The 57047-nt window shown below is 50.0% G+C and carries 55 protein-coding genes, 1 tRNA gene and 1 riboswitch (1 of these 57 only partly in view); of the genes, 39 read left to right on the top strand and 17 right to left on the bottom strand.

The window, feature by feature from the left end:
• Nucleotides 1-143 precede the first annotated feature (143 nt).
• Together JUF22_RS01445 and JUF22_RS01440 are read right to left on the bottom strand one after the other, a co-directional pair.
• Complete coding sequence (locus tag JUF22_RS01445) at nt 144-1319, bottom strand: iron-sulfur cluster-binding domain-containing protein (protein WP_203642614.1); 1176 nt, start codon at nt 1317-1319, stop codon at nt 144-146.
• The gene (locus JUF22_RS01440; RefSeq protein WP_203642612.1) at nt 1316-2851 is read right to left on the bottom strand and encodes a phytoene desaturase family protein; all 1536 of its coding nucleotides are present in this window, start codon (nt 2849-2851) and stop codon (nt 1316-1318) included. Before JUF22_RS01440 ends, JUF22_RS01445 begins: the two co-directional genes overlap by 4 nt.
• 152 nt (nt 2852-3003) lie before the next feature.
• Between JUF22_RS01440 and JUF22_RS01435 the strand changes: the two genes are divergently transcribed.
• The gene (locus JUF22_RS01435; protein WP_203642610.1) at nt 3004-3693 is read left to right on the top strand and encodes a FadR/GntR family transcriptional regulator; all 690 of its coding nucleotides are present in this window, start codon (nt 3004-3006) and stop codon (nt 3691-3693) included.
• A 69-nt stretch (nt 3694-3762) separates the two neighbouring features.
• Here the strand turns inward: JUF22_RS01435 and JUF22_RS01430 are convergent, their stop codons facing one another.
• Complete coding sequence (locus JUF22_RS01430) at nt 3763-4218, bottom strand: hypothetical protein (protein WP_203642608.1); 456 nt, start codon at nt 4216-4218, stop codon at nt 3763-3765.
• Nucleotides 4219-4230: 12 nt separating this feature from the next.
• Nucleotides 4231-4680 carry a hypothetical protein gene (locus JUF22_RS01425; protein ID WP_203642606.1) on the bottom strand — a complete coding sequence of 150 codons (450 nt, stop codon included), beginning with the start codon at nt 4678-4680 and terminating at the stop codon, nt 4231-4233.
• 270 nt (nt 4681-4950) lie between these two features.
• Here JUF22_RS01425 and JUF22_RS01420 point away from each other — a divergent pair, with 270 nt between their 5' ends.
• From JUF22_RS01420 to JUF22_RS01400, 5 genes are all read left to right on the top strand, one after another.
• Nucleotides 4951-5778: a histidine phosphatase family protein gene (locus JUF22_RS01420; protein WP_203642604.1), complete on the top strand. Its 828-nt coding sequence runs from the start codon at nt 4951-4953 to the stop codon at nt 5776-5778.
• 136 nt (nt 5779-5914) lie between these two features.
• Nucleotides 5915-6469 carry a DUF2441 domain-containing protein gene (locus JUF22_RS01415; protein ID WP_203642602.1) on the top strand — a complete coding sequence of 185 codons (555 nt, stop codon included), beginning with the start codon at nt 5915-5917 and terminating at the stop codon, nt 6467-6469.
• A 185-nt stretch (nt 6470-6654) separates the two neighbouring features.
• Complete coding sequence (locus JUF22_RS01410; RefSeq protein WP_203642600.1) at nt 6655-7110, top strand: hypothetical protein; 456 nt, start codon at nt 6655-6657, stop codon at nt 7108-7110.
• A 900-nt stretch (nt 7111-8010) separates the two neighbouring features.
• On the top strand, nt 8011-9273 hold the full coding sequence (locus JUF22_RS01405) for an MFS transporter (protein ID WP_203642598.1): 1263 nt from the start codon (nt 8011-8013) through the stop codon (nt 9271-9273).
• A gap of 81 nt (nt 9274-9354) precedes the next feature.
• Nucleotides 9355-9849, top strand: a complete 495-nt coding sequence (locus tag JUF22_RS01400; protein ID WP_203642597.1) for a GNAT family N-acetyltransferase — start codon at nt 9355-9357, stop codon at nt 9847-9849.
• On the opposite strand, the gene JUF22_RS01395 is transcribed toward JUF22_RS01400, so the two are convergent.
• The gene (locus JUF22_RS01395; protein ID WP_203642596.1) at nt 9838-10152 is read right to left on the bottom strand and encodes a DMT family transporter; all 315 of its coding nucleotides are present in this window, start codon (nt 10150-10152) and stop codon (nt 9838-9840) included. The two genes, JUF22_RS01400 and JUF22_RS01395, sit on opposite strands and share 12 nt — an antisense overlap.
• A gap of 2 nt (nt 10153-10154) precedes the next feature.
• On the bottom strand, nt 10155-10478 hold the full coding sequence (locus JUF22_RS01390) for a DMT family transporter (protein WP_125764201.1): 324 nt from the start codon (nt 10476-10478) through the stop codon (nt 10155-10157).
• Nucleotides 10479-10534: 56 nt separating this feature from the next.
• Nucleotides 10535-10632, bottom strand: a riboswitch (guanidine-I (ykkC/yxkD leader).
• Nucleotides 10633-11170: 538 nt separating this feature from the next.
• Between JUF22_RS01390 and JUF22_RS01385 the strand changes: the two genes are divergently transcribed.
• The 6 genes from JUF22_RS01385 to JUF22_RS01360 all read left to right on the top strand — a co-directional run bounded on the left by JUF22_RS01385 (nt 11171) and on the right by JUF22_RS01360 (nt 17550).
• Nucleotides 11171-12283 (top strand): glycerol dehydrogenase, encoded by a 1113-nt coding sequence (locus JUF22_RS01385; protein ID WP_203642595.1) that lies wholly within the window; start codon nt 11171-11173, stop codon nt 12281-12283.
• Nucleotides 12284-12975: 692 nt separating this feature from the next.
• Nucleotides 12976-13851 (top strand): fructokinase ScrK, encoded by an 876-nt coding sequence (gene scrK / locus JUF22_RS01380; RefSeq protein ID WP_203642593.1) that lies wholly within the window; start codon nt 12976-12978, stop codon nt 13849-13851.
• 25 nt (nt 13852-13876) lie between these two features.
• The gene (locus JUF22_RS01375) at nt 13877-14878 is read left to right on the top strand and encodes a zinc-dependent alcohol dehydrogenase family protein (protein ID WP_125764208.1); all 1002 of its coding nucleotides are present in this window, start codon (nt 13877-13879) and stop codon (nt 14876-14878) included.
• 90 nt (nt 14879-14968) lie between these two features.
• The gene (locus JUF22_RS01370) at nt 14969-15676 is read left to right on the top strand and encodes a DUF6198 family protein (RefSeq protein ID WP_225893650.1); all 708 of its coding nucleotides are present in this window, start codon (nt 14969-14971) and stop codon (nt 15674-15676) included.
• Between the two features lie 13 nt (nt 15677-15689).
• A complete protein-coding gene (locus JUF22_RS01365) occupies nt 15690-16082 on the top strand; it encodes a VOC family protein (protein ID WP_125764212.1) in 393 nt (130 codons plus the stop codon).
• Between the two features lie 838 nt (nt 16083-16920).
• Nucleotides 16921-17550, top strand: coding sequence for a pentapeptide repeat-containing protein (locus tag JUF22_RS01360; protein ID WP_203642591.1), 630 nt, complete (start codon nt 16921-16923; stop codon nt 17548-17550).
• On the opposite strand, the gene JUF22_RS01355 is transcribed toward JUF22_RS01360, so the two are convergent.
• Nucleotides 17542-18519 carry a LacI family DNA-binding transcriptional regulator gene (locus tag JUF22_RS01355; protein ID WP_203642589.1) on the bottom strand — a complete coding sequence of 326 codons (978 nt, stop codon included), beginning with the start codon at nt 18517-18519 and terminating at the stop codon, nt 17542-17544. The two genes, JUF22_RS01360 and JUF22_RS01355, sit on opposite strands and share 9 nt — an antisense overlap.
• Before the next feature lie 317 nt (nt 18520-18836).
• Between JUF22_RS01355 and JUF22_RS01350 the strand changes: the two genes are divergently transcribed.
• The 3 genes from JUF22_RS01350 (at nt 18837) to JUF22_RS01340 (ending at nt 20745) form a co-directional block, all read left to right on the top strand.
• Nucleotides 18837-18908, top strand: a tRNA-Gln gene (locus JUF22_RS01350).
• Between the two features lie 121 nt (nt 18909-19029).
• Complete coding sequence (rihA, locus tag JUF22_RS01345; protein ID WP_203642587.1) at nt 19030-19962, top strand: pyrimidine-specific ribonucleoside hydrolase RihA; 933 nt, start codon at nt 19030-19032, stop codon at nt 19960-19962.
• Nucleotides 19963-20079: 117 nt separating this feature from the next.
• Nucleotides 20080-20745: a DUF1275 family protein gene (locus tag JUF22_RS01340; RefSeq protein WP_236000679.1), complete on the top strand. Its 666-nt coding sequence runs from the start codon at nt 20080-20082 to the stop codon at nt 20743-20745.
• 98 nt (nt 20746-20843) lie between these two features.
• Here JUF22_RS01340 and JUF22_RS01335 read toward each other — a convergent pair whose 3' ends face one another.
• The gene (locus JUF22_RS01335; RefSeq protein ID WP_203642585.1) at nt 20844-21650 is read right to left on the bottom strand and encodes a MerR family transcriptional regulator; all 807 of its coding nucleotides are present in this window, start codon (nt 21648-21650) and stop codon (nt 20844-20846) included.
• Between the two features lie 98 nt (nt 21651-21748).
• On the opposite strand from JUF22_RS01335, the gene JUF22_RS01330 reads away from it, so the two are divergent.
• Entirely contained in the window at nt 21749-22693 is a 945-nt protein-coding gene (locus JUF22_RS01330) for a zinc-binding dehydrogenase (RefSeq protein ID WP_203642583.1), read from the top strand.
• A 668-nt stretch (nt 22694-23361) separates the two neighbouring features.
• Here the strand turns inward: JUF22_RS01330 and JUF22_RS01325 are convergent.
• Nucleotides 23362-25101, bottom strand: coding sequence for an aryl-sulfate sulfotransferase (locus tag JUF22_RS01325; RefSeq protein ID WP_203642581.1), 1740 nt, complete (start codon nt 25099-25101; stop codon nt 23362-23364).
• 321 nt (nt 25102-25422) lie between these two features.
• On the opposite strand from JUF22_RS01325, the gene JUF22_RS01320 reads away from it, so the two are divergent.
• The 4 genes from JUF22_RS01320 to JUF22_RS01305 all read left to right on the top strand — a co-directional run bounded on the left by JUF22_RS01320 (nt 25423) and on the right by JUF22_RS01305 (nt 29261).
• A complete protein-coding gene (locus JUF22_RS01320) occupies nt 25423-26016 on the top strand; it encodes an AMP-binding protein (RefSeq protein WP_203642579.1) in 594 nt (197 codons plus the stop codon).
• The gene (locus JUF22_RS01315; protein WP_203642577.1) at nt 26016-27179 is read left to right on the top strand and encodes a glycerate kinase; all 1164 of its coding nucleotides are present in this window, start codon (nt 26016-26018) and stop codon (nt 27177-27179) included. The genes JUF22_RS01320 and JUF22_RS01315 overlap by 1 nt, the downstream gene beginning before the upstream one ends.
• A gap of 463 nt (nt 27180-27642) precedes the next feature.
• On the top strand, nt 27643-28377 hold the full coding sequence (locus JUF22_RS01310; protein ID WP_203642575.1) for a MerR family transcriptional regulator: 735 nt from the start codon (nt 27643-27645) through the stop codon (nt 28375-28377).
• A gap of 47 nt (nt 28378-28424) precedes the next feature.
• Nucleotides 28425-29261 (top strand): arginase family protein, encoded by an 837-nt coding sequence (locus JUF22_RS01305; RefSeq protein WP_203642574.1) that lies wholly within the window; start codon nt 28425-28427, stop codon nt 29259-29261.
• 125 nt (nt 29262-29386) lie between these two features.
• Here the strand turns inward: JUF22_RS01305 and JUF22_RS01300 are convergent, their stop codons facing one another.
• From JUF22_RS01300 to JUF22_RS01285, 4 genes are all read right to left on the bottom strand, one after another.
• Nucleotides 29387-29902, bottom strand: a complete 516-nt coding sequence (locus JUF22_RS01300; RefSeq protein ID WP_203642573.1) for a helix-turn-helix domain-containing protein — start codon at nt 29900-29902, stop codon at nt 29387-29389.
• A 31-nt stretch (nt 29903-29933) separates the two neighbouring features.
• Complete coding sequence (locus JUF22_RS01295) at nt 29934-30455, bottom strand: hypothetical protein (RefSeq protein WP_203642572.1); 522 nt, start codon at nt 30453-30455, stop codon at nt 29934-29936.
• Between the two features lie 561 nt (nt 30456-31016).
• Complete coding sequence (locus JUF22_RS01290) at nt 31017-32021, bottom strand: DUF5776 domain-containing protein (RefSeq protein WP_236000687.1); 1005 nt, start codon at nt 32019-32021, stop codon at nt 31017-31019.
• Nucleotides 32022-32100: 79 nt separating this feature from the next.
• Complete coding sequence (locus JUF22_RS01285; RefSeq protein WP_203642570.1) at nt 32101-33117, bottom strand: C39 family peptidase; 1017 nt, start codon at nt 33115-33117, stop codon at nt 32101-32103.
• 289 nt (nt 33118-33406) lie between these two features.
• Here JUF22_RS01285 and JUF22_RS01280 point away from each other — a divergent pair, with 289 nt between their 5' ends.
• From JUF22_RS01280 to JUF22_RS01245, 8 genes are all read left to right on the top strand, one after another.
• Nucleotides 33407-34714: a CAP domain-containing protein gene (locus tag JUF22_RS01280; RefSeq protein ID WP_203642569.1), complete on the top strand. Its 1308-nt coding sequence runs from the start codon at nt 33407-33409 to the stop codon at nt 34712-34714.
• 355 nt (nt 34715-35069) lie between these two features.
• Nucleotides 35070-35324, top strand: coding sequence for a hypothetical protein (locus tag JUF22_RS01275; protein ID WP_203642568.1), 255 nt, complete (start codon nt 35070-35072; stop codon nt 35322-35324).
• 17 nt (nt 35325-35341) lie between these two features.
• On the top strand, nt 35342-36091 hold the full coding sequence (locus JUF22_RS01270) for a sugar phosphate isomerase/epimerase family protein (protein ID WP_203642566.1): 750 nt from the start codon (nt 35342-35344) through the stop codon (nt 36089-36091).
• A gap of 1 nt (nt 36092) precedes the next feature.
• Nucleotides 36093-37382, top strand: coding sequence for a gluconate:proton symporter (locus JUF22_RS01265; RefSeq protein WP_203642565.1), 1290 nt, complete (start codon nt 36093-36095; stop codon nt 37380-37382).
• Between the two features lie 25 nt (nt 37383-37407).
• On the top strand, nt 37408-38370 hold the full coding sequence (locus JUF22_RS01260) for a sugar kinase (protein WP_203642564.1): 963 nt from the start codon (nt 37408-37410) through the stop codon (nt 38368-38370).
• The gene (locus JUF22_RS01255; RefSeq protein ID WP_203642563.1) at nt 38370-38990 is read left to right on the top strand and encodes an orotidine 5'-phosphate decarboxylase / HUMPS family protein; all 621 of its coding nucleotides are present in this window, start codon (nt 38370-38372) and stop codon (nt 38988-38990) included. Before JUF22_RS01260 ends, JUF22_RS01255 begins: the two co-directional genes overlap by 1 nt.
• Nucleotides 38990-39532 (top strand): 6-phospho-3-hexuloisomerase, encoded by a 543-nt coding sequence (hxlB, locus tag JUF22_RS01250; protein WP_203642562.1) that lies wholly within the window; start codon nt 38990-38992, stop codon nt 39530-39532. The genes JUF22_RS01255 and hxlB overlap by 1 nt, the downstream gene beginning before the upstream one ends.
• 176 nt (nt 39533-39708) lie before the next feature.
• The gene (locus tag JUF22_RS01245) at nt 39709-40692 is read left to right on the top strand and encodes a LacI family DNA-binding transcriptional regulator (RefSeq protein ID WP_203642561.1); all 984 of its coding nucleotides are present in this window, start codon (nt 39709-39711) and stop codon (nt 40690-40692) included.
• Between the two features lie 60 nt (nt 40693-40752).
• On the opposite strand, the gene JUF22_RS01240 is transcribed toward JUF22_RS01245, so the two are convergent.
• From JUF22_RS01240 to JUF22_RS01230, 3 genes are all read right to left on the bottom strand, one after another.
• Nucleotides 40753-41928: a mandelate racemase/muconate lactonizing enzyme family protein gene (locus JUF22_RS01240; RefSeq protein ID WP_203642560.1), complete on the bottom strand. Its 1176-nt coding sequence runs from the start codon at nt 41926-41928 to the stop codon at nt 40753-40755.
• Nucleotides 41929-41941: 13 nt separating this feature from the next.
• On the bottom strand, nt 41942-43543 hold the full coding sequence (locus tag JUF22_RS01235) for a peptide ABC transporter substrate-binding protein (RefSeq protein ID WP_236000678.1): 1602 nt from the start codon (nt 43541-43543) through the stop codon (nt 41942-41944).
• Nucleotides 43544-43854: 311 nt separating this feature from the next.
• Complete coding sequence (locus tag JUF22_RS01230; RefSeq protein WP_203642558.1) at nt 43855-44406, bottom strand: cysteine hydrolase family protein; 552 nt, start codon at nt 44404-44406, stop codon at nt 43855-43857.
• Between the two features lie 257 nt (nt 44407-44663).
• Here JUF22_RS01230 and JUF22_RS01225 point away from each other — a divergent pair, with 257 nt between their 5' ends.
• From JUF22_RS01225 to JUF22_RS01200, 6 genes are all read left to right on the top strand, one after another.
• Nucleotides 44664-45443, top strand: a complete 780-nt coding sequence (locus JUF22_RS01225) for a hypothetical protein (protein WP_203642557.1) — start codon at nt 44664-44666, stop codon at nt 45441-45443.
• Between the two features lie 137 nt (nt 45444-45580).
• Complete coding sequence (locus JUF22_RS01220; protein ID WP_203642556.1) at nt 45581-45850, top strand: hypothetical protein; 270 nt, start codon at nt 45581-45583, stop codon at nt 45848-45850.
• Nucleotides 45851-46019: 169 nt separating this feature from the next.
• The gene (locus JUF22_RS01215; protein ID WP_203642552.1) at nt 46020-46337 is read left to right on the top strand and encodes a PadR family transcriptional regulator; all 318 of its coding nucleotides are present in this window, start codon (nt 46020-46022) and stop codon (nt 46335-46337) included.
• Nucleotides 46330-46962: a DUF1700 domain-containing protein gene (locus JUF22_RS01210; protein ID WP_203642551.1), complete on the top strand. Its 633-nt coding sequence runs from the start codon at nt 46330-46332 to the stop codon at nt 46960-46962. The genes JUF22_RS01215 and JUF22_RS01210 overlap by 8 nt, the downstream gene beginning before the upstream one ends.
• Complete coding sequence (locus JUF22_RS01205) at nt 46959-47921, top strand: DUF4097 family beta strand repeat-containing protein (RefSeq protein ID WP_203642550.1); 963 nt, start codon at nt 46959-46961, stop codon at nt 47919-47921. Before JUF22_RS01210 ends, JUF22_RS01205 begins: the two co-directional genes overlap by 4 nt.
• Nucleotides 47922-48045: 124 nt before the next feature.
• Complete coding sequence (locus JUF22_RS01200) at nt 48046-49041, top strand: tRNA dihydrouridine synthase (protein ID WP_203642549.1); 996 nt, start codon at nt 48046-48048, stop codon at nt 49039-49041.
• A 65-nt stretch (nt 49042-49106) separates the two neighbouring features.
• Here the strand turns inward: JUF22_RS01200 and JUF22_RS01195 are convergent, their stop codons facing one another.
• A complete protein-coding gene (locus JUF22_RS01195) occupies nt 49107-50786 on the bottom strand; it encodes an ATP-binding cassette domain-containing protein (protein ID WP_203642548.1) in 1680 nt (559 codons plus the stop codon).
• A 206-nt stretch (nt 50787-50992) separates the two neighbouring features.
• On the opposite strand from JUF22_RS01195, the gene JUF22_RS01190 reads away from it, so the two are divergent.
• From JUF22_RS01190 to JUF22_RS01170, 5 genes are all read left to right on the top strand, one after another.
• Nucleotides 50993-52192, top strand: a complete 1200-nt coding sequence (locus JUF22_RS01190; RefSeq protein WP_236000677.1) for a trans-2-enoyl-CoA reductase family protein — start codon at nt 50993-50995, stop codon at nt 52190-52192.
• Nucleotides 52193-52450: 258 nt separating this feature from the next.
• Nucleotides 52451-52897: a flavodoxin domain-containing protein gene (locus JUF22_RS01185; RefSeq protein ID WP_203642547.1), complete on the top strand. Its 447-nt coding sequence runs from the start codon at nt 52451-52453 to the stop codon at nt 52895-52897.
• A gap of 652 nt (nt 52898-53549) precedes the next feature.
• Nucleotides 53550-54068: a GNAT family N-acetyltransferase gene (locus JUF22_RS01180; RefSeq protein WP_203637681.1), complete on the top strand. Its 519-nt coding sequence runs from the start codon at nt 53550-53552 to the stop codon at nt 54066-54068.
• A 540-nt stretch (nt 54069-54608) separates the two neighbouring features.
• Entirely contained in the window at nt 54609-55979 is a 1371-nt protein-coding gene (locus JUF22_RS01175; RefSeq protein ID WP_203642546.1) for an amino acid permease, read from the top strand.
• Between the two features lie 775 nt (nt 55980-56754).
• A protein-coding gene (locus JUF22_RS01170) for a hypothetical protein (RefSeq protein ID WP_203642545.1) crosses the window boundary here: on the top strand, nt 56755-57047 show its 5' end (the start). Its footprint extends 370 nt past the window's final position; the window shows 293 of its 663 coding nt (coding positions 1-293); it begins with the start codon at nt 56755-56757; its stop codon lies beyond the right edge, outside the window.

Raw genomic sequence — 57047 nt, 5'->3', positions numbered from 1 at the left:
GGGATATTTTCTTAGCCGGGCTAAAACAGTCTAAATTGAATGTCCAATCCGGATTCAAAAAAGATTCCTAGTCCAACTAAAACAAACAGCAAATCAAAAATGGTCCGCAACAAAACTGTTGCGAACCATTTTTGGCAGATTATCTATCCAAACTGATCAGCCAAGTCATGAACCGGGACTTCAATCTTCATATCGGATTCCGGGAAGGCTGCGCAGAGGTGAATATAACCAAATTTTTGATCAGCTGCTCGGCGGTAATCGACGGCCTTGGGCGTGTTCACTTGCCCTGAAATAACGCGAGCCCGGCACCAGCCACATTCGCCACTCCGGCACGCAGATGGCACAATGATTCCCGCGCGTTCTAAGGCAACGAGTAGGGGTTCTCGTGTATTAGCGGTAACGGTTTGGCGGGTATCTTGGATTTGGACGGTAATGCTGACCGTGGCTGGAATCTTGGCGGATTGCTCGGGTTGTGGCACCTGGCCGCTGAGTTCCTGCCGGAGTCGCCCGCCAGGTAGGTGTAAAGGAGCGACCTGTTGTGTCACGTAGGCATTTAAGGCATTTGGACCGCAAACAAAGATGGATGTGTGAGCTAAGTCGGCGTATTGTTGCATCAACGCCAATGTAATCAGACCATGCTGGTATCCGGGGTAGCGCTCGTCGCTCAACACGTTGACCACTTTTATATGGGGACTTTGCGCGGCAAGCTGATCCAGTTCAGTGCCCAGTAAAATGTTGTCGTGGCGCCGACTACCGTAGAGAATCGTCAAATCAAAATTCTCCGTTCCGTCAACGATGGCGCCCGCTAAAGCAATAAATGGGGTAATCCCACTTCCCCCAGCAATTCCCAGAACGTGGGGCTGGTCGCGGAATTGGTTGTAAGTCAACGTGCCCATTGGTCCGGAGCTTTCAACGGCGGTGCCGACCTGCCACTGGTCGAAGATGTAAGGGGTCACGAAACCGTCTGGGACCAATTTGACTGTTAGGATGTAGCAATCATTCAGGGCGTCCTGTGGCGTCGATTGGAGAGCATACGCCCGCGTGACACGACTCTTGCCAATCGCGAAGCGTACAGATAGGTACTGGCCCGCTTTGAAATAGGCCAAGCGTTGCGTGCCTTTGTCCGGGTTGGGCGCAAAGTAAAAACTTTTTGCGTTAGGACCGTGATCAACGACCTTGGTAATCCGTAAGTACTGCGTTTCTGGATGGAGCTTAGCTGCCAAGTCATTAACCGGATAATGTGTCGGCAAGGGTGTTGTCGCGCCAGCATTGAAATGTGTTTGACGCTCGTTAAGTAAGTCAGTTAAAGGATTTGTCATTGTTCATTCGCCTCCTGATTAAGTTTGTTGGTCGTCATTTTAGCGGCGAGATAGCCGGATTGATAGGCGGAACTATAGCCGTCCATTAAGAAACCAGTGCCGCCACAGAAATGCAGATGGGGCAGGGGTTCGTCCTCGTCTTTCAGGCTCAGTGCGCGCGCCATCATTTGGTCCCATGGCTGGCCATAGTAACCGTAGATTTCTCCCTGTGGGCCGCGTAAGTAACGGGCAAAGGTGGCCGGGGTCGCCACTTCAATTTCTTCAATGGCATCTCGAATTTTGATGCCCGTGGCTGCTTCGTATTTAGCGATGACGTGTTCCGTCAGCTGATTCTTCAGTCGTGGGTAATCTGCTGGGGTGACATCGTTCCAACTGGGATCATCGAATAACTGGGTCGCGTATAAAATACTGGTGCCCTTTGGCGAGCACGCTGGTTCAGCGATGTTCAAGCAATTCATAATCATAAAATCATTATTAGTGAGTTGCTGCATGCCTTGATACTGGTGCCGTGAGTCCCAAGACTGGGCAATGAAGGTACTGTAGTCGGTGATGCCCAACTCTTCGGCCGACTTGTTTAGGCCGAGGTAAATCAGGAAGCCACTAGTTCCCAGTTTACGGGCATTGGCTTTCTTTAGTTCACGTTGGGGGACCTCATTTGGCTTTAGCAAGTGACTGTAAACGGTATTGGGATGCAAGTCCGCAATAACTTGTTTAGCGTAAAGGGTTTGGTGGGCGGTCTTAACACCGACGACTGCTTTATTCTGCACGATCAGTTGTGTCGCTTCCGTGTTAAACCATGCGTCGCCACCGTTGTCTTGCAGGGACTTGATGAGGGCACTAGAAATTTCATGGGAACGATGTCGCGGAACGTATGCTGAGAGGGCCACATAGGAAACGACCATGGCGGCGAAGTAAGCAAATTCAAATTCGTCGCCTGGAATGCCAATGTAGCACCAGTAAGCCATTAGAATTTCTTGCGCCTTAGTAGACAGGCCGAGCTCATCTAAAACTTTCTGGTAGGGCTTGTGACCATACTGAATGAATTGGGGATGGGTCTTTGCCAACGTTTCGGGAGTTGATTTGGTGGGATCGCTGAAGAGCTCCTGAAAGACCGTGGTGCTTTCGGTTGCTAGCGCAAAGAACTTGTTAATCGCATCCTCGTTGCCGGGGGCGGCGGTGTTCAGCGCTTTGATAAATGCCGGAATCCCGGTTGGCATTCGGACATCGAACCGATCCTTGCCAGTATTAATCAAGCGGTAAGCGTCAGGGACCGGATCTAACTTCACGTCTAAATTCAACCAGTCAAAGAGTTGCCGCACACCGCCGGGCCGGGTTTCAGGACCATAGCTGGCTAATTCATGCAATGAGGGCTCGAATTCAAACCGACCGCGGACGAAGCTCGTAGCCGCACCGCCCGGTAAATTGTGGCGTTCAAGTAAGAGCACCTTTTGACCAAGTTTAGCGGCTGTGGCTGCAGCAACTAACCCGCCGTTACCCGCGCCAATCACGATGACATCGTATTGTTTTGACACTAGAATGACCTCCTTTTGGTAAAACCTAACCGATGAACAAGTCCATTATTGCCAGAAATAACGTGATTGTAAACGGTTTCACAAGGCGTATACTGGAATATGACAATAATTGTGGTTGTGGTCTGTGGCCCAACCAGAACCAGGAGGAACTCATGCAATTTCAACCCATAAAGATTACCAATGAGACGGCACAGATGGTCGACCAATTTGAGCAGGCCATTTTAACGGGACAGCTGACCATCGGCGAACGGTTGCCAAATGAACGTGACTTGGCACAGCAGTTGCAGATTGGCCGGGCAAGTGTCAACCGGGGGTTACAGGAACTTTCTCGGCTCGGGTTCGTCACGGTTAAACCACGGCAGGGTAACTTCATTGCCAACTATAATGAAACGGGTAACTTGGAAACGTTAAACGTCATCATTAATTTTAAAGGTGGCACCTACCGACCGTCGCTGCTCCGCTCAATCTTTGCGACACGGCGGTTATTTGAAGACGATATGATTGCCCATTGCGATGATCCAGTCGCGCTGCCGGCAGTTAGTCGAGCCTTGGCATGCGTTAAGACAGCAGAGACAGTTGATGAACAATCCCAGAAAATTTTCGACTTTTACCATCGGCTCGCGATTGCTTCGGGCAATGCGGTTACACCCCTGTTGATTCTCCATTTTAAATCGATCTATCTGACGCTGGGTCGCTGGTTATTACAGAGCGGTTATGGTGCGGAGTTAACGCAACGCATGGCGGGGATGGTGACCGCGTTACTAGCAGGTGAGCGAGAAGAGGCACGTAAGCAAAATGATGCGTTGATTGATTTCTGCTTGGCCAACTTGTTGCCAGCCTGAAGTAACGCGTCAATCAAAAAACGTGGTCTACAACAAAATTAATTGTTGCGGACCACGTTTACGTGCTAGTTAGTTAACGCGATAGTAATAGCGAATCTTGTGTTCACTGGGATGCTTAGGGTTAAAGGTACAGTAGTAGTTACGTAGAGCTACCTTACCGTTATGATTAACCTTTTTAATCATATAGCTGTCATTACTTTGACTTAAACCGACAATCCAATAACCCTTGGGACTTTTGTGGTTTGAGACACTTAGACCGATAAGACCGCGCACCGTTTTGTTACCATAAGCGGTATAGGAGCTGGCTTTATCAATGTGACCATTTTTCTTATATTTAGTCACGGTCAACGTGTATTTAGTCATCTTCAGTCGCAGTTTAAAATGCGCAGACTTAGCCACCCAGGTACCGCGAACGGACTTGGGTGTGGTGACGTGTTTGGCTGCCGAGGCGGTCGTCGTTGGCAGGGTTGCGCCAAGGGTAAGAGCGGCTAATAGAATAGTGAGTAGCGTACGAACCTTTTTCATCGATGAGGTCCTCTATTTCTTGTGGGTGTAGTAAACAGTATGGGCGGAAGTATTTACGTCATCATCAACGACATCGATCTGCCGGGCAATCGCCGCCTGGTGCTTGTGGGTGGTTCGTTTCAGATGCAAATCAGCCCCACCGGAGTTTTGGCCGAGATACCAAAAGCCGCGCTTGCTGCTAGGCGCGGAAAATGTTAAGTAACTGGTTGTTTTCGAAAGCCACTTATTACCGTCGACAGCAACGACCGTTTTGTATTTGCCATGGCGGTAGGTGGACAACCGGAAACTGTGGCGAGTAATCTTCAGTCGCTGATGATTTTTCTTATTCCAGAGATACCAGGTTCCCCGCAGTGCGCTGGGAATTGTCGGGGCTTGGCGGGCGGCGCTGGCCGTCGTGGGTGCCAAAACGGTCAGGGTCAACGTTGCTAGTAATAGCAATAAAGCTAGCTTGAATTTTTTCATATGTAAATCCTCCTCGCAATAATCAAAGTATACCACTGGCAATGAGGGGAAGCGGCCAGAGCCGAAATATTCAAATTGTGTATAATTCATGGCGAACTAACCAGTCGGTTTATATAAAATAATGAATAAAAAGTATTCATTGTTTTAACCAACAGTTTATGCTAAATTGGGATATGTAAGCGTTTGCTAAAACGACCATTTAGCTATAGCTAAGCCGGCTGTTTCGGGGATAACGTTTAACAATCTATACATATACGGAGGAGATTTATAATGAAGTTCGGTAAGCAAGTTCTCGGCGTCTTAGCAGTTACGGTTGGGGCCGTTGCCATGGTTGGTGGCACCACGACCGCCCAAGCTAAGAAGAAGACGACCACGAAGCCCGTTACCATCTACTTGACCCGTCATGGGGAAACGACTGGGAACGTGATGGGCCGGGTTCAAGGTTGGAGCGACTTTCCACTGACCAGCAATGGGACCAAGGTGGCAAACGACCTCGGCCGTGGCTTGAAGGGGAAGACTTTCAAGGCTGCCTATGCTGGGAACCTGACACGGCAACAAGTTACCGCTAAGCACGTTCTGAGTTACTCCGGCAACAAGAAGGTCAAAGTCAACGTTTCTAAGTACCTGCGTGAAGGCGGCTACGGTAGCTTTGAAGGCGACAGTATCGCGACTGACAACGCCTTGATTGCCGGCGTTTACGGCTTCAAGAACGGTGACGAAATGATGGCTAAGCAAGGTAAGAACTACTGGACGAAACTCCAAGACGCTTACTTCAAGCTGGACAAAAAGAACAGTCAGAAGACCAAATTGGTTAAATCTGACCGTGCTGAAAGCTCCAAGCAAGTTGAAAAGCGGATGGCTAAGGAAATGTTAACGATCGCCAAGAACACCAAGAAGCGTGGCGGTGGGAACGTGCTGGTCGTTAGTTCTGGGATGTCCATCAACGAATACCTCTCAACCATGACCAAGAAGTACAAGGGGACGCCATTAAAGAACGTTTCCGTCACGAAGTTAGTTTACAAGAACGGTAAGCTCAGCGTGTCTGGGAATATCGGTTCCATGTACTACGCTAACAAGGGCGCTAAGCTCGCCAAATAGTTTTTTGAAGGCAGGCGCGGAGAAATCCGGCCTGTTTTTTGTTTGCCAAGTGTTGAAAATAACGGGGAGCTACGGTGGGGTGTTGGCTGCTAAAACGGGTATAATCAAGGTATTCTAACCATGGAGGTGAGCCAGCATGCCAGTCTTTTACCACTTAGTTACGCGCCAGGCCGTTCATGAGCGCCAGGTCTTTGATTTTTCGCAGGGACAGACCAATTGGCAAGCCAAATTTTTCCTGGAACACGGTGAACAGCTGCCCTTGGATCGCCTATTGAAGACGCCACGACTGACGTTAACACCGGCCCAGACCACCCAGTTGCGGCGAGACCGGGATCGACAGGCTCACGCGCTACGGGAGAGCTTGTTGGAACTGGTCCGCTTGCGTGATCACCCGATGTATCCGTCACGACTCCGTTGTTTATTTGTGGCCAGTAGCTACCAGCAGGCGTTGACCTGGCGCGACCTCTTTGAAAAGGAAGGTCGTCAGGTGCTTCAGCTGGTGCAGGTCACGACCGATGGGCCGACCTTCGCGGGGGATGCGACGCTGTTGCCGGCCACGGACGGTGCGGCCATCAGTACGAAACTTGCGGCTGCGGCAACGTACTGGAACACCCCAGCGACGGGGGAACGGTTAGGTGAGGTCTTGCTGGGTGGCCGAATCGTGGTGACCCGGATTGTCCGAACATTTTGAGTGTCATTAAAAAGTCAGTAGAAATTAAAGCTGACTTTTGTTTTATTTTATAACCAATTTATTGCAGATTTATTATAAACATTATTGAGGGTAATGCTTTGCAAACGCCTTTTCAGTTCTTTAGAATGGGAGGAGTTAAGAGCCAACTGCTTCGCCAAAAACTAGTAGACAGGGGAATTGAAGACATGAAAAAGAGCTGGCAACAAGTTAGACGATTTATCTTAGTGGGCCTCGTCGCCCTCTTTGTCGGGAACGTCGGGATGACTACCACCGTACAGGCTACGACCTGGCACAAGGGGACGCCGAAAGCGCTTCGGGGATTGTATCAATCAACGGCACCCAGACAAAATTCAGCATCCGGGTTTCCACCGGTCATCGAGCTAGATGGCAAGACATTTTCACTAGGGGTGTCGAATAATCCTGTGCAGATGGTAAAAAGGGTGAAGTACCACAAAGCCCATGGGGTTTACTATTTTAAGGGACATATGGAACATCAAGGATGGGTCAAGGCCCGAAATGTCCAGTTTGCCCTGAAGAAAACGGGGAAGCAGATTCACTTTGTCTCGGGAAAACACTTCTTCTACCAGTATTCCGGTGAGAAGTTCAAGCAGACCACGCACGTGACGGGTTACCGCAATTAATCGGGGGAAGGAGCTAATCATACTTCTGGAGGAAAATACCCATGCCAAACGTAATATGAGGAGTCTGGTGATTGGACGAAAAAACTGGCTGTAACTTCAGCACCAGCCAGCCGGAGCTGAAGTTACAGCCGTTGGGATGATTTTGATTGAATCGGCCAAAGCAAGTGGTGTTAATCCACGAGACTGCATCCTTTACCTTTTAGAAAATATTCCCTAACTGATGGCATCCTCAAAAATCGAGGATGCCATCTTATTTAGTAAATTTTGGTGAACTGGAGATAGACTCGCTGCGAACTCTGAAAATCTTCTTTAAGTGGCATATTTCTCGAGAAAAAAATAAACACAAATTTAAAAAGCAAAAGAACATCGATTAAATGAGAGCTATTCTCATTATTTCATAAAACGTGTTTTGGAAAATGAATTAACCCCCTTAATCTCATGATTGAACTATCGTTATGAAACAAATCTAGAAGAAAAAAGTTTGTAAAATGGTAATACATAGGGAGTGCACTGGGCGGGTGTTTAGTGGCGGAGAAACACTAAAATTAAATTGACATTAGCGTTTGATGGCTATACGATTATAGGAATTGGTAACAACTAACTAAGCTTTACGAAGACACCCAATCTTTACATATGATAGTTTGCTTCAGCAATAGCCCAATCAATCTAGATGAATGCGTATGACTGAATTACTTAATTTACAAGAACTTGCAGCAAAGTCCGATGGAAATGTAGTTGTTGATCTTCCAAGCAACAGTGATGAAATTTCTGATACTGCAGTTTGTTTCACTCACGAGTGTGAGGGGAAGACACACTAATCATTAGATATTTTGAGATTAAAGCGCAGTAATGAACTTGCCTGGTATTTTAATGATTAGTTTTTAAGGAAGCGAGATAGCTATGGAAGTATTTTTCCGTAATTTTCATTACCGAATTTTTATGATGGCAAATATTATCAGCGCAATTGGTTCTTCACTTTTTGGTATTGTCTTTGTCATTTATGCGCGACACATGCCACACCCAAGTTTGGCTATTAGTATTGCTTCAGTAGTGGCAAATCTGCCGCTTCTTTTTGATATTTTTATGGGATACTTGGCCGACCAAACAGCTAATCATTATAGACAACAATTGAGAAATCGGATTATTCAAGGTGGGTTATTTATAGTTATCAGTATATCAATGCTTGGTCGTGCACAATGGGCTGGATTTATTGTCGTTTTAGCGTTGAACATGGTGGTCAGCTTAATTGGCAGTTATAATTCATATGGCGCCATTCCAATTATCAAAGACATTGTGTTACCAAATGATATCACTGAAGCGGAAGGATTTGAGTCCGGTATCAATGCTACAATCTCTGTCACCGGGGGGCTTATTGGCGCAGCGTTGCTATCGGGATTAAACTACCATTACAGTTTGTTTGCTTTAATTAATTCAGCTTCTTTTTTTCTAGCGTTTGGGTTACTTTTTTATGTTCGAAAAGAGTTCTCGAAGCTTTCTAGTAGCCGAGTGACAGTTCAAAAGGCGGTTGGGATAGTCGCTCATGTGAGACAGTTCTTTCGGCAGACGCGTTCCAATTTTATTCTCCTTAAGCAACAGGCAACCATTATTCAGTTTACTGAGGTATTTATGATGATTAACCTTTTTGATGCTGGTCAAGGCGTATTACTGAATCTTTCTTTCGCACATCAACATCAGCTCTTAATTGTGAATTATGGATATACGGTTGCTCTGGTAGGGATGGTTGAATCAATTGGTGGGATCTTGGGCTCTCTCACACCTGGGCGGATTACGAGGCACCTAAGCATTTCTAAAGAAATTGTTTTGATTTATGGTGCGTACGGGCTCATGACAGTGAACATTCTATTTTTAAAGAGTCGATTTTTATTACTCGTCATTACCGTTGTAGCAAGTGTTTTTACCGGTATTCTAAACCCTCAAGTTCAAGGGAAGATGATCAACGATTTACCAGAACAGTCAATTGGTTCTATTATTAGCGCCTTTTATACAGTGGTGCAGTTGACAGTACCTTTGGGTTCGCTAATCTTTGCAGCAGTGGCCAACGCGCTTTCATTGAAAGTCGCTTGGAGTAGCTTGTTGGCGTTCGATGGTGTGACATTAATTATTTGGCTTGTTCAGCGACACCATCAAATTAAAGAATCTTGAGATGCTAGATCAGTAATATCGCTAGGTACCTAATGAACGGTTGTATACTGATAATAACTAAACTTCTGGAGGAAAATACCCATGACACTGACCATCACCCCTGCACAACCGCAAGATATATCGCAAATCATGCCCATTGAAAATGCTGGTTTCTCACCGGCTGAGGCGGCGACCGAAGCCAGTATGGCCGAACGAATTCGGTTAATTGCTGACACTTTTTTGGTTGCCAGAGAGGGCCCAGAAGTCCTTGGCTACGTGGTCGGTCCAGCCTTTGATCAGCGCTATTTGACCGACGAACTCTTTGACAAATCAACGCCCAACAACCCGGCCGATGCCTACCAGACGGTCCTGAGCCTGGCCGTCAGTCCAGCCCATCAAAAAGAGGGCCTCGGCAGTCAATTACTGACCGCTTTAGCCCAGGTGGCTCGCCAACAGCACCGACAGGCCATTACACTGACCTGTCTGGAACGCTTGGTTCCCTTCTATGAACGCAATGGTTACGTGAATGAAGGCGTTTCGGCCTCAGCTCACGCCGGGGAGACCTGGTACAACCTCGTGTTGCCCTTAGCTGATTAATTTCAAGCCCATGGTGGCGGCCAGAATGACCGTTACCCAGAGGAGTTTGCGCCAGTCCTTAGATTCATGGAAGAATAGCATCCCAGTGATCACGCCACCAGCCGCACCGATTCCGGTCCATACGGCATAGGCGGTACCCATCGGCAGGGTCTTTAGGGCCAATTCGAGGCCACCAAAACTGAGGGTGAACGCTAAGATCATGAGTGCCCACAGCCCCCATTTTTTAGCATGTAAGGCCCAGTTCATGAAGGTGACGCCTAACATTTCGCTGAGTCCCGCGAGGATTAAATAGAGCCAAGCCATAATTATTTTGCTCCTTTCGTGGTGACCTGTAAGCCACCGATACCAATTAACAAGAGAATGATCAGGCCGACTTTGGCTAGACTGACGGGTTCACCAAACGCCAAGATGCCAACGCTGGTCGTCCCCAGCGTGCCTAGCCCGACAAAGACCGCGTAGGCGGTGCCGGCGGGGATGTGTCGGCTGGCCCGAATCAAGAAATAAAAACTCAGATAGACGGCAATGCCGGTTACTAGCCATTCCCAGGGGGTCGTGGCGTGTTTGAACCCGACGACCCAACTAACCTCAAAAATTGCGCCTAAAACGACGGTTAACCAATGTTTCCACATCGATAAGTCCTCCTTCTACAGAAAAAGCCTGAGAAACCTTGTCAGTTTATGACAAGATCTCCCAGGCTTTTTCCCTTCCGTGTCTGTGGTAGTCACCACAGGTTCTCTCTCGGACCAGACCCAACGGATTGGCGGAACCCTAGAGAACAAAAGTATTCAGTTTTGCTTGGTGTGTTAAATGTTTGTCCGCGCCTCCGGGTCAGCAAAAATGAGCCGTGACGCTGTGGGCGCACGCCCGGAGCCAAAGGGCGGTCTCCGGGCTTACTTTGAGCCTCTAAGGAGCGAGTCTCAAAGATATCAGTTGCCTAAGCGGTAAACCGCTAAGGCAACTCCCACGGCTGAGCTCATTTTGCCGACCCTGCGGCTGACACACGTTTAACCCGCGAGCAACGTTACATCTTTTGGTTTTTATCACCTTTAGATTGTTGCGAGCACCAGGCTGATTCGATAGCGCCAGTTTAGCACGGATGGCTGACGGGGGTCAACTACTTAGAGACGGTGTTAGATTAAAGGAAAATAGAATGCTTCTTACGAAATATAAAGCTATTTCTAACGAAACTATTGCAATAAAGCGTTTCCATTTGTATACTGTAGGTGTTGTGAAGGTAATCACACATAGTTGGTCGCGATTCCGTTTTTTATTGGGGACAGTGACTTGGCACTTGAATGAATACAGTTAGGAGCGATTTTTGATGACACAAATGTTTGGGAGTCCCGCTTCATACGTACAAGGCAAGGATGTTTTGTTCGACAGTGTTCAGTACTTAGAAAAATTAGGCCGCAAGCCAATCTTGATGGCCGATACCGCAGTTTACAAAATTGTGGGTGACCAGTTCAAAGACTACTTAAGTGATAACAAGTTTGATGTTCACAAGGCTGTTTTCCATGGTGAAGCTTCACCAGAAGAAATCGACCGGATTACCGGAATCGCGTCTGAATTCGGCGCCGATGTCATCATTGGGTTAGGTGGCGGGAAGACCTTGGATTCAGCCAAGGCCATCGCCGACAACCTCAAAGCGCCAGTGGCTATTCTGCCTTCACTGGCCTCAACCGATGCACCTTGCTCACGATTATCCGTTATTTACAACGAAGATGGGTCCTTCAAGGCTTACCGGTTCTATGACAAGAACCCCGACCTGGTCTTGATCGATACCCGCTTAGTTGCCGGCGCACCAGCGCGCTTGTTGGCCTCTGGAATTGCCGATGCATTAGCGACTAACGTTGAAGCCCAGGCGGTTGCCAAGGGTGACAACGACACCATGTTGGGTGCTAAGCAGACCTTGGTCGGTAACGCGATTGCCCAAAAATGTGAAGACACGCTGTTCAAGTACGGCCGTTTGGCATTAGCTGCTGTGAAGCAACACGCCGTCACCAGCGCTCTGAACAAAATTGTAGAAGCCAACACCTTGATGAGTGGGGTCGGTTTCGAAAGCGGTGGGTTGTCCGCTGCGCACGCCATTCATGACGGGTTGACCGCCTTAGATGGCCCGATCCACGACCTGACCCATGGGGAAAAGGTTGCGTACGGCACCTTGACTCAGCTCTTCTTGGAAGGCCGGAGTGAAGAAGAATTCGACCGTTACCTGGACTTTGATCTGTCCTTGGGTCTCCCCACGACCTTAGCAGACCTGAAGATTCCAGATGCCACCGATGCAGATTTACTTAAAGTCGGTGAACAAGCAACGGCCCCAGCAGACACCATGAGCCGCATGCCATTCGAAGTCACGCCAGACGACGTCGCCCAAGCGATGCGCGGGGTGGATGCTTATAGTCGCGCTTACCAGGAAAGAAAGAGTGCGAAGTAAGAGTGCGGAGTAAGCCGTTTAGGTTCTGAGCATTAGGGAGGAAAAGGCTTCTGTTTGGCAAAGCCAAGCAGGAGTCTTTTCCTGTCTAAGCGCAGGGACCTGGCTTACGGAGCACGTTTCGGAGGTTGCCAGGACCAGGATATGGCCGCGAAGAATCAGTCCAACGCACTTAACCAAATAATTGTTTGAGGATTCCTGGCGACTTCTATAGAAGAAAAGTGAGGCAGTTTAATTTAGTTTTATTAAAAGAGCCTGGTTCCAGGCCCTTTTTGCTAGTTAATTTTATATGGCCGAAACGTGGGACAGAAGACAGCCGGTTCCGCTTAAAACTGATAACCAAACAATCCAAGCCCGGGATTATTCGGTCACCAGCCTTAATGCTCGCCAGCTAACCGTCTTTTGTCCCACTCTTTTTGTCATGAAATAAAATGTAAGCGCCTCCAGAAAATAAACAATTCGTCGATATTTTGTGCATAAGTGACAAATTTCACGAAAAATGAAATCGATTGTATTTCCGTCAGACCGTGATTTCTTCGGATTTTCTGAAAATTTTAGTTGTGAAAAAGCCTTAAAATCGGTCGATGTGGTTGCTATACTGAAAACGATTTAAAAATGACTGTATCAGTCATCATAACTTAGTTAATACGGTGCCGCGGGTCACGGCCCCCGGCGATAATATGGAGGTAGCAAATATGCAACTCGGAAGTATTGAAGCAGGGGGAACCAAGTTTGTTTGTGCAATCGGTAACGAGGATTACCAAACGAAAGACAAGGTGCGGATCCCAACCACCACCCCGGAAGAAACCTTAAGCAAAACCATCGCTTACTTTAAGCAGTTTCCTGATTTGAAGGCCATTGCCATTTCATCATTTGGCCCGATTGAACTGCGTCACAATTCACCTAAGTATGGTTATATCACCAACACGCCAAAGCCCGGCTGGGCCGACACCGATTTCATCGGCCGGCTCAAGCAGGACTTGGATGTACCCATGTACTGGACGACCGACGTTAACGGTTCCGCTTACGGCGAATACGTGATGTCCACGCTCTTCAATGAGAACGTGAACTCGTTGGTTTACTTCACGATTGGGACTGGTGTGGGCGCCGGTGCCATCATCAATGGCAACTTTGTCGGTAGCTTAGGCCACCCAGAAATGGGCCACGTTCGGCTGAAGCGCCACCCCGACGATTTGAATTTCGCCGGAATCTGCCCATTCCATGGTGATTGCTTGGAAGGCTTGGTCAGCGGGCCAACGTTCGACGCGCGGCTGGGGAAACCCGGTAAGGACGTGCCGTTGACTGACCACGTTTGGGACATCATGGCTTACTACGTTGCGCAAGCAGCTTTGCAGGTCACGCTGATGATGCGGCCTGACAAAATCGTCTTTGGTGGCGGGGTTGTCAGTGAAGCCTTCCTGGATAAGGTTCGCAACGAATTTGCTAAGTTATTGAATGACTACGTTGCTGTCGGCAAGCTCACGGATTACATCGTGATGCCTGTCGTCAAGGACAATGGTTCAGCCACGCTCGGCGATTTTGCGTTAGCACTCAACGAGTACAACAAGTAACACATAAGAGAGGGAGAAATTATTTATGAAAGCCTTAGTTTTAACTGGAACCAAAAAGATGGAGATCCAAGATTTACCAAAGCCAGAAGTTAAGCCCAACGAAGTCTTAGTTAACACTGCCTACGCAGGTATCTGTGGGACCGACCGCGCCCTGTACGCTGGCCTTCCAGGTTCAGCCGACGCCGTTCCCCCAATTGTGTTAGGTCACGAAAACTCCGGGATCGTTGCTGCTATCGGTAGTGACGTAACCAACGTTAAGGTTGGCGACCGTGTCACTGTTGACCCTAACATCTACTGTGGCCAATGTGAATACTGCCGGACTGACCGTCCAGAACTGTGTGACAACCTGTCCGCCGTTGGGGTTACCCGCGATGGTGGCTTGGAAGAATCCTTCACGGCACCTTCATCCGTCGTTTACCCAATTCCTGACAACGTGTCCTTAAAGGCCGCTGCCACGACTGAACCCATTTCATGTGCCGTTCACGGGATGACTTTATTAGACGTTAAGCCATACCAAAAGGCATTGGTTATCGGCGATGGTTTCATGGGGCAATTATTCGTGCAATTATTACAAGCTTACGGCGTTCACCAAGTCGACTTTGCTGGGATCGTTGACGAAAAGTTAGCTTTCAACAAGGAAAAATTCGGTGTGACCAACACCTTCAACACGACGCGTGACAGCATTCCTGCTGACTACGACGTGGTTATCGAAGCCGTTGGGTTACCACAAACGCAAGAACAAGCTGTTGAAGCAACTAAAAAGGGTGCGCAAGTCCTGATGTTTGGTGTGGGTAAGCCTAACCAAACCTTCTCGATGAACACTTACGAAGTTTACCAAAAGCAACTGAAGATCCAAGGGGCCTTCATCAACCCATACGCTTTCGAAGACGGGATCGCACTGTTATCCAGCGGCCAATTGGACGTTGAATCATTGATCAGCCACGAAGTTAGCTTGGAACAAGTTGAAGACGTCTTGAACGGTAAGGTTGCTGGTGTCAGCAAGGCTGTCGTTAAAGTTAGTGACTAGTAAAGGTAAGGGATTATTGTGAAAGTAGAAGAAGCAAGCGATTTGAATACGGGTGCCGACGTGACGGTAAGTAGCCAGCGGACGATTTCCATGTCCAAGGCCATTGCCTTCTTTGCACTGTCGCTGGTCATCAACTCGGCTGGTAACGTGTTAACGTTGGTCACGAGCGCCAAGATTCACCCGTCCTTCTTGGGGGCGGCCTATTGGTCCGCAGCCGAAGCCAACTTGGGAACGGCTTTTCACTGGAATCTGTTCTGGGCATTTCTCATCATGGGCTTCTTAACGGCCGTGTTGAATGCCATCCTGATTCATCATTGGGATTGGAAACGGATTGCCGGGAACATGATCTTCATGGTGCCGTTCTCAGCGTTGATTCAAGTGTTTGAGGACTTCTTTGACGGCAAATATCCAGCGCTGTTCGCGGGGCTTCCCGATGCCCGGAGCACGGGGATGATTGTGTTGTACATCGCCCTGAACTTCTTAGGGGTGGCGTTCATTGCCGTTGCGATTTCCATTTACCAACGGGTCAACTTAGTATTGCATCCCGCCGATGATTTGATGCAGATTTTGCGGTTCCGCTATTTCAAGGGGAATGCCGCAAAGGCGATGTGGGCTTCCTACATTCCACCGACCATTATGGCCATCGTGGCATTGATCATCACGCGGCAGTTTACCAACTTTGGTCTGGGAACCATCTTTGCCTTCTTGGCACAGGGTGGGATTACCGGGATCGCTGATAAAGTGGTCTTCCCTAAGCTGAAGCACCAGGCCGTTGACGTCGGACAAAAGATTGAATAGGAGCTAATTAAAAATGGCAGTTCAAGATTTTATTACTGGAATTCAACACGTGGGGATTCCCACGGCAGATTTAGACAAGACGATGGCTTTCTACGAATCATTAGGCTTCGAACGGGCCGGGTTATTTCCAAATGGGGAAAACCGGTGTGCCTTCATGCGGTTCGGCAACCTGACGATTGAAACGTGGGAAGGCGACCCAACCAACCCAGAAGCTGGCGCCATCAACCATATTTCCCTGAATACCACCGACGTCGACAAGGCTTTTGCCGCCGCTAAGGAACAGGGCTTAGACATGGTCAATGACGAGGTTCAATCCATCCCATCCTTCTGGGACAAGGGGATTCGGTTCTTTAACATTTTGGGACCTAACCATGAGACGATTGAGTTTTGTGAGATTCTGAAGTAGAGTGCGGAGAGAGCCGGTTAGACGCTGAGCATTAACGTAGCTAAGGGAATACCCCTGATTCTGGGGTATTTTCTTAGCTGGGTTAAGCGCAGGCGTCTGGCTCTCGTAGCACGTTTCAGAGGCCGCCAGTTTCCGAAACAGATAAGTGCAGAGCCAGTCAAAGCATTGACGAAACATAGCCAGAGGGGCGTTACCCCGGGTTCAAACAAACGTAGGATATCGCCTCAGACTAATCGCCAAGCACTGACGCCCCACCAAGTCTCTTTCAAACCAGTCAGTCTAAGAAATAAATTAATACAGAATTAGTCAAACTAACCAATTAAATCACTCTCAAGTGCGCAACGACCACCAGCCAGCCCAAAGTATTTCAGGTCGGGGGAAAGCATCACTATCTGAAATCACAGTTAGCTGGTCAATAGGTGGTTGGCGTACGCAAGATTGTTGGCATTGGTCGTAGAATCGGTTTAGCCGTCGCAGGCAGGAGAAACAGCTAGGAGACCGCCTTTGGCTCCCAGCATGCCACCTGTTCCGGTGAGACGGATTCGCCTGCCAGGTCTCAGATGGAACGGACCAGAGCAAGTCCCTAGCACCAGATCATCTCCTGGCAGTGCATCAAACAGTTAGTAATGCTCGCTGAAAGCGTTCGTGGACCAACTCAGAGCACCTCATCAAACTTGCGAATCCCGGCCCGGCGCGTCAGCAAAGGGCCGCTAAGGTTCACGAATAATCAGCAAAAGCGGATGACCCCAGTCAGGGTGATCCGCTTTTTTCGTGGAAACTATTTTGGAAAATCTAAAATTCGGTATACTAGAGACTAATCAGATAGGAGCTGACCAACATGAACGACCCCAAAATTCCGGCGACCCTCGACCCACAGCGCTTCATGGCTGTGACTCGTGCGGAGGATAATCTACTCGCCCAGGTGAAGCTACAACAGGAAACGATTACCGACCAAAGTCTCGACCGGGTAATGTTCGATCAGACCACGTTGACTGGGATGACGCTAATGGCGGATACCATCAGTCGCCTGGAACTGACCGACGTGGTCCTGAAAAATTGTACACTGGTAAACTGTGATTTAGCGGGTGCTAGCTTCTTTCGGACCACGTTTCAGAACTGTAAGCTGGTGGGCACGACCCTTGACCGGAACATCCTAAAAGAGGTCACCTTCACTGACTGTGACCTCTCTTTGACAAATTTTAATGAAACAAAACTAACGGATGTCGTCTGCCAGCGCAGTAAAATGACCGAGCTGAACTGTCTGGATAGTACTCTGAAAAAGGTCCAGATGGTGGACTGTGACCTCAACGAAGCGGACTTCTCGGACACTAGCCTCAACAAACTTGACCTGAGCACCTGCCAGTTCGACACGCTGCGGGCAACCGAGTTTGACCTGCATGGCTGTCGGCTCAACGAGACTCAGGCCGCTTACTTTGCCAGCCAGTTTCTGGGGATTCACCTAGCGTGAAATGGTGGTTGCGGACAGCCGAATTTCTTTGGGCAAGAGGTCGGGGTCCGCAATCTTGGCCAGGAGCCGGTCAATAGCAGTCTGCCCCAGTTCGGCGATGGGCTGTTTGGCCGTGACGATGGGCTGCGGCAGAAAGTCGAACCAGTCCTGGTCATCGAAGCCTCCCAATTGGAGGTGGGGTAGATTCAGATCTGGGAGCTTGCGAAGCACCTCTTCCATGATAGTATTGTCGCCAACAAATAAGCCGTCACATTTTTGATTAATTAATAATTGGCGGGTCATCTGTTGTACATTACTATTATCTTCGCGGGCAGTGGCCTCAATGGCGGCGTCGGGTTCTTGCCCAGCCGCGGTTAAGGCCTTTTGATAACCGGTCAACCGTTCACTAGCCGTGAAGGAGACCGCACTATTAATAATCCCCACGCGTTGCGCGCCCTGTTGAATTAGCCGGGTCACGATGGCTTGGGTGCCCTGCACGTTATCGACTAACACCCGGTCATACGGGGTATCCTGGACGTTAGGCGGCATGCGGTCGACGAATACGGCGGGGGTACTACCAAGAATGGCGGCGTAGTCGGTGGGCCCACCGGCACTGGTAATGATAATTCCGTCGACCTGTTTCTCCAGGAGGAGATTCAGGGCGCTGGCCTCTTTGGCAAGGCTCTCGTCGGTGTTGACCAGCACCACATCATAACCAGACCGGGAAGCCGCGTCTTCGATTGCACGGCTGAGGTGGGTGAAGAAGGCGTTTAAGATATCGGGGATGATGACGCCTAACGTGTGCGTTTGCTGGACTCGAATGCTGCGGGCCAGGCCGTTGGGATGGTAGCCTAAATTGCTGGCGATATTCTGAACCTTTTGACGCGTATCCCGCTTGACACGGGGATTGTGGCTCAGGGCCCGAGAAACGGTGGCTTCGGAAACGCCGGCCGCTTTGGCCACATCCTTAATGGTGACTTTTCCTGTCAAATGTGTTCACCTCTTGTAATTAATAATTGATTATTAATATTAAGAATAAAGTCGTTTGGTGGTAGTTGTAGGACTTTCAGTAGCTAACAATTGTAGAATTATACACAAACACAATTATTAGTAGGGGCTAATTTTTTGATAAAGGCACCTTTTTTACAACTAATTAAGCCAACCAAACATAGTGTCTACGGTAATGTTAGCGGTTTACTGGTAAGGACGCAACTATTCATCCGACAAAAAATTCAAAAAAGGGGTTGCGCTACCCCCCTACTTAATGATAGAATTTATTTCTGTTGGGTCAGTGATGACTTAATTCTTGGGCTATAGCCAAGTGGTAAGGCAACAGGTTTTGATCCTGTCATGCGCTGGTTCGAACCCAGCTAGCCCAATTAGAAGTATGTGGATTCTCGTCGATTGCGTAGGCAATGGCGAGAATTTTTTTGTCGTCAGTAGAAAGCGCTGCCATTTTCGTTTAGAATGAGAGTAACGATGAGGATGGGAGTTTTCCAAATGACGAAAATTATTTTAGATTGTGACCCCGGCCACGACGATGCGCTGGCCATGATGCTGGCGATTGCCAACCCAGAGATCGACCTACTGGCCGTGACCACGTCCGCTGGCAATCAGACGCCGGAGAAGACGTTAAACAACGCGATGCGGCTGTTAACACTGATGCACCACCAAGATATCCCGGTGGCCGGCGGGAATCGCACGCCGCTGTTAAAACCGCTGGAAACGGCCGGCAACGTCCACGGCAAGAGTGGGCTGGACGGGGCTGATTTGCCAGATCCTGATTTTGCGGTTCAGGACATGACGGCGATTGAACTGATGGCCCAGACCTTGCGGGCAAGCACCACACCCGTCACGATGGTGGTGACGGGGCCGATGACCAACATGGCACTGTTCCTGCGCGTTTATCCGGAGTTGAAAAATAAAATCGACCGTATTGTCTTCATGGGCGGCGCCATGGGTCTGGGCAACTGGACGCCGTCGGTCGAATTCAACATTTACGTGGATCCCGAGGCGGCGAAAATTGTTTTGAACGCGGGGATTCCATTGACGATGGCGCCACTGAATGTGACCCACCAGGCCCAGATTCTCAAGCCAGAAATCGAAGCCGTTGGCCAAATCGACAATCCCGTAGCGCACGCCTTTTACGGACTCCTGAACTTCTTTGAGCTGTACCACGAGAATCCTAAATGGGGGTTCAAGGGCGCGCCGCTCCATGATCCGTGCACGATTGCGTGGTTGCTGCATCCCGACATGTTTGAGAGCGAATTGATGAACGTGGATGTGGAAACGCAGGGCGAATTGGTTCGTGGCGAAACGGTTTGTGACTACTATGAATTGACGGGCAAGCCAAAGAATACCGACGTTCTGCTGAATGTCGACCGCGAGGCCTTTATCCGGTTGATTATGACGTCTTTAGAAACATTTAACTAGCCGAGAAATCCCTTGTCCCACTTGACCTAGACACTCACGGTCGGTGGGACTTTTGGCTGTCCTTGGAAAATCTTAAACAATTTCACCTATACTGAAAAGACGAAATTTTTCGGAGAGGTGACAACTTTGAGACAGACTGGTTTTCCAGCTCATGAGGAGCTGTTATTGGGGAGCGGCTTGACGGCCGTTGTCGGCGCGTTAGACGCCTATACCTACCTGGAACATGGGGCGGTCTTTGCGGGCTTTCAAACGGGGAATTTATTACTGTTGGGGCTGAACTTTGGCCGCCTCCAACTAGCTGAGATGGGCCGTTATTTAACGGCGTTACTGGCCTTTGGTATTGGGATTGGCCTGGTTCAAGGCTTACAGCACCTATTGGCCAAGCGGCAGTGGGACAGCCAAAATGTGGCCCTGTGGCTGGATTTTAGCGTGCTGATTTTGGTCCTAGCAACGACCGACGTGGTGCCTAACTGGGTGGCGACGGCCTTGCTGTCATTGGCTGCTGCGGTGGAACTCGAGGGATTCCGGGAGCTCCTGCCCAACAGAAACCCACGGGACATGGCGACAACGTTACTGGCGGTTGGTCATTTTCGCGACCGCGACGCACGGCAACGCGCCAAGAATGGCTTGGCAGTAATGGGAAGCTTTGCCCTGGGTGCTGTGCTGGTAGCGGCTTTTAGCAAGCTGTTGGCCGGTTACACGGTCTTAGTCCCCATCCTATTGCTGGCTGGCCTGATCTTTTGGCAGTATCAGCAAAACCATCGTCGTAAATGGAAGCACTAGCGTAATTTTGAAATCATTAGATTAAAAAAACTGTGAATAGTCCAAGTCGTCTGACTGGCTACTCACAGTTTTTGTTTGTCTAAGGGAAAAATGGGCGGTTAAAGCAGTTGATACTGCAGGCGCACCAGGTTGGAGGATCCCTTACTGGTAAAGGACTCGTCCAGATTCATTTGCCACAGCTGGTCGTCGATTTTTAGCTGATTCTTTTGGATGTAGGCGGCCAAGATGGTCAACGCCAGGCAGATGTGCTTGGTATCATTCGTGGTATCGATGCTGACATACTGGCCCGCTGGTTTCTTGAGGAGCGGCAGGTCCTGGGTGTTGGTGCGGGCGGCCACGGCCTTCAGAATACAAAATGAGGCGGTCGGGTAGCCGTTGGCATCACTGCCGGGCAACTGCGTCAAAAAGCCTGAGTCCTGGCGATTAACCAGCTTGAGCTTGCCTAATTGTTGATAAAAATCAGCGTAAATTTCAGCGATTTCCTTTTCCGTGCAGGCGACGGATTGGCGGGAGCGGCAGAATAAAGTGGCCGTCTCAGTGGCCGTGAATGGCCGGTTTTGCGGGAGCGTTTCCGCGGGTGCCGGTTGGTCAAAGCGCGTCGTCAGGGTTTCTCTAAGCAACGTTAAGTTATCGATCTGTTGGTTGATTTGGTCCAGCACGGACTTCAGGTTCGTGTTTAGCGAATCCGACGAATGATTGGCGTTCAGGGACTTGATTTCTGAAATGGAGAGGCCGAGTTGACGTAATTCTAAAATGAACGTGACCGTGTACAACTGGTCGTAATCGTAGTACCGGTAGCCATTTTCCGCGACCTTTTTCGGGTGAAACAGGTCCTTTTGGTCGTAGAAAATGAGCGTTCGCCGCGTTGTGCCGGCTAGTTCTGCAAATTTTTGAATGGTTAACATGAATTCACCCCAATTAATTTCTTGACTGTAACGTTACGTCACACTCTATACTAAGATTATTGATTAAGCAACTCAAAAAAGAAATGGAGATTTTAATTATGCGTGCAATTGTTATTGATAAACCCGGCGATGTGACCGCTATGAATTTGGTTGAACGGCCAATTCCAGAAGTGACGGCGGGCCACTCCGTCATGCGGATCCATGCGTTTGGCGTTCACCGCTACGAAGCACTGACCCGGGCTGGCGGCTCACCATCGGTTAAGTTTCCACGAGTGATTGGGGTAGAAGCCGTCGGTGAGATTGCTGTTCCCGCCAAAAATAGTGTGTTTAAGGCTGGTCAGAAGGTTGTGACCATGATGGGTGGCCTGGGCCGCGAAGTCGATGGTAGCTACCAAGAATACGCGCTTGTCGACGATGCCCACCTGTCCCCAGTTGACTTTGACGGGGACTGGGTCACCTTGGCCGAGTATCCCGAAAACTTCTACACGGCCTTCGGGGCATTGAAGACGTTATCCCTCCACGCCGGTCAAACGTTATTGGTTCGTGGGGGCACGACCGCCGTTGGTTTGGCAGCCGTTCAACTCGCGAAGGCCCTGGGGCTGACGGTTACCGCCACCAGCAGACGGCCAGAAATGTTGGCCGCTTTGAAGGAGAATGGCGCAGACTTTGCCGTTCTCGACACCAATAACCAGCTGGATTCTGACCAACAATTTGACGGCATTATCGACATGGTCGGGACGGTCACGTTGACGAACTCCATCAGCCATCTGAACCAGGGCGGCGTGGTCACGGTTATCGGCCTGTTGTCTGGCGAATGGATCTTGGAAAACTTCAATCCGTTCATGCTGGCTGGCAAGTTCTTGACGGTCTTCGACTCCACTGAGGTTGACCCGGCGATGGTGACGGAGATGTTCAAACTGATCAACGACAATCACCTGTCGATTCCAATTGCTAAGGTCTTTAAGCTGGCGGATATCCGCGCGGCCCACGAATACGTGATGGCTAGCCGCGAGTTAGGCCAAGTCATCGTCGCCAACGACTAAATTGTCGTTGGTTACGCCTCCGGGCTAGTGAAAACTGGGCCGGAACGCGGTGACGTTCGTTCCCGACGGCGGGTTCAAAACGCCCTGCTATGGGGCCGGTTCCAGCCTGAGGGGCGGTCTTCCACCTCAACTTTGCGTCTGAGAAGCGGTCGCAAAGGTTGTCCCGTGGGCTAGGCTGAGAAAGAACCTCAGCCTAGCCCACCGACACAGCAGGGCATTTTGACCCGCCTCTGGTCACTAACATCCACGCAGCGTAGTCCATTTTCACCAGTCCTAGGGCTGACACGAATTTAACCCGTGGTCATTCAAAATTGCTGTTTAATTTTTAGTGTGAGCTATAAAAATTGAAACGAAAAAACACCCGCAAGTTCAGCCATATCGGCCGCTCTTACGGGTGTTTTGCGTAGTGTTACAAAAGTAAATGACTAGTGAAGTACAAGTTCGACCTCAGCTAATGTTGCCAGCACGTAGCCGGAGGCGGTCAGGGGAGTCGTGCTGTGATAGTGGCGTTAGACCGGTGATTTTCCGGCCTTACACCACGGGTCGTGTTGGATGACTCACGGTTTAGGTGAGGCATCTAACCGCCACTAGAGACCGCATTTTGGCTCTAGTGGGTTGCCCCACAGCTCGGCGGACCTGACCGCCGCAGGCGAAGTGCTTACAACCAATTAGCGTGTAGCGTCGAATTGGTAGCTGGAACTGTAGAATGGGACGCGGTAAGCCCGGTAAGCATAGGCCTTAGCCGCCGCACTCTTCATCGTCACGTTGAAGACCTGCTTGCCATCCTTGGTCACTTCGATCACGTTACTTGCGGCCCCATTGTTCTTGAACCCGAAGTCAATCAGCGTGTTGCCGTTGGCTTGGCGTTCGGCGTAACCAATCACGTAGGTGAAGTTGGCCTTGCCCAGGGATTTACCCCATGACCAGGTTGACTTGATGGTCATGTTCTTGGCGTCCACGTGATATTGAACGGCTTGCGAGTATTTCCCGGAAGTCTGCTTATTCCCGTTGGTAACGCTGATGTTGTTGTCGTACAGCAGGAAGTCTTCACTGTTGGCCGTGTTCTTGCCGCCGTTGTTCAGCAGGTAGATACCGTGTTGACCACCGGTGATGATGGTGCCCTTCTTTGGCGTTAACAGGTACTTTTGATAAGCCTTGGGCCACGTGGATTTCTTCTTGCCGGAGTAGATCCATTTGATGTGGCTGGTCTTGTAATCCATCTTCATGATGAGGTCTTGGTTCCGGCTAGAAATAACGATAGACTTGTCATTCTTGTCGTAGTCCACGGCGTTTTGGTGCAGCCAGTCGACCTTACCATCGGCACCCTTGGCAAATTTGGTGTACATCGCCTTAGGCATCAATTTCTTCATATCGATAACCTTAACGATCTTCCCAGTCTTGTGAGAAACTTCGATCATGGTGTCTTCCTTGTATTTGGACCCGTCGGAAACGGTGGCCAGGAAGTTGTGATTTGGCAGTTCAACCAGATCATGGTGAATGACCGTGGTTTCGGTGTTGGCCTTGGCCGCAGCCTTGCTGACACTGGCACTGTCGGAGCTACTGGTGTTGTTAGCGAAACTGTATTCCTTGTAGACCCGGCCCAAGTAGTCGGTTTCAATTAAATCGTTGTAAACGTCTGAATCGACATCCTTCTTGGACAGCATCATGATGTGACCACCCGTCCACTGTTCAATCGTGTGTTGGGAATAGTCGGTACTATACCACCGCACGGCGGCGTCCGCGTCAATCGCAAACGGTTGCTTGGTGGTTCGGTTCATGATGGTCAGCTTGTTCTTGCCAATTTCCATCTTAGACTTGTCGACGTTTTTCGTGGTCAACGTCGCGTCCTTGATATATTTTGGCAACGCACTCGTTTGCATCTTTAAGGTTTTAGTCTTTGTTTTGCCGTCCTTGTTGGTGGCGGTAATTTTAACGGTGTTATTGTAGTCGGCATACAGCCCAACCACGGGAACCTGGTGGGTCTTGGTATAGCCGCCCTTAACGGTGTTGGTGATGGACGTCTTGTCCGTCTTACCCACGACCGTGTAGCTGACCTTTTCGGCGTCGCTGGTGGTAAACGTCACCAGGGCGGACAGTGGGGACGTCTCGTACGGGTTAACCTTCACGTAGGGACTGTCCAGAGTGTACTTGCTGTTTTGTGCTGCTGCTTTGTAGGTTGCGGTCAAACTCTTCTGACTGTCTTGACGCGTCGTGATGATCTTCGTGTCCAAATTCTTCTTGATTTGGGCGGTCGTCAACACGGCCTTGTTATTCTTGATCTTGTAACTCGCTGCTGATGAGGTCGAGTTCTTGGTAGTGGAACAACCGGCTAGGCCGACCGTCAGAATTGCCAGGGAAGCAACGGCGAGCGTTACCATCCGGGGGTGTTTGAATTGCAAATGAGCCATCTCCTTCTAAAATTGTCGAAAAAGGGGGACTGGTCACTAAGACCAATCTCCCCCAAATTATCTATGTAACACTTACAATATACGCCTGATATAAACTAGGCATGTTAATAAATTCTGAAAATTGTGTGAACATCCTGTGAATTTTATAAATCCTACCATAACTGGCCGCTAATAACGCACAACCTATTTTTTTGATAATCGGTTGCGAAAGGGCTATCTAAGAAATTCACAGGTTACTTTTAGGAAAGAATCAGGACGTTATGGCGGGGCCAATGCTATAACTAAAGACAGCTTAATTATTCTGGAAAGGAACGGATGCTCATGTCAAAACTGACGCTCAACTTAACCACCCAATTGAAGGCAAACGCTAACGAAAAAATACTCAGGGATGACGCCCGTGACCGGTGGTATACCGGCGCGGAACTCGCGGCCGACGTTGACCAGCTTGATGACCAACTGCGCGGTCTGAACGTGGGCCACGGCGACGTTGTTTACGTGTGTCTGCCTAAGTCGGGGATGACGCCCATTTTGACGCAGGCTATCTGGGGAATCGGGGCGGTGATGAACCCAGTTTCTGTCAACACGTCAGTCGCTGACATGCTGGCTGACTTGAACGTACACGACTATGCCGCGATGATTGTGGGGGATGAGTTCGTCGCCGCGGTTCTGGAAAACCGGCAAACACAACGGGCCGATTTAACGTTAAATACTGTGGATCGGCTGACGGTAATCCGAGATACGGCGGTGTCAGGTCATGTGGCCGCAACGCCCACCGAAGAAGACTTGGCACTGATCCTCCCAACGGGTGACTCCCAACGGCTCAGCCTGACACACGATTCGATTCGCCGCAGGGTTCAAGACCAGCAGTCGCCCACTGCGGTATACTGGGGGTATCTATTTGAGGAGTGTCGATGATGACTAAAATTATTATCGCCGCGGATTCCTTTAAGGGAAGCGCGACATCATTGGAAGTGGCTGATTATTTAGCCGAAGGAATTCAGACCGTCGATGCCCAGGCAGAAGTGGTTAAGGTACCTGTGGCCGATGGTGGCGAGGGCACGGTTGCTAGTATTTTAACGGCGGTTGGTGGCCAACGTATGACCGCTGATGTGACCGGGCCGTCTGGACAGCCACTGCAGGCTCACTGGGGACTGTTGGCGAATCACGTCGCTGTTTTAGAGGTGGCTGAAGGCGCCGGAATCACACAGGTGGCTGGTCAGCTTGATCCGTTGAAAACGACCAGTTATGGTGTTGGTCAGGTCATCGAGGCGGCCCTGGACGCTGGTGCGCGGACCATCTACGTCGGACTTGGCGGTAGTGCCACGACCGATGGTGGCGCGGGGCTAGCTCAGGCTTTAGGTGCGCATTTTTACGATGCCCAAGGTGCTGAAGTGGTTCACCAGGGCGCCGGTGTCGAGCGGATTGTCCGGGTAGATTGCCAACAAATGGATTCACGGTTGTCCCAGGCCAAAATCATTGGCCTGACGGACGTCACGAATCCGTTGACGGGCTCTGAAGGCGCAGCAGCCGTCTTTGGACCGCAAAAGGGTGCGACGCCAGCTGTCGTTCAGCAATTGGATGCTGGGCTACAGCACCTGAACACCCTGGTTTCACAGCAAACGGGAACGGATTTCAGCCAACAACCGGGTGCCGGTGCGGCCGGTGGGATTGGATTTGGCTTATTGGCCTTCTTAGGCGGCCAACTCCAGCCGGGAATCCAGGAAATCTTGCGGTTGACCCAACTATCGGACAAGCTCGCAACGGCGGACCTGGTCATCAGTGGTGAAGGTCAGATTGATGGCCAATCCCTGATGGGCAAGGCCCCAATCGGTATTACAAAATTGGCGAAGGCTCAGGGAAAGCCAGTTATCTTGATTGCCGGGAGCCTGGGCGCAGATTTAGCAGCTGTGTATGAAGCAGGCGCGGACCTGGTCCTATCATCGACGGTGTCACCCATGTCGGTGGCGGAGGCAATTTCCCAAACCCGTAAGTTATTAAAACAAGCCGGAATGACGGCCATGCGGGCGTTCTTACTGGGACATAACCCGGGGAATAATGGCTCTGAAGCTAAAGCTTAAAAATATAACCCGGGACATATCAGGCAGAATTGATATGTCCCGGGTTATTTCTGTATAATTGAAAAAAGTGTTCGAGTCCTGTGGACAGGAAACTAGGATTCTAAAAAAAGGTTAAGGAATTGTACGTTGGCATACCAGTTACAAGCATTTAAGCTGATTGGAAAATTAGGGCAAGTGTCAGTGACCAGAGGCGAATCAAGGTGGTCAGCTGTGTCGATGGTCTTAGTTGAGTGGGCTTGTCTCAACTTAGAGCATGGGACGCGCTTGGAAACTCGTGATTCTCAGCGAGGTTTCAAGTCGAGGCGGAAGACCGTTCCTCAGGCTGGAGCCGTTCCCCACAGCAGGGCACCTTGAATTCGCCGCCGGGAACGCCATTAACTAACCTAACTTGAAACAATTGAGAAAAAAGACTTGCTCGTTACGCGGCGTCATCCGTTATAACTAGACTCAGGAGGTGAGATCCATGTCAAACACATACACGACGGGTGAATTGGCTCGGTTAGCAGGCATTTCGGTCCGAACACTACAGTATTATGACCAGAAGAACGTGCTCAAACCCACAGAAATTTCTGACGGTGGCCGGCGCATTTATACGGCAGATGACTATGAACAGTTGAAGTTGATCCTGCTCCTGAAGAGCCTTGGCCTGAAGCTGGCCGCCATCCAGGAGATTCGGACCAGTGATAATGCTCAGGAAGTCTTGTCCTTACTGCTGGCGGAACAGACCAAGCGGCTAACACACGACCGCGACGAGGCGGTAACTCAGCTTAAAACGGTGGTCGCCGTGCAGAAGAGCCTAACCGATACGGCCAATGTGCCCCTCAAATCCATTCAGGACATGGATCGATTAATGAATAATCATCAAGCTTTGAAACAGGCACGCGTCAGGTTACTTGCAGGTGGTCTTGCGATGGACGCCATTGAGGTGGCCGGGCTGGTTTACTCTTGGCAATCGGGTAATTGGTGGGTTTTCGGCGGCGCAATGGCCCTAGCCGTTGTCGTGGCAACGGTGTTGATGCGGTGGTACATGCGGTCGGTGGCATACGTTTGTCCCCGATGCCAAACGACCTTTCAGCCGCGGTTCTGGGCTGCCTTTTGGGCGGGGCACAATCCACGAGCCCGGAAGTTAGTTTGCCCGCACTGTGGGCGTAAGTCGTACTGCGTGGAGGTATTTGCTAATCCGACCGAAGTGAAATAGACTAGGGGTAGTTATCTATTTCACAAATGGAAGGATGGGCGTTTTTCATGGATAAGAAGCGAACGATTCGGTTGGTTTTGCTGCAGTGGCCGGGGGCTAGTGCGGCTGATAATCGACTGAGTGCGCAGTTGTTGTCGTTGATTTTACCGCCAGATGCTGGTACAGAAACGATTCAGGTGCCGCTGGCTGAGGGAATCGTGGCTGGTGGCGGGAATCAGCCAGTCGTCTTGCAGCAAATTGCGGAGACACAAGCGATTTTAGCTGCCAAGCACCCCGACCGCGTGATTACGGCCGGTGGTGGGAGTGTCATTTCTGTGGCGCCGGTGGATTACTTGAGCGGCAAGTACGGCGAGCATCTCGGCGTGTTGTGGCTGGGCACACACCCGGACATTGCCGATCCAAGCACGTCATCGCACTTATCCGAAATGGTGGCGGGCAACTTGCTGGGGCAGGGCAATCCAGCGTTGGCCGTGCACCAACCACTCCTGCCACGCCAGTTGATGTATGCGGGACTAAACGAGCCGTTGCGTCCCATGGACCAGGCAGTTACGTCGCTGGGCATTCGGCACGCCACCGCGGAGGATATCGCCAGTGACAGCCAGTCCGTGCTGGATTGGATGGCGGCGGAACATCTAACTCAGATTGCCGTTCATTTTGACCTGGATGTCCTGACACGCGCGGACTTCCGGTCGATTTTACCAGCCCAATCTTACACGGAACCAGCAGATGCGAATACGGGTGAATTGGCGCTGCGGCAGGTCGTGCGGTTGATGCAAGATATCAGCGCACAAGCCGATTTAGTTGGTTTCAGCATCGCCGCGCCGTTGCCTCAGGATGCACTTAATCTGCGCCAAGCGTTGCGTGATATTTCAATTTTTAACTAAAGCAAATAAAAGGTAACGGCGTGTTACCAACTGATACTAAAGGCGACGACTACTTATTTTTGTAGTCGTCGCTTTTGTGTGGCTATTTGTGACAATGCGGCATGACGTGTCAGGGACTGATGAGCCTAATCAATGGCTAAATTAAGCTTACTAAAGAGCTTATCGGCGTTGACGTCATTTTTAGGAGCTCGAGAACGAATCAATGGCCGATGTTGCCGGATGAGATTCCGTAAGTCATTTGGCTGGGTCAGAAGACGGAGCTTAATTTCCTGGTCAAAAGATTGTAGAAGAAGACTATTTTCGATGTTGGAGAGAGTCGCAAAGCTCATAGCCAGAATCAAGGCGGTTTCACGTAAGGTTAGGCCTAATTGTTCGCGGGCAGCTTTTATCTCTGCTGGAAAAAGAAAACCGTATGTTTCACGATACAGCCGATAGTCTGAAGTGAAATTGGTGTCAACATTATCTAGTGGCTCTAGGTAAGTCTCTGAATCGTGAATATCGCTCCCGGCAGGAACCCAATAGCGGTGCGTATTTTCCAGAGGGTCGCCCCCAATTAACTCCGTTTCCGTGAGTTCAATGACCGTGTATGCTAGATTATTTTCCATAGCATCGGCGGCGGTTACGTGATCAATGATTTTCATATTGTGTGCCTACTTTCCATGACGTTTTTAATTAGGACAATGCGTTTGGCGATAGAAGGCGATTGAGGTCGCTGAGATCTATCTGGTAGCGTGTCGCTTGGCGCTCAATTGTTTTCTGGTAGCGATTGACGCTTGTCCGTAATTCTTGAGGGTTCTTCAGTAGGCGTAGCTTTGCGTCTTGCTTGCGCGTTTGTAAAATGTCGTCATCTTCAATGGCACTAAATTGTGGTTCAGAAAGGTTTAGGAGTAACGCTGTTGTCGCGCGAGATAGTCCGAGAGCTTCTCGGGCCTGACGGATTTCTTGTGGCGTTAAGAGATTGAATTGTTGCCGGTACAGTTGGTAGTCCGCATCTAAGTTCTCATCAGGATTAGTGAGAGGCTCGACGTAATTTTCAGCGTCAGCGAGGTTGTCGCCAGTTGGGACCCAGTAGCGATGGGTATTTTTAATTTCTTCGCCGTTAATGAGGACCACTTCTTGTAGTTCAATAATTGTGAAAGTAACGGCTTGGTTAGGGAATGAATAGATTGTTTGACCAATGATTTTAGGTGCCATCTCGTTTGCCTCCAATGTCAGTATTGCTTCCAAGTGTGATTCAACGGCTTTTCACGCGGATGGATGGATTCTAGTTGGCTTGTTGTGGGTGATAGATCAAATTTAACGTACATATCACCGTCTAAAATATTTTCGATAAATTCGTAAACGATAAACTCTGTCAGCCAGTGATGCAGGGATGGTCCCCGGTAACTGTGGCTATCGGGTAGTTGGCGGACGGTAAGTCTAAGAACGGTTCTGGCGCGCAGACCACGTGAGCGCAAAAAATCAGTGGATTTCTTGTGGAGGTAAAGTGAAGTTGTTTTTGTTCGTAATCATGTTCGATACGCTGAATGATTTTGATAATTGGTGGGTCAGGTTTCACGGAAATCACCTCAGAATTCAAATTAGTCGTTCTAAGGGTTAACTCCGTAAAAAGAGGTCAAATATTTTTAAGTATCAGCAATTAACTGTACTCGAACCTTACCATGGCCCCACCCCAATAGCAACGAAACGCCACAACAAAAGCGACCAACCCCCAATCGGATTAGTCGCTTAACTGTCGTGCGTTAAATTAAATTTTTAGTGGAAAACCCGAGCAATTCCGGCAACATATGAGCGTTGACCGTTCTTGATAGGTTGGACCATGATCCGTGGTGGCCAGCTTTCGATGACTTTGCCCTTACCTAAGTAAATGGCCACGTGCCAGATGACGTGGGTACCAGGTTCGTAGTAGAAGACCAGGTCGCCACGCTTCTTGTGACTGTAGGCGACGTGTTGGAACTTCTTGCTAGCCCAAAGGTTGCGAGAATTCCATTCGTTACCAGGGTAAGCGTGATGGATGGAGCTGATTGGCTTGGTGTTGATACCACCAGCGTACAGGGATTGCATTACCAGACCAGAGCAGTCCGTGCCGTAAATTGGCTTGGATGAAGAGCCGACTAAGTAGGGATTGCCCTTGTACTTGTAGGCTTGCTTGATCATGGCCTCGATGTGTTCCTTACGGCCGTTCCAGGCGTGAGCGCCAAGGGGAGCGGTGTAAGAATCAATGCTGGTCCAGCTGGACTTGGAGAAGCCCAATTTGACCCAGGTCTTTTCGTTGACGTTCCCAGTGACCTTCAGGTGGTGCTTACGTTGGAAATTCTTAACGGCGTAGTAGGTCGCAGAATTATATTTGTTATAACCATTGGCTGTACCTAAACGACGCATGATCTTCCAGGTCTTGATACCTTCGTAACCACGCTTGACGGTGTAGCCGACCTTACCGTAAGGCTTAACCTTGGTGTAGTTGACTTGGTAGTACTTCTTAGGATTTTGGTAACCCTTGGTCTTGGCAACGAATGCCTTGTTGGCCGTGACGTACTTGCCGGTGTTGGTCTTTAAAACGGGTGCGTGACCCTTGAGCGTGACCACTTTAGAAATCTTGGCAAAGTGACCCTTGTGAACCGTGGTGACGTGCTTGGTCTTGGCTGCGTCCTTGTAGTAGGCGACGGTCTTCTTGACCCGGATGATGCCGGGATTCTTGGTGTAGTAGTCGGTCTTGGCCTGCGCGGTGGTTGTAGCACCAACGCTGGCAAGTCCGGCGATGACGAGTAAGGCGGATAACCAATGCTTGTTCAATGTATTTCGCTCCTTTATTTTAGGTGAACTTATTATGGAAATCTAATTAATAACTCAAAGCCCGGTAGGCGTCCTTCTTACGGTGATTATGTAAGTTGGCAAGCGTCATGCTGGTCTTCTTCTTGGTCCAAGGGTCGTTGTAGTAGGCCCGCGTGCTGCTGTAGCCAGAAAGGGTGATGGCGTGGTTGACGAAGCCATCGACGCCGGCAACCCAGATAACGACGGGGTGTCCCTCGTTGATTTGGACTTTCATTTTGCTAAATGAAGCCCGTGTCATATCCTTGGCAGAACCCAGGTGATTCTTCACGGTGCCCATCAGGCCCTTAGGATAGATCCACCAGCCAGAACGAGAATAAGAACTGCCGACAAATCCCTTGTTAGGGTTCGAACTGCGGGGCATTTCCTTAGCCAAAGACATCTTGGTGACCTTGGCGCCTGCGTATTGAAGCATCATCGTGGTGGCGGTGATCTCACAACCAGTTGGTAATTCTGGCCGTTGCGCAATCAGTGGCACGTTCAACCAACGGTAGGATTTCACAGTTCCATTGCGGTGAATCCAGCCGGTTTGGGTGTGGTTGTAAGTGAATTTCAACCAAAGACCATCTGCCATGGTTTCCTCGCGGGTGATGTGAACCTTCTTGTTGGCGTAGGCCCGGCCGTTTGAAATGGCCTGCATGTTCTTGGCAGAAGACTTAGCACCACCAGTTTTGTAGACCTTGTAGTTGTGTTTCTGGTTGGCCCCAATCTTGGTGTAGTAGTTAACCGTTTGTTTGCTGAAAACCTTACGATAGACCGGCTTTGGCGTTGGCTTCGGCTTTGGTTTAGGTTTAGATTCCGAGCTGGCCGATGATGAAGATGAGGACGTTGATTCTGACGAGCTCACGGAAGATTCAGAGCTCGTCGTTTCGGACTTAGCCGGAGTGGTCTCACCCGTGGCTGTCTTAGCCGTTGCGGTTGCCGAAGCAGATGACATGGCCGTTTTGGCGTAGGCGGTGCCATTAGGGGCTGTCCCTAAGAAGAGGCCCAGACCCAATACGGCCAGGCTTCCAATAAATCGTTTCATGAAAATTGCCACCTTTATATGTATTAAAATTATTTAATGAACAGATAATCCGCCATAATAATGGTTTCGATATCTCTCATTGTACCGCTTATGTGAGGGTGAAACAATGGTAAAAACAAAGCTGAACGGTGCTGTGACGGTACTTATCAGGAATAACGTTGTGCAGGCTTCTTTGTAAAAAAGCCACGACAATAAAGCGGGAAACCATGGAATTTCGGGTGAACAACTCGTATGATTAATTGTGTAATCACAATAGTAGTTAATACATAGTACTTTGGAGGCATTGAAAATGAAATCTTGTTTAAAATTTATCGCCGTTGGGTTGGCAGCCTTGTCGGTTGGCGGTTTGTTGGGAACCGCACCGGCACAGGCAAAGCACAAGGCAGCAACAATTGTTTCCTGGGAGTCAGAGGGATGGGAGGAACAATATGTTGTCACGAAGGGTGCCATCTATAAAAACTATCGGCTGACGAAGAAGTTAAAAACCAAGCAACGAATCTTTTGGTCTGATTTAAAATTCACTGTAAAGAAAACTAATGGCAAGCGTGTTACTTATCGTGAATTGCAGAAGAAGAGCGGCCATTTCGTCGGATACGTTGTTGCTAAAAACGTCAAGAAACTAAAAGACAGTGATCCACGTTCGGATGCCTACAAGTCCGAGGCTAAAATCAAGGCTAAATCGACTAAGAAGAATGCAACTAAGGCGAAGACCTCTGAGAAGAAGGCCTTTACGGCTAGTGAGCGGTCACAAATCGCGACGTACCGCAAGCAATTCAAGCAAATTGCCAACACGACCAAAGGCATGTATGACCAGAAGCCATCCGTTAAGAAGACATTCACTCCTGGGAAATTGAGTGCTAAGTATATCAATGCCACGGTCGATTCTATTAACTTCTACCGAGAAATGTTCGGCTTGCGTAAGGTATCCGCTGATGCCAGTTGGAATACGGATGCTCAGTACGGTGCAGCGACATTAGCTGCCGCAAACAAGGGCATTTCCCATGGCCTGGTTGGGCTCACTAAGCCCGGCTTTGTCTCGACTGCTGATTGGAAACATGGTGCTGAGGCAACGAATACAAGTAACCTGGGTGAGGGAATGTCTAAGCCGTACGATAACATTTTGATGTATGTTAATGACGGCAATAATATCAGCGGAGAAATTCCTGGTCACCGTGAGTGGGTCCTGGGTGGCATCACCAAGGTGGGGGTCGGCCAGGCCGGTGCCTACAATGATCTGAACGTCTTTGGCGGTGCAGGTAGCGGTGAGTCTCCTGACACCGTAGCCTTTCCTAAGGCTGGTGTGTTCCCAATGAGTGCAGCCGATTCAACCGTTTGGTCCGTTTCGTTTGCGCATCAGATGGGGAGCAACGCGCCGACACCAACCGTAAAAGTCGTGGATAACACTACGCACAAGACCGTTAAAGTCACGAACGTCGGCATCAGCAGTGACTCATATGGTGAATTTGGCACGACGGTTTACTACAAGCCGGCTGCCAGTCAAATTAAGCTGAATCATGCTTACACGATCACGGTTAAAAACATTGTGCATCAAGCCGATGTGAGCTATCAGACCAAGCTATTTGATTTGAAGGATTAGTTAAATGCGTCATCAAATAGTTAGTCTGTTTGCTAGTGAAATTGCGGCTTACACGCTATAGATTTAAACAACATCAACCAGAAAAATATCGAGATGGCTTCGCAAAATCGTTAAGATTGCGCGAAGCCATCTTTTTGTATGCAGTTAACCGGAACGGCGGGATGACTAGAAAAAGTTTTAGGGTAACGTTTTCCTAAACAAACACTATGCTGTCACGTTTTCATCTGATTTTCCTAATATTACCAGGATAAAATAAAACTGAAAGCGGTTGACACAGATTGGGAAAACGTTTACCATAGCTTTTGAAATCACCAGCTGGATTTTGATGAATGAAATGATGATGGAGGTTCTTAAGATGGCGGACAGAACGGTTATTGATCCAGTGACGTTTGCACAGGGATTTGCTAGTGCAGCGACACAAGCAGGCATTGACACAAATCAATTAACACCGGCAGCTAAGAAATATTTACTGAGTTATCTCACGGCGTTTTACCTCGCCAATGATTTTAATCAGGTAGAAGCTCAGAATTTTGCCACGACCACAGTTAAATTTAAAGACATGAGTTTTGAACAATTACTCGAGCGGGTCAGTCAGCTCAACCAATACTAAAAATGGAGGAATCAATCATGACAGTTATTTTAAACACTTGGGTTTTTGAAGCGCTGGTTAAGCAGGGGACTTCACAGGTTGCGTTGACACAACACGTTGCAGACTTAGGGGCTGACGGTATCGAAGTCCGCCGCGAATACTTCACCGACATTGCGCAGGAAACAGCAGAAATTGGCAAGCTAGCCAAGCAACTGGGCCTAATCGTGAACTACAGTGTGCCAGATGAAGTCTTCACGCCAACCGGCGAATTGAACCCACAACTGCCAACTTACTTTGCGGAAGGCCAAGCAATGGGCATTGAAAAAATCAAGTTCAATACCGGGCATTTTGATCGGTTCACCGGCGACTTAGCGGCAGCGTTGGGCCAACTACCTCTCGACCAAATTGAAATGAACGTCGAGAATGACCAGACGCCTGTTTCAGGGACGGTAGCGGCGATTGAAGCCTTCCTGACGGCGGCCCATCAGGCGACCTCAGCCGATATTGGTTACGTGTATGACCTGGGTAACTGGGCGTTTACACAGGGGGATGCGGCAGCGAGTGCCCAAGCTTTGGCAGCGGACACCCACTACATTCACCTGAAAAACACGCGTGAGGAACAAGACAAGCTTGTGACGACGGCCGATTTGGATACCGGTATTTATGATTGGCGCGAACTCCTGAAATTACTGCCTCACGACGTGCCATTTGCCTTGGAATACCCCATGGCAACGGATGCTGAGATTACGCAGCAATTACAGCTGTTGCGCGCGGAAGTAGGTGACTAGCATGGGCTCAACAATTAGTGCAATTTTGCTCTTATTAACATTTGTTGGCTTTATTTATTACATCGTCAAGGGTGGCAACCTGATGATCGGGTTCTTCATCATGGCGATTCTCTGGACCGTGATTGGCCAGATTCCCGCGGACCAAGTTATTCAAAAGGTGTTTGCCGAACCGGCACTGAACTACGGTCCCACGATCATCTACATTGTCTTTGGGTCTTGGTTTGGCCGGGTATTGGTGGATAGTGGGATTGCCCCAGCGATTTCCGAGGCGACGAATCAAGTCGGCAAGAAGCGGCCATTATTAGCTGTTTTACTGGTGATCGTGGTGACGGCCTTCATCTTCGTCAGCGCGTATGGCGTGGGTTCCGTGATTGCCATTGGGGTCATCTTACTGCCAATCATGTTGTCGGTCGGGTTACCCAGAGATATTGCCTTGTCCGCCTTTTCCATGGCCATCGGGGCCCCCATGTATCTCAACGTGGTGTTGTACAACCAGATTAAAGCGTTCTTCCCGAAAGCCCAATATGGCGGCACCTATCTCGTCTTCGGTGTTTGCGCCATGCTAGTACAATTGGTCGCGGTCATGTTATTTGTTTTCTGGAATCGGAAAAAGATCGATCCCAGCAAGGCAGAGGAAAACTTAAAAATTATTGGCGCGGAGACCCAACAGGCCGCCGATGTCAAAATTCCTAAGCTGGCCTTCATCGTGCCGATTGTGCCAGTGCTAATGAACATGTTGTTCAAGTGGGATGCGATTCCCGCGCTGACCTTAGCAACGCTACTCGCTATGCTGTTGACTGGTAAATTTAAGGGTTATCAAAAGTTTGTAACCTTCTTGAATAGCACAATCAAACAAGCGATTAGTGATATTGCGGGCTTAATCATGTTCTTGATGGCATTGATTATGTTCAGTGGTGCGGCCTCGATGGATGCCGTCCGGTTCCGGCCATTATTTGAAGCGGTCTTACCCCACAACATGTTGATCCTGGCTTTAGCTTTTGGAATCTTGGCACCATTAGCGCTGTTCCGTGGTCCCTTCCACGTTTGGGGTGCTGGTGCGGCCACCGCAGCTGTGTTGTCAGGAATTGGGCTGTTTAGTGACGCCTTCCTGTTACCACTTCTTTACGTGCCAACCCTATTAGCCGTTTCGACTGATATTACGCAGTCCTGGAACGTCTGGGGTTTGGACTACATGAAGGTTCAGACGCGTGATTTCTTGAAACACGGGGTTCCCGTCATGTGGGCCGTGTCAATTATTAATGAATTATTGGTGTACTACTTCTTTGGCTAGAAATTAAGAAAAGAGGATAATAACGATGAGTGAAATATTAACGATTGGCGAACCGATTGTGACGTTTGCCTCCAAGGAACCAGACGTTTCATTGCGTGATGCCCTTGATTTCCATAAAATTTTAGGTGGCGCGGAACTTAACGTGGCCATTGGCGCACAACGGTTGGGCCATTCGGTGGATTACATTTCTCAAGTAGGGGAAGAACCGCTGGGCGATTACGTCATCAAAACGATTAAGGAACACCAAGTGGGGACCCGCTACATTACCCGCGATGCCCAGAACTGGACGGCTTTCCAGCTCAAGGACCGCGTCACCCATGGGAATCCTACGACCCACAACTATCGGCGAGGGTCTGCGGCGGCGCACTTAACGCCAGCGGTAGTGGAAAAGATTGATTTGACGGGCGTTCAAGCAGCCCATATGTCTGGCATCTTCCCTGCAATCTCAGCGACGGCCGAAGCAGCTTTTCGGAAGCTCTTAAGTCGGCTAGAAGCGGAAGATATTCTAACCACGTTTGACCCCAACTTGCGGCCAACGTTATGGCCTAGTCGGGAAAAGATGGCGGCAACGCTGAATGAACTAGCGGGACATGCCGACATTGTCTTACCCGGTGTCGAAGAAGGCCAAATCTTGATGGGCTCCTCGGATCCCGAGACCATTGCTGATTTTTACTTGCAGGGCGAACGGACGAAGGTTGTCATCGTTAAGGTGGGGCCGGATGGGGCTTACGTGAAAACGAACACCGGCGAGAGCTATACGGTTAAGGGTTTTAAAGTGGCTGAGGTGGCCGACACAGTGGGAGCTGGCGATGGCTTTGCGATGGGGGTGCTCACCGCATTGCTCGAGAAGAAGTCATTGAAGTCCGCTGTTATGCGGGGGAACGCTGTCGGTGCACTTCAAGTGCAAACGTACGGTGACAACGATGGTTACCCAACACCTAGTGAATTACAGGCATTTTACCAACGAGAAGGAGTTGTCGAAGACTAATGGATTTACAAGTAGCGATTGACCGCGTGACCTTAGACAAGGCCGTTGACCTGGCCCAACAACTGGATGGACAGGTTGATATTATTGAATTTGGGACGTCCTTGATTAAGGATTACGGCTTGGAACAAATCCAGGCTCGTTTGCCCAAGTTGCAGCATGCCAAGTTGTTGTTGGATCTGAAGACCATCGATGAAGGTAATTATGAATTCGATAAAGGATTTGCTGTCGGAGATATTTTAACCGTGATGGGTGCCGCTTCTCCAGATACCTTGACCAGCGTTTATCAACTGACGCAGTCCCGGGGCAAGCAGATGTTTATTGATATGATGGAAATCACCGCTGCCAAGACGGCTCAGATTGTGGGCTACCCAGACGCAATCTATGGCATTCACCACGCGAAGGACTCACAGGCCGGTTTTGACGCCGCAGCCACGGTGGCCGACTTCCACGAAAGCTTCCCCGAAGTTCAGCATATTTCCGTTGCCGGTGGCATTGATTTGCCAATGGCCCAAAAGTTAGCCACCCAAGGACTGGCTGAGTCGGTTATCGTTGGTGGGGCCATCGTGAAGACGGCTGATCCAGTTGCTGCAGCACAAAAATTTATGGAGGTCATGCACTAATGACATTGATTGATCAGATTACGCAAGAAGTGAATGAGGTTATGGGGATGATTGACGAAAGCCAATTAGACCAAGCCGAAAAATTGATTCAAAAGGACCAACGCATCTTCGTTTTGGGGGCCGGTCGTTCTGGTTTGATGGCCAAAGGTTTTGCCATGCGGTTGATGCACATTGGCTACACCGTGTTCGTGATTGGCGAAACGATTACGCCATCCGTTCAAGCGGGCGACGTGCTGTTGGCTGTTTCCGGTTCTGGTAAAACGGCCAGCATCTTGGAACTGGCAACCAAGGCCGCGGATAACGGTGTAACGGTGATTTCCGTGACCAGTCACGCCGACTCACCATTAGGCAAAGTGGGCCAGGCAGTTATCGTAGTTCCCGGCGCAACCAAGTCTGGCGACGGCGTTAAGTCCATCCAACTGCTCAGTACCCTGTTTGATCAGAGTGTTCATTTAACTTTAGACGCTTTATGCTTAAAACTCAGCCGGCGGGATAACGTGTCAAACGCTTCAGCTGCGGCAACTCATAGCAACATGGAATAAAACGCTCCAATCATTTAAGATTGCATAGCAAACGAGCCTGGGAGTTGGTCCCGGGCTCTTTTCGTAGCGTGGTTTTGCGTGGCATGCTAGAATCATGCTAAACTAGTGAGCGATGTTATCGATATGATGACAGCGTTCAATACATAAATTCAAAGGTAATGGAGCGAATAAAGCTAATGGCTAGAGCAAATAAAAATGCAAATATTAAAGATGTTGCGGCGTTAGCGGGCGTCTCGATTGCAACGGTGTCACGTTTTCTAAACGGCAATTTAGGCCGCATGTCCGCGGCAACCGCGACTAAGGTCCAGGATGCCATTAAAAAATTGGATTACGTGCCCAATTCGATTGCCCGACAAATGATTACGCAATCAAGCAAGCTCATTGCCGTGATGGTTGCGAACATTGATGATTACTTCTCAACAGATTTGTTTAAGGGAATTAGTTCTATCCTGGAAAGTCAGGGGTATATTGGGGTTCTGCTCGATGCCAACGCTGACATTGAACGGGAAAAGACCTTGTTGCGGGCCATTGGTTCGCGCGGCTTCGATGGGTTGATCCTACAGTCCTTCAGTAATCCCCAAACGGTGCAGGAAATCTTGCACCAACAAATTCCCGTGGTCAGCGTTGACCGGGAAATGGATGCCTGCCCGTGGCCTCAGGTAGTGACGGATAACTTTGAGGCGGCTAAGGCGGCAACGGCACATTTTCAAGAGCAAGGCTATCAGCATGTGGTTGTCTTGACGTCTGAGCTGGAACTCAGCCGTACCCGGCAAGAACGGTACCGGGGAATTTTAGCGGCGGCTCAAAATGTAGATGTCTTAGAGGTTTCCGAAGCGTCGTATAACCATAGTGACGTGCACCAGCGTCTAACACAGTTGATTACCAAGAGTGATGAGAAGACGGTGGTTTTTGCCCTAAAGGAACGTTGGTTATTGGAATTCTTCCCGAATCTCATTGTGTCTGGTGTCATTGATAATCAGAATGTGACGGCAACGGGCTTTGCGGATACGGACTTTATCCGCCGAATGGAACCCAAACTCACGTTGCTGACGCAGAATCCCTTCTTGATGGGGGCCAGTTCAGCTGAGTTGATGCTCAGACAACTTGCTGGTGAAAAGGTTGCGCCGGATAAGATGATCATCCCGGCTAAGTTACAGTAGGCAAATAAATGGATTAGAAAAAGGTATTCGCCGTGGCGAATACCTTTTTGCGTAAACGGACTATTTAATTGTTTCGCAGTGAGACTCCTGAATGGCTGCGTCACTCAGTTCTTGGCCAATTCCTGGACGAGAGGAGAAAGTGAAGACACCATCTTGGGGTTGTTGGGCGAACTTCCCAATCCATTCGTTGTCGGGCTTTAATGAAATTTCGTGTTGCTCATGAATAAAGCAATTTGGCACAGCAGCCTCAAGTTGCAAGGCCATCGCCGTGGCAATCGGGGTTCCGCAGGTATGGAGCTGGACGCCGATGTCGAACGCGGCAGCCATGTCACAAATCTTCTTGGCTTCGCTAATCCCGCCACAGATGGCGACGTCGGGTTGAATGACATCCAGCAAGCGATTGGTGATGAATGGTTGGAAGCCAAAACGCGTCGTGATCCGTTCACCACTAGCCAACGGCATCGCGGTAACATCCTTTAGCTGTTTCGTTAACTCCGGACTCAATGGTGAGCATGGTTCTTCCAGATAGAAAACATTCAGAGGTTCAATCAGGGGTAAGAACTGTTTGGCAGAATTAACGTCGAGGCCAGCGTGGCATTCGACGATTAAATTAATTTCTGGACCAACGGCATCACGGGCGGCTTTCAACCGGTCAACTGGCAACTTGAGTTGGGCGTAGTCCTGCAGGCCGATGAGCTTTTGACCGAAGTTGCCGTGTTCATCTAGCATGAAGGGGTCAATCTTGATGGTCTTATAGCCCTCGGCAACGGCTTTTTTAGCTACCGTTGCATAGTCTGCTGGCGTGGCCAAATACCTTGTTTCGGGGTCCCAACCAAACTGCAACTGGCTGGCGTACGCCGGAATTTCAGTGCGGGTTTGACCACCTAAAAGTTGATAGACAGGGACGCCAAGGGCTTTCCCCTTGATGTCCCAGAGCGCCGTGTCAATGGCACTAACGGCGGCGTAGAAAGTGGTGCCACTGCCTTTACCCCAGAAGGTGCGTTGGTAGAATTGTTGCCAAATTTTTTCGGTGTTTCGAGGATCTTGGCCAATGATGATTTGGGACAAGTCTTTTAAACTTCCCAGCGCACCGTATTCACCGTCACCATAAAAGATGCCGGATTCGCCGAAGCCACTGATACCGTCGTCGGTATTGATGCGAATGACGATGGGATGCCAGGCGCCGTACTGTTGATTCCACTTGACTTGAAAGATATCAACACTAGTAATTTTCATAACTATTTGCCTCCTACTTGGTCATGTACATGTACTTATAGTTCCATTGCGCGCCGGTGGTATTGTGTGTAATACCGTGTAAATTTGAGCGCTTCAGGTAGTAATTGTAGTTTTGGTAGAGAGGCGTTAAAGCTTGATCGTCCGACAGCAATTTTTCAGCTTTCAACAGTTTTTGCCAACGGTCGGTTGCACTTAAATTATCAGTGGTTGAGTCATTGATTAGCTTGTCGTAGGTCTTGTTCTTCCAAGCACCGTAGTTTTGCGGATTCGTGCTGAGCATTGGTTCGAGAAATTCAATAGGGTCAGCGATATCGGCACCGCGCCCACCCAGGTAAGCCTCAAATTGGCCTTCGGTACTGCGTTGATAAGCGATCTGGTCGGGTACATTTTGCAGCTTGATGGTCAAGCCAGGGAGTTGTTTTTCGGCATTAGCTTTAATTAATTCCGCGAGTTTACTTGAGGTGTCACCCGTTGAGGTCATTAGTGAGAAGGTCAGCGACTTCATATGGAGTTGACTGAGACCCTTCTTCCAGTAGGACTTAGCCAGCGTCGTGTCGTAACGAACGCTGTCGCCACCGGCTTGTAGCTTAGCGAAGTCTTGGTTCTTAGCGTTGTAGCCCAGGTAGCGGGTGACGACACCCGTTGGTTCTAGACCAGACCCATTTAAAAGATCGTTAACGATTTGTTTTCGGTCGATGGTTAAGGAGATAGCCTTACGGATGTTAACGTTGTTAAAGGCCTTGTTCAATTCTGTATTCTTGATACCTTGGTTGTAAATTAAGTAATTCATGTAGGAATAAGGACCCGTGTACAGTTGATGACTGTGCTTGAAATTCTTAAATTGATCACTGGTTAAGATGGTGAAGTCCAATTTTTTAGCCTGATAGAGATTCAGACTAGTTTGCGGATCGACTTCGTAAAACATATTGATCTTGTGCATCTTAACCTTGTCTTTGTCCCAATATTTGTTGTTCTTGACAAAGGTCCACGTTGTGCCTTGTGGCTTCCACTTGGTCATGTTGTAAGGACCTGAGAAGACCACTTTGTCTGGTGTGGTGCCGTAATCCTTACCGTACTTGTCCACAATTTTTTTATCCTGTGGTGAGAAAGCTTGGTAGGTCATCAGCTTATTGAAGTAAGCGATTGGATGATCCAGGGTAACGACAAAAGTGTGGCTGTCCGTAGCTTTAACACCTAACTTGCTAACGGGAAGCTTACCAGCATTGACCGCCATGGCGTTCTTGATGCCCTTAAAAATGTAGGGGTGCAAGGACTTGGTACTTGGCTTCAAGGAACGTTGCCAGGAATACACAAAGCTTTGCGCGGTAATCGGATCACCGTTACTGAAGGTTGCGCCCTTGCGAATGGTAAACGTATAGGTCTTGCCATCCTTGGAGACGGTCGACTTGGTGGCTAACGCGGGGACAACCTTATGCTCCCGGTTAAGATAGAATAAACTATCGAACATATTACCGGCTTGGTCGAATCCACGTGACTTTGAAATGTCCAATGTTGGAATCACAAAGTTAGCAGATAAGTTAGCCGTGCGCACCAATTTTTGCTGCGACGCTGCTGGTTTGGAACCACACGCAGAGAGCGTGACTAAAAGAGTCATAGCCAGGGCCACCACAGCCACCGACTTATGACGCGTTAAACTAAACGACATAATATTAAACCTCCCAATAAAATCTATTAACCAAACTGCTGGATCAATTCAACCGTGAAAATCAGAATTGATTTAGCAGAACCACAGCCATTATAACCACAAGGGTGTAAGCGCTTCAACCAATAACTTTCTAAGTGATTGATTATGTTGAACGTTGCTGAAAGGCTGCGGCCTACTTGTCAAGGGATTAGCGGACAGTAGGATATGTGAAAAAACGTCTGCTATTTTCTGAAAAGTCAGGAAATAGCAGACGTTTAGTTTTAAATAATTTCCGCGCCTAAGCATGTTTTAAAGTGGTTCAAGGCCCAAGCATGACCAGCGGGATCGAAGCTAGCCACCGCATCGGCGGGGATGATGAGGTGGTAGCCGAGGTTGTAGGCATCCACGGCAGTATGCAGGACGCAGATGTCGGTACAAACGCCCGTGAGAATCAGGGTGTCCACGTGGCGTTCACGCAAACGCAGGTCGAGATCCGTACCGGCGAATGAGCTGTAGCGGGTTTTATCGAACTGCCACACGTTTTCCGCGACTTGATTTTGGTCAAACCATGTCTTCACATCACCAAATAACTCGCGGCCCCAACTGTTGCGAACGTTGTGAGGTGGGAAGAGCTTGGTTTCGGGATGGTAGGGGTCGTTCGGCGTATGGACGTCGGTCGGCAGGAGTACCCAACCGCCAGCTTGATGGGTTTCATCGGCTAGTTTGGTGATGGCCGGTGCCAAAAGCTGTCCCGGCTGGCCGCAAGTCAGTGTCCCGGTGTCTGCCACAAAATCGTTGGTGTAATCGATGATCAACAAAGCTTGATTTGTCATGAAAAATCCCCCGTTTTCAATCGTTTTCACCAGTATGTCGAAGCTCACGAGTGAAGTCAAAGGATTACGCTATTTATTTTGTTATATCAACCAACGAGCTATGAAATGACTTGGGAAGACTACGGTGTAGCTAACGGTAATGCCGTAAGTCATAACACATTACCCTCTACCTTGTTGTGAGTTTAAGATGATTAATAGGACGAAGGTTTCCAAATGATACTATATTGCGTTAGTTCTACATAGATGGAGGAAGCGTCATGAAAAATATGAAACGGATTTTAATGGCCAGTTTGGCCGTTTTAGGATTAGGTATTGGTTTAGTGGGGATGACCCAGGTCGTCGGGACCACGACGGCATCTGCCAGTGTGAAGAAGTTAAGTTTGAAAGAGGCAGTTAAATTAACGAATCACTACAACTTATTTAAAGTTGTCAAAATGGATAAGCTGAAATTAAACAGTCAGGGAAGGATTGCCAAGGATAAGCATTTCGCCGCTGGTGCGGAGCGTTACAAGAAGGGCTGGAAGCTCAGTTATGCTGGCCTAGGCGGTGGTTATCGGGCTAATTTGACGTTAGTACCTAAGGGAAGCAAAAAGGTTGCTGTAACCAGAACGTACAGCGAATCATACGAACCTGGAACCACGACCAAGCACCGGACCGTTGCGCGTAAATTGCCCAAAAAGGTCTGGCACAAAGGTTTCCCCAAATTCTTACGGCACAAGTCATTCTATGCCAACATGTACTCTAAGAAGGGTGTTAGCGGCTACTACTTCTTCGCTTTCCGTAAGACGGCCTTAACGGAAGGCCTCGGCCAGGCTGGCGACACGGGTCTGAGCGGCGTACAGTACAAGAAGCGGGGGACAAACTATTACCTCAAAGGTAAGATTGAAGCTCCCGGTCTCACGAAAGTTGAAAAGCACACGTACAAGATTCATAAGACCGCTAGCAAGTCATTTACGGCTACTAGTTTAAGCACGTTTCGCGGTAAGAAGGTCCGAGCCTACCATTATGCTAAGCACGCGCCTAAAATTAACTGGTAACAGCCAAACGGCTCAAGTCCTTTCAATGGATTTGAGCCGTTTTTGCTTTTTCAATGTAGTAGACGGTTGAGCTAATTCACCTCAATCTACCCGACAACGTGCTACGCTTAGCCCACAATAGGGAAGGAGACCGCACAATGCCAACTACTGAAAATATTGAAGTTCAGCTTGATTCAGACCTGAAACAAAAAGTTGAAGAAAAGCTCCATCAACTGGATTTAACACCTGAAGAATTCACGCACATAATTCTTACGCGATTCGTTGCGGGAGAACTAGATGATAGCCTAGAAATCGCTAACGAAGAAGTCTTGGCTTCACTACAAGAAGTTATCGATAATGCTACTGGTAAGCGAAAATTACCCGCTTACCACGACTTTGATTCTTTGAATGACGCCTTACTCAAATAAGGCTTGTCACATCAAATTCTTTCCAAAATTCAAACGACCTCAGCCCAACGCCGAGGTCGTTTTCGCATCCAATCAGTTCCACCAAACTCTTGACAACCCCTAACGACTATCGTATATTATTAGTGAATTGATATTATACGTCGTATAGCATTGCAAGGGAGGCAGTCACATGGCGATTCAAGTACCCACGGAGTTGTTGGACGGCAGTGTGCTGGGCCTGCTCACACGCGAGGATCATTACGGTTACACGCTAACTCAGGAGGTTCGGGCGTTGATTCCCATTTCAGAATCGACCCTGTACCCAGTCCTCCGGCGGCTGAAGAAAAATGGTTGGCTGGAAACCTACGACGAACCCTTTCAGGGTCGCAATCGCCGCTACTACCGACTAACGACGAGTGGTCGGCAGCGGCTGGCCGAGATTCAGGCCGAGTGGCAGGATTTCAATCAAGCAATCACAAAGTTATTAGGGGGCAACCAAGATGAATGAGTACATTCAGACCGTACAAAAGCTACTTGGCCAGTTAACAACGGCGGAGCAGCAGGAGGTCGTGGAATATTATCGCGAATACTTATTGGATGCCGGCATTGAAACCTACCAGCAGGCCGTGGACGAATTGGGCTCACCCCGGTCGTTGGCGCGCAAGGTTCTCGCCGATTATTCCATTAAAATGACGGAACAGGCCGGCGACCACGCACAGTCACGGTCGACCGTTCAGGCGACGAAGAACAACGTGAAGACGGTCTGGCTGATTATTTTAGCCCTACTGTCGACACCCGTTACCATTCCGATTTTAATTGTTGTCGGTGCACTCTTTCTGGCGTTTGCCGCAGTCGTCTTTAGCCTGTTCGTGGCCGCACTAGCCGTCTACCTCAGCATCATTGCGGTGGGCGTCATGGGGCTGGTCATGGGCGTTAGCACTATTTTTCAAGCGCCTTGGACCGGAATATTTTATCTAGGAATTGGGTTCTTCGCGTTGGGGGCGAGCTGGATTGGCTGGCTAATTTTGAAATGGATCGGGAGTAAGGTTGCTTGGGCTCTGTCGTGGACGGCACAAAAGATTTATCACCGCTTCATTCCACGGAGTCGGGCAGAACGGGGGCGGAAACTATGAAACGAACGACAAAAATTGCGTTGACGTTAGTGGTCTTGGGGGCCATTTTGATCGGCATTGGCTGGTGGAATCATGGTGACAAAGGGGTCGTGTGGTCCCACGATTCGCGGAGCTTTCAGGTCATTCGGCGTAGCAAGCTGTCTTACCAGCCCGGCGCTTACGATAAAATTGTGGTGGACGCCCAGGCGCCGGTGACCATCAAGGCCGGCAATACCGATCGGGTGACTGCCAGCTACCTGGACAATACCCAGGGGCGGCCAACGGCAACGGTTTCCAAGGGGACCCTGATGGTTCGGGGTGGTCGCACCACGAAAAAGATGAGTCAGACAATCGTTGGGTTCAGCGATGATGACTACAGTAATGGGGGCGTGCTGATCACGGTGCCGCGGAACAAGCATCTGACTAGTATCGACATCAAACGGGAAACTAGCGGCGTTTCACTACGAGACTTAACGGTCAAACAGGTGAACGTGAAAAGTTCAGATGACATCAGTCTGATGAATCTGACCGTCCAAAAGGGCGTGACGGTAGCGTCCAGCGATGGGGATGTTTGGGCGAGTCAAGTCAAAGCCAATCGGCTACAGGTTACGGCGGATGACGGGGACATCGGCATCAGTGATAGTCGCTTAGCCGCAACGAACAACCAGCTGACAGCTACGGATGGGGACGTCCGGGTCTCGGAAACGAAGCTGGGTGGCGGTCATTTAGCCACGGCGGATGGCGACGTGCATTTACAAAATAATCGGCTGACTAAGACGTTAACGGCATCGACGGATGATGGGGACATCACCGCCCACATTGCTAAGACGGCCGGTGCCAAGGTCGTGGTCAAAGACACTGAGGGGGATATCAAGGTCAAGGGTCACGCGCGGCACAGTGGTTATTGGTTACATCCGAATGCCACGAGTCAGTATAAACTGACCACGTCAGATGGCGATGTGACTGTCGGGACCGATTAAAAACAGGGTTGTCCATTGTGGGCAACTCTTTTTTGCTAGCTTTCGCCGCTAAACGTGGTAAAATGTATGGACTGCACTAAACCGGACTAAACATCAAATTTACTTACATTAAGGAGACTTTATCGTGTCTGATTCATCTTACTGGCAAACTATTGCGGACCGCGCCAAGGCCGAAAACCGGCCGTTCTTTAGCTTGGCACCCATGGAAGCCGTGACCAACGCCATCTTCCGGCGGGTCGTGGCTAAGGCCGCTGCGCCCGACGTATTCTTCACGGAATTCACCAACGCTATCAGTGTGACCCATCCCAAGGCCAAATTTACCGTTCAGGGTCGGCTCTACGTGGCGCCAGAAGAGGCCCACATGCCGGTTGCCCAACTCTGGGGCAATGAGCCGGAGGCCTTTGAACGGGCCGCCGCTGACGTCAAGAAGCGCGGTTATGAGGCCATTGACCTGAACATGGGCTGCCCGGATGCGACCGTGATCAAGAACCACGGTGGGAGTGACCTGATCCGTAACTTTGAGACCGCGGGCGCCGTGATTGCGGCAACCAAGACGGCGGGCTTGCCCGTTAGCGTGAAGACGCGGCTGGGCTACAGTCGCCTGGATGAATGGCGCGATTGGTTGACCTTCCTGCTCCAACAGGACATTCCGTTGTTAACGATTCACCTGCGGACCAAGAAGGAAATGAGCCGCGTGCCGGCGCATTTCGAGCTGATCGACGAGATTGTGAAGCTGCGCGATGAAGTTGCCCCCGACACCCTGTTACAACTCAACGGGGACATCGAAACCTACCAACAAGGCTGCCAGATTGCCCAGGAACATCCCGGCGTCGACGGCATCATGATTGGGCGGGGCATCTTTGCCAGTCCATTTGCCTTTGAAAAGGAACCCAAGGAGCACGACATCAAGGAACTGTTGGGCCTATTGAACTATCAACTCGACCTGTATGACGATTTCGAAAAACGCTTCGACACGTCGCGCTTCCCTTCACTCAAGCGGTTCTTCAAGATTTACGTCCGCAACCAGCGCAACGCCGCTAGCCTGCGGAATGCGATGATGGAGACCCACTCCACGGATGAGGTTCGCCAGTTATTGGCGGATTCAGAATTTACCGATTAACCCTTAAAAATGAAGACACCGCTCACCATCAGCCTGTTATGAGGTTGATGATGGGCGGTGTTTTTTTAAATTAAATCTAATTGCGCTAAGCCGGTTTGGACGGAGGTAGCTTGCAGGGGCCCCTGCGCGACGACCCGACCAGCGTCGACAATCACAATTTCATCAGCGAAAGCGAATAGTTGTGCATCGTACTGGTGAGTGATGGTGACCCAAGCGGCCGTGTCTGGTCGCGTCAGCAAACCGACCATGTCGTGGGCCGTGTGGGGATCTAGGCCAGTCAGCGGTTCGTCAAAGAAGGTGAGACCGTGGGGATGCAGGAGCAGGCGGGCTATGGCCAACCGCTTTTTCTCCCCACCGGACAGCGTGTTGCCTTGGGCACTGACAATCTGTTGTTGGGCAGTCGCCGTGGCATAAGCGCCCAGACCCACCGCTGTCAGGACTCGTTCCACCTGGGAATCGGTGATTTGCGGGTCGTAGAGCGTGAGATTCTGACGGATGGTATCGTTAAAAATGTAACTGTTTTGTTCCAACAGGCCAATTTGAGCGGAGACGGCTGCCGGCGCCAGCGTCGCGAGGTCCTGACCGTTGAGCCGCAACGTCCCAGTAAAGGTCGTGTGGGGGCTAAGGGGCAGGTTGAGCAGAGTTGATTTGCCGCTACCGCTTTTACCCACGACCAACACGTGTTGATCCGCCGCGAAGGTCAGCGAGACATGTTGCAAGATGGGCTGGTCGGCCAAGTTCAGAGAGACATCCTGGTAGGCTAGGGTCCGAAAGGCTGATGGTGCTTCTGACGGGGCCGTTACCGATTGGTCAGTCAGCACTGGAGCCAGCGTCTTTGCAGCTTCGCGACCACCAACGATATCGGCCAGTAGACCCGAAGCGGACTGAATCGGTTCCGCGATGAAAATCATCAATTGGGAAAAGGCGACCAACTGGCCCAGAGTCACGTCTTTGTGCATGACGAAATAGATGCCGACAATCCAGGTGCCCAGGTACAGCACGTTATCCAGCAACTGACTGAGGCCGCCGACCTGTTTACGCTTGAGCTGGTCGCGATTTTGCGCCGCCAGTAGTTGCTGGTTCTTGGTTTGAAACCGGCGAAGTAAGCGGCGTTCAAGGTGGAAGAGCTGTGCGGTCCGGAGCCCGTTGAGCAGGTCCTGGAGTTGATGTGTGTACTGTTCACCGGCGGCTAAGATATGCTGTTTATTGGTTGCCAGGAGGCGCTTTTGGAGGAAGGGTAAGGCCAACGCCGGAAGACACAGCAACACGATAATGAGACTCAAAACTGGTTGAATCAGAACGGACAATGTCAGGGCAATCACGAGCTGACAAATTTGCTTGTAGGCGTTCACGCTGCCCTGCAGGTAATCGCTATGGAGTACGTCAACGGTGGTCGTGAACGTATTGTTGTAATGGGTCGTCAGCTGTTGCCGGTCGTGACTGACTCCGGTATTTTGCCGTAAAAATTGTCGCATCAGGCGATTGCGGACGCCGAAAATGATGCGGTTCAAGACGACCTGTTCCGTGTAGGCTTCAACGAAGTAGGTCAGCGAATCCACCAGAATATAGCTAACGACGATGGCAAATAGCATGCCATAGGCCAGGTTGCCGTGGCCCGTCACGGAATCCGTAATCAGTTGGAGCAAGTAGGAGACTGCAATTTCAATGGCGGACGCGCAGGGGATGAGCAACAACAGGACCAGGGTAAGTTTGCCGGCTAGTCGAAAATATTTGGATAAGAGCATGAGACGAACCTCCACAACAAATGAGTAAAATAAGATTTTTTTAATTGTACGCTAATCTTAGTCTAATGTAAAACTATAATCTAATGTAATGGTTAAGTCATCAAGCAGGTGAAGTTAAGTCGCTGCATTGCTCAAGGCAAATTCCTACCGGCACCGTCCCCAGAAGTGGTACTTTAGAGGTAAATACCTAGGAGGGTGACGACGGCATGGCACAGATGACGCTCACGGAAAAAATTGCAGGTAACGTTGCGCGTTCGGTGAATCCTTTAGGACTCCAACAAATGATGGCCCAACAGATTGCGACGGTTACGAAACAGGGGACGTATGCGGGAGCCAAACACGCGTTGATTCTGGGTGGTTCTTCCAGCTACGGTCTAGCCAGTCGGCTCACGGCGGCCTTTGGCATGGGCGCGGCGACGCTGTCTGTCGGCTACGAACGGCCGCCACGGCCTGATTTTTTGGGAACGGCCGGTTGGTGGAATCAGGTTTTCTTCAAGCAGGCGGCGGAAAAAGCTGGCTTGCTGGCTGAAAATTTGAACGCCGACGTTTTCTTACCGGAAACTAAGCGGGCGGTCATTCAGGCCATCAAGGCCGATTTCGGTGGCAAAATTGATTTCCTGGTCTACTCAATCGCCGCACCCAAACGAAAAAATCCAGTGAATCCCGACGAGGCTTGGCGATCCGTCATCAAGCCGTTGGGCGCGCCACTAACGGATTACACGTTGGACCTGGAACACGAAAAGCTCGTCAGTACCACGTTAGAACCCGCAACGGCGGATGAAGTCGCCGCGACCAACCACGTGATGGGTGGTGAGGACTGGGAACTCTGGGTCCACGCGCTACAGGCGGCCGGGGTCCTTGTCGACAATTTCAAAACGATTCTCTATTCTTACGAAGGTCCCCGGGTCACGGCGCCCATCTATCACGATGGCACGTTAGGCCAGGCCAAGCGGGCAGCTGAAGCCAGCGGCCGGCGTCTACAAGCCGAGTTGGCACCGCTGGGTGGGGAAGCGCTGGTCAGCGTCAACCGTTCCGTGACGACCAAGGCGTCCGTGGTGATTCCGGGATTTTCGCGCTACTGCATGGCGCTTTACCGGGTCGAACAGGACCGTGGCGGCCACGAACAACCAATCGACCACATTGACCGGCTATTTCGGGATATGGTTTACGGCACCCACCGAGAAGTAGATGCCCGCGGGCGTTTGCGTCCGGATGCGCTGGAATTGTCTCCGGCGGTTCAGGACGTGGTCGAGGCCGTCTTGCCGCAAATCACACCAGCCAACTTCACGCCGGATTTTCCTGGCTACCAGCAGTTTCGCCAGGAGTTCCGTCAGCTAAACGGGTTCGGGGTCGTCGGGGTACCGAACGTGATGGACGCGGATGAATTTACAAAATTATCGTTTTAATAAGAGATTGATGAGAACGACACGGCTAGTGGTGTCGTTTTTCTGTGCGGTGCGAGAGCGGCTTAATCTGTGAAATACCGGGATTAGTCGGGGCCTAGCGTCAAATTGGCGTCATCACGCCCAGAAAAAGTTCGCGCGAACGATTGCTTTTTGCTAGGGAAATGGGGCAAAAAGGTCTATAATACTTAGCAGTTTCTAGTGGCGTTAAAGGGCTTCATGACGCGGCTAGTTGAAATCGATTGAGGAGAAATTTAACTTATGACACCATCAATTCAGATTATATTTGCCAGTCAATCTGGTCGCAACCGGGCCATCGCTGGCCACGTGCAAGCGCAATTGGCGTCCCGGGCACAGACCGTGATTACTGAGATTTCACAGGCCAACGCCTTTGATTTAGCGGCGAACGATGCCATTATTGTGATTAGCTATACCTTCCACGACGGCGACTTGCCAGACGAGGCCCAGGACTTCTTTGAAGATTTAAAAGAAGTTGATTTGGCACGGACCAAGTTTGCCGTTCTGGGTTCCAGTTCAAAGAAGCACCTCCACTTTGGCCGGGCCGTTGATTACCTCACCATCCAGCTGAATTCCAGCAATGGTGAACAGGTTGCCGACTCAGTCAAAATTGACCAGGATCCAGACGATTCAGACTGGACCCGAGTCGACGCACTAGCCGCCCAGGTGTTAGCTAGCCTGCAGGTTTAGATTGTATTAGAGGTGCCGCCTGCGGCCTCCAGGTACTCCGCCTGCTGTGGGGCCGGTTCCCGCCTGAGAAGCGGGCTCCCACCTCAACTTTGAGCCTTGCCAAAAGCGCAAGTCTCAAAGGTTGTCCCCGGCTGTAAGTCGACCAAAAACGTCGACTAACACCCGCGACACAGCCGTCTCCGTACCTGGCTGCCTCCGGCTCCTGATTGTGGGGGTGCTGGCAGACTGGCTAAGTCAGTCTGGTTGAGACAACTTGGTATCAACCGGGATTAAGCCGATAATTACAGTGGTCACAGTCAGGTTAAATGCCGCGACCACTGTGGGGCTACTCCCATGTCAGCCACGGGGTAGCGGAAATTCGAGGAATATTGTGCTTGGATGCGGGTAAAACACGTATCAGCCGCAGGGACGGTGAAAATGAGCTTAGCCGTGGGAATTGCCTTAGTGGCGTGAGCCGCTTAGGCAATTGATATCTTTGAGACGCGGTTCATAGCGGCTCAAAGCAAGCACGGAGACCGCTCTTTGGCTCCGGGCGTTCGCCCACAGCGTTCCGGCCTCATTTTCACCGTCCCGGAGGCGCTGACAAAGACTGGTTTACCCGCACTAAGCACCAACCAATGTAAGATAAAATTTAAGATGAGGTGAGACCACCATGTATTTACGGAAAGCAAAGATTGAAGAATTAGACCTAGTTTGTGACATTATCGAAGACGGCAAGAAGCAACTCGCTGACGCCGGAATCGACCAATGGCAAAACGAATACCCTAACCGCAACGTGATCAAGGGGGATATTGAAGACGGCCGAGCAGTGATTTACAACAGTGATGACCACGAAACGTTGGGCGTTGCCGCTGTGATTGAAGCGCCAGACCACGCCTACGACACCTTGCAGGGTGAATGGCAAAAGGATACCGATAAGTACGTGACGGTCCACCGGGTAGCTATCTTCTCCCATCACCAAGGAAAAGGGTATGCCTCACAATTGTTCCGTGACTTATTCGACTACATCGCGAAGAATCATCCAGATGCTGAAACGATTCGGATCGACACGCACAGGGACAATGCCAAGATGCAACATTTAATTGAAAAATTTGGGTTCGTCAAGGCCGGGCAAATCGTTGGCGTTTACCATCCAGACGACGTTTGCTTCGTTTATGAGAAGGTTTTGTAAAAAGTTTCGTGAAGACCGTTACCGGCACACCGCCGCTAACGGCCTTTTTTGTATACAGGTCAGATTGAAACAACACTAATTTTGCGGCATACTTGAAAATAGAATTAACAAACATACGCAATTTTTGCATAAAAAAAGATTGCGAAAAGGACCCAAATCAGGTAACCTTTTCTCATGAAGTTTTAATCATACATGTTTGTATTCGTTAACCATTGCCAGATTTATATCTAAGCTGGCAGATAGTGACGAGATTATTGTTTACAAAATGAAACGCTTATGTACTGGTTAAACCGGTGTGAGCCGCAGGGAGGGTGAAAATGAGCCTAGCCGTGGGAATTGCCTTAGTGGCGTAAGCCGCTTAGGCAATTGATATCTTTGAGACGCGGTTCTTAGCGGCTCAAAGTAAGTCTGGAGACCGCTCTTTGGCTCCAGGCGTTCGCCCACAGCGGACCGGTCTCATTTTCACCCTCCCGGAGGCGTAAACAGAGCCGGTTTAACCCAGACCAAGCGTGATCATATGTATAGAAAGAAGGAATTAGATTGCAGAGAAAACTAAGTGCCCGTCAAATGCAGATGATTGCGTTGGGCGGTACAATCGGCGTTGGATTATTTATGGGGTCTGGTTCCACAATCAAGTGGACGGGACCTTCCGTCCTTATCGCGTATATTATTTCAGGAGTTTTCTTATACTTAATTATGCGGGCGTTGGGCGAAATGCTTTACGTTCACCCCACAACCGGCTCGTTCGCAACGTTTGCGTCCGAATACATGCACCCTGTCTTTGGGTTCCTGACGGCCTGGAGTAACATCTTCCAGTTCATCGTGGTCGGCATGAGTGAAATGATTGCGCTGGGCGGGTATTTCCGCTTCTGGTGGCCGAACCTACCGGACTGGATACCGGGCCTGGTGGCCATCACCTTCCTCTGTATCGCCAACCTGATCTCCGTGAAGATGTTCGGGGAGCTGGAATTCTGGTTTGCCCTGATTAAGGTGGTCACGATTATTTTAATGATCATTGCCGGCTTGGGTGTCATCCTGTTTGGCTTTGGCAATGGCGGCCACGCGGTAGGTATCAGTAACCTGTGGACTCACGGTGGCTTCTTTACCGGTGGCGCCAAGGGCTTCATTTACGCGTTGGCCATCGTGTTGGCCTCGTATCAAGGTATCGAGTTGATTGGGGTCACGGCCGGTGAAGCTGAGAACCCACAACACACCTTGGTCGCTGCGATTCGTTCGACGGTTGCCCGGATTTTAATTTTCTACGTGGGGGCCATCTTTGTGATTGTGGCCATCTATCCGTGGGACCAATTGAACCAAATTGGGTCACCGTTCGTTCAAACGTTTGCGAAAATTGGGATTACGGCAGCGGCTTCCATCATCAACTTCGTGGTTGTGACGGCCGCGCTGTCTGGGTCTAACTCCGGCATCTACAGTGCCAGCCGGATGGCCTTTACCTTAGCGGACAAGGGCCAGCTGCCCCGAAAGGTCACGCTGCTTAACCGTCATGGGGTGCCATTTTACTCCGTCATCGCGATTTCTTTGGGGATTGCGATTGGGGTGGTCTTAAACGTGGTTCTGCCGATGTTCTTCAAGGATGCGAGCCAAATCTTCGTGATGGTTTACAGTTCCAGTGTCCTGCCCGGCATGGTGCCATGGTTCGTGATTCTGATCAGTGAAATCGAGTTCCGCAAGCAAAATCCAAAAGAAATGGCCAACCATCCATTCAAGATGCCGTTTGCGCCATGGTCGAACTACATTACGTTGGTCTTCTTGGCCATCACGCTGATCTTCATGTTCCTCAACCCAGAAACGCGGGTATCCATCCTGGTTGGGGTGGTCTTCTTGGCCATCATGACCATCATCTACTTCCGCAAGTACCAGCCACGCGAAAAGGCGGCGGCTAAGAAATAAATTGTGCGTCAACACCTCCGTCAGCCAGGCACGCCGCCTGCTGTGGGGAACGGCTACGGCCTGAGAGGCGGTCCTTCGCCTCGCTTTTAAGCCGCGAAGGTCACGCGTCTCAAAAGTCGTCCCGTGACGTAAGCCGGCAAGAAACACCGACTAACGCCACCGACACAGCTGGCTCTGTGCCTGGCTGACTCCGGCGATGACAATCTGTGTGTTGTTAGCAACGGTGATTTCACTCGCTCTATAAAATTAAATGTGTATTGGGGGCCCAGTTCAGTAGTTTATGAACTGGGCCTTTCTGTGCGTTTAGATGGCTGATTAACCTTTTAATTCACCACAAGGTTGCGGTATGATACAGTAACTGAGGTAAAAATGTCGGCACAATTTCACTACCGACAACGAGTTATGGCAACCGAACTACAACTAAGAAAGTTGGCCAACCATACCGCCACCAGCGACGACTATGACCAGCTCCTGCTTTGGGGTTTTCAAACCAGAGTAAGCAACAACGCCCAACCAAGAGCCGGAGGAAGCCAGGACGGAGCCAGCTGTGTCGAGGGTGTTAGTCGGCGTTTCTTAGCCGGCTTACAGCCTGGGGCAACCTTTTAGACTTGTGGGTTTCAAGGCTAAAAGTTGAGGTGGGAGCCCGAACTTTGGCGGAAACCGACCCCACAGCAGGCGTAGTCCTGGAAGCCGCAGGCGGCCATCACAACCCGCACTTGACCTTAATCACTAACACAACAAATAAATGAAACCCAAAAGAAGGAGCAAAAAAAATATGAGTCGACCAGGGAATTACGGCAAATCAAGTCGTCTAAAACAATTACGCCAGCTAAAGCGCCGCAAACAGCGTCAGGCCGGCAACGTCATCGACTGGCAACAGGTGGAGGACTTTCTCCTCGGCCGCTACCATTTGACCCAGGGCAGCAAGCACTCACCGCTAGTGGACGCCACCATTCAGCGATTCTTCAGCGAATGGCTGACCACCGTGCTGGCACAAGGCGAATCCCAGGTGCAATGGGACATTGCCGCCACCACGGCCACCACGCTGAAACGCATTGGCAATCAGGT

Origin of the sequence: Levilactobacillus lanxiensis, from assembly GCF_016861655.1 — a bacterium.
Classification (GTDB): Bacteria; Bacillota; Bacilli; order Lactobacillales; family Lactobacillaceae; genus Levilactobacillus; species Levilactobacillus lanxiensis.
The sequence above is the reverse complement of the archived record's forward strand: the minus strand, read 5'-3'. Positions and strand labels throughout refer to the sequence as shown.

What these genes read in the sequence shown, in the direction of transcription:
- JUF22_RS01240 (WP_203642560.1), bottom strand. Translation starts at nt 41,928, where the DNA reads ATGAAAATTACTAGTGTTGATATCTTTCAAGTCAAGTGGAATCAACAG.
- JUF22_RS01420 (WP_203642604.1), top strand. Translation starts at nt 4,951, where the DNA reads ATGAAGTTCGGTAAGCAAGTTCTCGGCGTCTTAGCAGTTACGGTTGGG.
- JUF22_RS01270 (WP_203642566.1), top strand. Translation starts at nt 35,342, where the DNA reads ATGACAGTTATTTTAAACACTTGGGTTTTTGAAGCGCTGGTTAAGCAG.
- JUF22_RS01395 (WP_203642596.1), bottom strand. Translation starts at nt 10,152, where the DNA reads ATGGCTTGGCTCTATTTAATCCTCGCGGGACTCAGCGAAATGTTAGGC.
- JUF22_RS01400 (WP_203642597.1), top strand. Translation starts at nt 9,355, where the DNA reads ATGACACTGACCATCACCCCTGCACAACCGCAAGATATATCGCAAATC.
- JUF22_RS01255 (WP_203642563.1), top strand. Translation starts at nt 38,370, where the DNA reads ATGGATTTACAAGTAGCGATTGACCGCGTGACCTTAGACAAGGCCGTT.
- JUF22_RS01225 (WP_203642557.1), top strand. Translation starts at nt 44,664, where the DNA reads ATGAAAAATATGAAACGGATTTTAATGGCCAGTTTGGCCGTTTTAGGA.
- JUF22_RS01265 (WP_203642565.1), top strand. Translation starts at nt 36,093, where the DNA reads ATGGGCTCAACAATTAGTGCAATTTTGCTCTTATTAACATTTGTTGGC.
- JUF22_RS01245 (WP_203642561.1), top strand. Translation starts at nt 39,709, where the DNA reads ATGGCTAGAGCAAATAAAAATGCAAATATTAAAGATGTTGCGGCGTTA.
- JUF22_RS01385 (WP_203642595.1), top strand. Translation starts at nt 11,171, where the DNA reads ATGACACAAATGTTTGGGAGTCCCGCTTCATACGTACAAGGCAAGGAT.
- rihA (WP_203642587.1), top strand. Translation starts at nt 19,030, where the DNA reads ATGACGAAAATTATTTTAGATTGTGACCCCGGCCACGACGATGCGCTG.
- JUF22_RS01375 (WP_125764208.1), top strand. Translation starts at nt 13,877, where the DNA reads ATGAAAGCCTTAGTTTTAACTGGAACCAAAAAGATGGAGATCCAAGAT.
- JUF22_RS01330 (WP_203642583.1), top strand. Translation starts at nt 21,749, where the DNA reads ATGCGTGCAATTGTTATTGATAAACCCGGCGATGTGACCGCTATGAAT.
- JUF22_RS01405 (WP_203642598.1), top strand. Translation starts at nt 8,011, where the DNA reads ATGGAAGTATTTTTCCGTAATTTTCATTACCGAATTTTTATGATGGCA.
- scrK (WP_203642593.1), top strand. Translation starts at nt 12,976, where the DNA reads ATGCAACTCGGAAGTATTGAAGCAGGGGGAACCAAGTTTGTTTGTGCA.
- JUF22_RS01445 (WP_203642614.1), bottom strand. Translation starts at nt 1,319, where the DNA reads ATGACAAATCCTTTAACTGACTTACTTAACGAGCGTCAAACACATTTC.
- JUF22_RS01360 (WP_203642591.1), top strand. Translation starts at nt 16,921, where the DNA reads ATGAACGACCCCAAAATTCCGGCGACCCTCGACCCACAGCGCTTCATG.
- JUF22_RS01315 (WP_203642577.1), top strand. Translation starts at nt 26,016, where the DNA reads ATGACTAAAATTATTATCGCCGCGGATTCCTTTAAGGGAAGCGCGACA.
- JUF22_RS01215 (WP_203642552.1), top strand. Translation starts at nt 46,020, where the DNA reads ATGGCGATTCAAGTACCCACGGAGTTGTTGGACGGCAGTGTGCTGGGC.
- JUF22_RS01180 (WP_203637681.1), top strand. Translation starts at nt 53,550, where the DNA reads ATGTATTTACGGAAAGCAAAGATTGAAGAATTAGACCTAGTTTGTGAC.
- JUF22_RS01235 (WP_236000678.1), bottom strand. Translation starts at nt 43,543, where the DNA reads ATGACTCTTTTAGTCACGCTCTCTGCGTGTGGTTCCAAACCAGCAGCG.
- JUF22_RS01205 (WP_203642550.1), top strand. Translation starts at nt 46,959, where the DNA reads ATGAAACGAACGACAAAAATTGCGTTGACGTTAGTGGTCTTGGGGGCC.
- JUF22_RS01425 (WP_203642606.1), bottom strand. Translation starts at nt 4,680, where the DNA reads ATGAAAAAATTCAAGCTAGCTTTATTGCTATTACTAGCAACGTTGACC.
- JUF22_RS01185 (WP_203642547.1), top strand. Translation starts at nt 52,451, where the DNA reads ATGACACCATCAATTCAGATTATATTTGCCAGTCAATCTGGTCGCAAC.
- JUF22_RS01295 (WP_203642572.1), bottom strand. Translation starts at nt 30,455, where the DNA reads ATGGCACCTAAAATCATTGGTCAAACAATCTATTCATTCCCTAACCAA.
- JUF22_RS01365 (WP_125764212.1), top strand. Translation starts at nt 15,690, where the DNA reads ATGGCAGTTCAAGATTTTATTACTGGAATTCAACACGTGGGGATTCCC.
- JUF22_RS01230 (WP_203642558.1), bottom strand. Translation starts at nt 44,406, where the DNA reads ATGACAAATCAAGCTTTGTTGATCATCGATTACACCAACGATTTTGTG.
- JUF22_RS01335 (WP_203642585.1), bottom strand. Translation starts at nt 21,650, where the DNA reads ATGTTAACCATTCAAAAATTTGCAGAACTAGCCGGCACAACGCGGCGA.
- JUF22_RS01415 (WP_203642602.1), top strand. Translation starts at nt 5,915, where the DNA reads ATGCCAGTCTTTTACCACTTAGTTACGCGCCAGGCCGTTCATGAGCGC.
- JUF22_RS01430 (WP_203642608.1), bottom strand. Translation starts at nt 4,218, where the DNA reads ATGAAAAAGGTTCGTACGCTACTCACTATTCTATTAGCCGCTCTTACC.
- JUF22_RS01410 (WP_203642600.1), top strand. Translation starts at nt 6,655, where the DNA reads ATGAAAAAGAGCTGGCAACAAGTTAGACGATTTATCTTAGTGGGCCTC.
- JUF22_RS01300 (WP_203642573.1), bottom strand. Translation starts at nt 29,902, where the DNA reads ATGAAAATCATTGATCACGTAACCGCCGCCGATGCTATGGAAAATAAT.
- JUF22_RS01195 (WP_203642548.1), bottom strand. Translation starts at nt 50,786, where the DNA reads ATGCTCTTATCCAAATATTTTCGACTAGCCGGCAAACTTACCCTGGTC.
- hxlB (WP_203642562.1), top strand. Translation starts at nt 38,990, where the DNA reads ATGACATTGATTGATCAGATTACGCAAGAAGTGAATGAGGTTATGGGG.
- JUF22_RS01325 (WP_203642581.1), bottom strand. Translation starts at nt 25,101, where the DNA reads ATGGCTCATTTGCAATTCAAACACCCCCGGATGGTAACGCTCGCCGTT.
- JUF22_RS01210 (WP_203642551.1), top strand. Translation starts at nt 46,330, where the DNA reads ATGAATGAGTACATTCAGACCGTACAAAAGCTACTTGGCCAGTTAACA.
- JUF22_RS01310 (WP_203642575.1), top strand. Translation starts at nt 27,643, where the DNA reads ATGTCAAACACATACACGACGGGTGAATTGGCTCGGTTAGCAGGCATT.
- JUF22_RS01390 (WP_125764201.1), bottom strand. Translation starts at nt 10,478, where the DNA reads ATGTGGAAACATTGGTTAACCGTCGTTTTAGGCGCAATTTTTGAGGTT.
- JUF22_RS01320 (WP_203642579.1), top strand. Translation starts at nt 25,423, where the DNA reads ATGTCAAAACTGACGCTCAACTTAACCACCCAATTGAAGGCAAACGCT.
- JUF22_RS01220 (WP_203642556.1), top strand. Translation starts at nt 45,581, where the DNA reads ATGCCAACTACTGAAAATATTGAAGTTCAGCTTGATTCAGACCTGAAA.
- JUF22_RS01435 (WP_203642610.1), top strand. Translation starts at nt 3,004, where the DNA reads ATGCAATTTCAACCCATAAAGATTACCAATGAGACGGCACAGATGGTC.
- JUF22_RS01305 (WP_203642574.1), top strand. Translation starts at nt 28,425, where the DNA reads ATGGATAAGAAGCGAACGATTCGGTTGGTTTTGCTGCAGTGGCCGGGG.
- JUF22_RS01260 (WP_203642564.1), top strand. Translation starts at nt 37,408, where the DNA reads ATGAGTGAAATATTAACGATTGGCGAACCGATTGTGACGTTTGCCTCC.
- JUF22_RS01190 (WP_236000677.1), top strand. Translation starts at nt 50,993, where the DNA reads ATGGCACAGATGACGCTCACGGAAAAAATTGCAGGTAACGTTGCGCGT.
- JUF22_RS01285 (WP_203642570.1), bottom strand. Translation starts at nt 33,117, where the DNA reads ATGAAACGATTTATTGGAAGCCTGGCCGTATTGGGTCTGGGCCTCTTC.
- JUF22_RS01280 (WP_203642569.1), top strand. Translation starts at nt 33,407, where the DNA reads ATGAAATCTTGTTTAAAATTTATCGCCGTTGGGTTGGCAGCCTTGTCG.
- JUF22_RS01370 (WP_225893650.1), top strand. Translation starts at nt 14,969, where the DNA reads ATGTCCAAGGCCATTGCCTTCTTTGCACTGTCGCTGGTCATCAACTCG.
- JUF22_RS01275 (WP_203642568.1), top strand. Translation starts at nt 35,070, where the DNA reads ATGGCGGACAGAACGGTTATTGATCCAGTGACGTTTGCACAGGGATTT.